This is a genomic window from Ancylobacter gelatini (assembly GCF_022601675.1).
Lineage (GTDB): Bacteria > Pseudomonadota > Alphaproteobacteria > Rhizobiales > Xanthobacteraceae > Ancylobacter > Ancylobacter gelatini.
Window position 1 is genome coordinate 56,101 of record NZ_JAKVIL010000014.1, and the last position, 42,626, is coordinate 98,726.

At 67.0% G+C, this 42,626-nt stretch carries 41 protein-coding genes (1 of these 41 running past the window's edge); 17 read left to right on the forward strand and 24 right to left on the reverse strand.

Annotated features, from left to right (window positions below; translation table 11 throughout):
- The 3 genes from MKI84_RS19670 to MKI84_RS19680 all read right to left on the reverse strand — a co-directional run.
- Positions 1-838 carry the 5' end (the start) of a M23 family metallopeptidase gene (locus MKI84_RS19670; RefSeq protein ID WP_241621961.1) on the reverse strand. It extends 1,106 nt beyond the left edge of the window, so the window shows 838 of its 1,944 coding nt (coding positions 1-838); its start codon is at positions 836-838; its stop codon lies off the left edge, out of view.
- 326 nt (positions 839-1,164) lie between these two features.
- Complete coding sequence (locus tag MKI84_RS19675) at positions 1,165-2,238, reverse strand: CE1 family esterase (protein WP_241621962.1); 1,074 nt, start codon at positions 2,236-2,238, stop codon at positions 1,165-1,167.
- Complete coding sequence (locus MKI84_RS19680) at positions 2,228-2,644, reverse strand: hypothetical protein (RefSeq protein ID WP_241621963.1); 417 nt, start codon at positions 2,642-2,644, stop codon at positions 2,228-2,230. The genes MKI84_RS19675 and MKI84_RS19680 overlap by 11 nt, the downstream gene beginning before the upstream one ends.
- On the opposite strand from MKI84_RS19680, the gene sdhC reads away from it, so the two are divergent.
- The 6 genes from sdhC (at position 2,634) to MKI84_RS19710 (ending at position 8,406) form a co-directional block, all read left to right on the forward strand.
- Positions 2,634-3,035, forward strand: coding sequence for a succinate dehydrogenase, cytochrome b556 subunit (gene sdhC, locus MKI84_RS19685; protein ID WP_425353866.1), 402 nt, complete (start codon positions 2,634-2,636; stop codon positions 3,033-3,035). The two genes, MKI84_RS19680 and sdhC, sit on opposite strands and share 11 nt — an antisense overlap.
- 3 nt (positions 3,036-3,038) lie before the next feature.
- Positions 3,039-3,437: a succinate dehydrogenase, hydrophobic membrane anchor protein gene (sdhD, locus tag MKI84_RS19690; RefSeq protein ID WP_241621965.1), complete on the forward strand. Its 399-nt coding sequence runs from the start codon at positions 3,039-3,041 to the stop codon at positions 3,435-3,437.
- A gap of 3 nt (positions 3,438-3,440) precedes the next feature.
- Positions 3,441-5,285 carry a succinate dehydrogenase flavoprotein subunit gene (gene sdhA, locus MKI84_RS19695; protein WP_241621966.1) on the forward strand — a complete coding sequence of 615 codons (1,845 nt, stop codon included), beginning with the start codon at positions 3,441-3,443 and terminating at the stop codon, positions 5,283-5,285.
- A gap of 60 nt (positions 5,286-5,345) precedes the next feature.
- The gene (locus tag MKI84_RS19700; protein WP_241621967.1) at positions 5,346-6,128 is read left to right on the forward strand and encodes a succinate dehydrogenase iron-sulfur subunit; all 783 of its coding nucleotides are present in this window, start codon (positions 5,346-5,348) and stop codon (positions 6,126-6,128) included.
- Positions 6,129-6,261: 133 nt separating this feature from the next.
- On the forward strand, positions 6,262-7,110 hold the full coding sequence (gene gluQRS, locus MKI84_RS19705) for a tRNA glutamyl-Q(34) synthetase GluQRS (protein ID WP_241621968.1): 849 nt from the start codon (positions 6,262-6,264) through the stop codon (positions 7,108-7,110).
- Between the two features lie 63 nt (positions 7,111-7,173).
- On the forward strand, positions 7,174-8,406 hold the full coding sequence (locus tag MKI84_RS19710) for a glycerophosphodiester phosphodiesterase family protein (protein ID WP_241621969.1): 1,233 nt from the start codon (positions 7,174-7,176) through the stop codon (positions 8,404-8,406).
- 4 nt (positions 8,407-8,410) lie between these two features.
- Here the strand turns inward: MKI84_RS19710 and MKI84_RS19715 are convergent, their stop codons facing one another.
- Both MKI84_RS19715 and MKI84_RS19720 read right to left on the reverse strand, forming a co-directional pair.
- Positions 8,411-9,355, reverse strand: a complete 945-nt coding sequence (locus MKI84_RS19715; RefSeq protein WP_241621970.1) for an AEC family transporter — start codon at positions 9,353-9,355, stop codon at positions 8,411-8,413.
- A 104-nt stretch (positions 9,356-9,459) separates the two neighbouring features.
- The gene (locus tag MKI84_RS19720; RefSeq protein ID WP_241621971.1) at positions 9,460-9,753 is read right to left on the reverse strand and encodes a hypothetical protein; all 294 of its coding nucleotides are present in this window, start codon (positions 9,751-9,753) and stop codon (positions 9,460-9,462) included.
- Positions 9,754-10,028: 275 nt separating this feature from the next.
- On the opposite strand from MKI84_RS19720, the gene MKI84_RS19725 reads away from it, so the two are divergent.
- Positions 10,029-10,427: an acyl-CoA thioesterase gene (locus MKI84_RS19725; protein WP_241621972.1), complete on the forward strand. Its 399-nt coding sequence runs from the start codon at positions 10,029-10,031 to the stop codon at positions 10,425-10,427.
- Positions 10,428-10,431: 4 nt separating this feature from the next.
- On the opposite strand, the gene MKI84_RS19730 is transcribed toward MKI84_RS19725, so the two are convergent.
- Entirely contained in the window at positions 10,432-12,648 is a 2,217-nt protein-coding gene (locus tag MKI84_RS19730) for a primosomal protein N' (RefSeq protein ID WP_241622006.1), read from the reverse strand.
- 131 nt (positions 12,649-12,779) lie between these two features.
- On the opposite strand from MKI84_RS19730, the gene MKI84_RS19735 reads away from it, so the two are divergent.
- The 3 genes from MKI84_RS19735 to MKI84_RS20720 all read left to right on the forward strand — a co-directional run bounded on the left by MKI84_RS19735 (position 12,780) and on the right by MKI84_RS20720 (position 14,463).
- Positions 12,780-13,766: a tyrosine recombinase XerC gene (locus tag MKI84_RS19735; protein WP_241621973.1), complete on the forward strand. Its 987-nt coding sequence runs from the start codon at positions 12,780-12,782 to the stop codon at positions 13,764-13,766.
- Between the two features lie 16 nt (positions 13,767-13,782).
- Positions 13,783-14,217, forward strand: a complete 435-nt coding sequence (locus tag MKI84_RS19740) for a VOC family protein (protein ID WP_425353867.1) — start codon at positions 13,783-13,785, stop codon at positions 14,215-14,217.
- A gap of 117 nt (positions 14,218-14,334) precedes the next feature.
- On the forward strand, positions 14,335-14,463 hold the full coding sequence (locus tag MKI84_RS20720; protein WP_281063263.1) for a hypothetical protein: 129 nt from the start codon (positions 14,335-14,337) through the stop codon (positions 14,461-14,463).
- A 73-nt stretch (positions 14,464-14,536) separates the two neighbouring features.
- Here the strand turns inward: MKI84_RS20720 and lpdA are convergent, their stop codons facing one another.
- From lpdA to zapE, 7 genes are all read right to left on the reverse strand, one after another.
- On the reverse strand, positions 14,537-15,940 hold the full coding sequence (gene lpdA / locus MKI84_RS19745; protein ID WP_241621974.1) for a dihydrolipoyl dehydrogenase: 1,404 nt from the start codon (positions 15,938-15,940) through the stop codon (positions 14,537-14,539).
- 41 nt (positions 15,941-15,981) lie between these two features.
- Positions 15,982-16,623 (reverse strand): LysE family translocator, encoded by a 642-nt coding sequence (locus tag MKI84_RS19750; protein WP_241621975.1) that lies wholly within the window; start codon positions 16,621-16,623, stop codon positions 15,982-15,984.
- 45 nt (positions 16,624-16,668) lie between these two features.
- Positions 16,669-17,898 carry a 2-oxoglutarate dehydrogenase complex dihydrolipoyllysine-residue succinyltransferase gene (odhB, locus tag MKI84_RS19755; RefSeq protein WP_241621976.1) on the reverse strand — a complete coding sequence of 410 codons (1,230 nt, stop codon included), beginning with the start codon at positions 17,896-17,898 and terminating at the stop codon, positions 16,669-16,671.
- 84 nt (positions 17,899-17,982) lie between these two features.
- On the reverse strand, positions 17,983-20,958 hold the full coding sequence (locus MKI84_RS19760) for a 2-oxoglutarate dehydrogenase E1 component (RefSeq protein WP_241621977.1): 2,976 nt from the start codon (positions 20,956-20,958) through the stop codon (positions 17,983-17,985).
- A 343-nt stretch (positions 20,959-21,301) separates the two neighbouring features.
- Positions 21,302-22,267: a malate dehydrogenase gene (mdh, locus tag MKI84_RS19765; RefSeq protein WP_241621978.1), complete on the reverse strand. Its 966-nt coding sequence runs from the start codon at positions 22,265-22,267 to the stop codon at positions 21,302-21,304.
- Between the two features lie 322 nt (positions 22,268-22,589).
- Entirely contained in the window at positions 22,590-23,306 is a 717-nt protein-coding gene (locus tag MKI84_RS19770; RefSeq protein WP_241621979.1) for a DUF1003 domain-containing protein, read from the reverse strand.
- 61 nt (positions 23,307-23,367) lie between these two features.
- Positions 23,368-24,582: a cell division protein ZapE gene (gene zapE / locus MKI84_RS19775; protein ID WP_241621980.1), complete on the reverse strand. Its 1,215-nt coding sequence runs from the start codon at positions 24,580-24,582 to the stop codon at positions 23,368-23,370.
- A gap of 358 nt (positions 24,583-24,940) precedes the next feature.
- Between zapE and MKI84_RS19780 the strand changes: the two genes are divergently transcribed.
- From MKI84_RS19780 to MKI84_RS19790, 3 genes are all read left to right on the forward strand, one after another.
- A complete protein-coding gene (locus tag MKI84_RS19780) occupies positions 24,941-25,582 on the forward strand; it encodes a GNAT family N-acetyltransferase (RefSeq protein ID WP_241621981.1) in 642 nt (213 codons plus the stop codon).
- A gap of 128 nt (positions 25,583-25,710) precedes the next feature.
- Positions 25,711-28,179 (forward strand): DUF3772 domain-containing protein, encoded by a 2,469-nt coding sequence (locus tag MKI84_RS19785; RefSeq protein WP_241621982.1) that lies wholly within the window; start codon positions 25,711-25,713, stop codon positions 28,177-28,179.
- Positions 28,180-28,244: 65 nt separating this feature from the next.
- Complete coding sequence (locus tag MKI84_RS19790) at positions 28,245-28,853, forward strand: CAP domain-containing protein (protein ID WP_241621983.1); 609 nt, start codon at positions 28,245-28,247, stop codon at positions 28,851-28,853.
- Positions 28,854-28,859: 6 nt separating this feature from the next.
- On the opposite strand, the gene MKI84_RS19795 is transcribed toward MKI84_RS19790, so the two are convergent.
- Together MKI84_RS19795 and MKI84_RS19800 are read right to left on the reverse strand one after the other, a co-directional pair.
- Entirely contained in the window at positions 28,860-29,990 is a 1,131-nt protein-coding gene (locus MKI84_RS19795; protein WP_241621984.1) for a CobW family GTP-binding protein, read from the reverse strand.
- A gap of 60 nt (positions 29,991-30,050) precedes the next feature.
- A complete protein-coding gene (locus tag MKI84_RS19800) occupies positions 30,051-31,334 on the reverse strand; it encodes a D-alanyl-D-alanine carboxypeptidase family protein (protein WP_241621985.1) in 1,284 nt (427 codons plus the stop codon).
- Positions 31,335-31,619: 285 nt separating this feature from the next.
- Between MKI84_RS19800 and hisE the strand changes: the two genes are divergently transcribed.
- Positions 31,620-32,048 carry a phosphoribosyl-ATP diphosphatase gene (gene hisE / locus MKI84_RS19805; protein WP_241621986.1) on the forward strand — a complete coding sequence of 143 codons (429 nt, stop codon included), beginning with the start codon at positions 31,620-31,622 and terminating at the stop codon, positions 32,046-32,048.
- 76 nt (positions 32,049-32,124) lie between these two features.
- Positions 32,125-32,706, forward strand: a complete 582-nt coding sequence (locus tag MKI84_RS19810) for a YqaA family protein (protein ID WP_241621987.1) — start codon at positions 32,125-32,127, stop codon at positions 32,704-32,706.
- A 10-nt stretch (positions 32,707-32,716) separates the two neighbouring features.
- Here the strand turns inward: MKI84_RS19810 and cysW are convergent, their stop codons facing one another.
- The 9 genes from cysW to MKI84_RS19855 all read right to left on the reverse strand — a co-directional run bounded on the left by cysW (position 32,717) and on the right by MKI84_RS19855 (position 41,057).
- Positions 32,717-33,547, reverse strand: coding sequence for a sulfate ABC transporter permease subunit CysW (gene cysW, locus MKI84_RS19815; RefSeq protein ID WP_241621988.1), 831 nt, complete (start codon positions 33,545-33,547; stop codon positions 32,717-32,719).
- Positions 33,544-34,416 carry a sulfate ABC transporter permease subunit CysT gene (gene cysT, locus MKI84_RS19820; RefSeq protein WP_241621989.1) on the reverse strand — a complete coding sequence of 291 codons (873 nt, stop codon included), beginning with the start codon at positions 34,414-34,416 and terminating at the stop codon, positions 33,544-33,546. Before cysT ends, cysW begins: the two co-directional genes overlap by 4 nt.
- Before the next feature lie 102 nt (positions 34,417-34,518).
- Positions 34,519-35,541: a sulfate ABC transporter substrate-binding protein gene (locus tag MKI84_RS19825; protein WP_241621990.1), complete on the reverse strand. Its 1,023-nt coding sequence runs from the start codon at positions 35,539-35,541 to the stop codon at positions 34,519-34,521.
- 202 nt (positions 35,542-35,743) lie between these two features.
- Complete coding sequence (locus MKI84_RS19830) at positions 35,744-36,499, reverse strand: phosphoadenylyl-sulfate reductase (protein WP_241621991.1); 756 nt, start codon at positions 36,497-36,499, stop codon at positions 35,744-35,746.
- Between the two features lie 4 nt (positions 36,500-36,503).
- Positions 36,504-37,010: a DUF934 domain-containing protein gene (locus MKI84_RS19835; RefSeq protein ID WP_241621992.1), complete on the reverse strand. Its 507-nt coding sequence runs from the start codon at positions 37,008-37,010 to the stop codon at positions 36,504-36,506.
- Positions 36,997-38,652, reverse strand: coding sequence for a nitrite/sulfite reductase (locus MKI84_RS19840; protein WP_241621993.1), 1,656 nt, complete (start codon positions 38,650-38,652; stop codon positions 36,997-36,999). Before MKI84_RS19840 ends, MKI84_RS19835 begins: the two co-directional genes overlap by 14 nt.
- Before the next feature lie 33 nt (positions 38,653-38,685).
- Complete coding sequence (locus MKI84_RS19845; RefSeq protein WP_241621994.1) at positions 38,686-38,991, reverse strand: DUF2849 domain-containing protein; 306 nt, start codon at positions 38,989-38,991, stop codon at positions 38,686-38,688.
- 120 nt (positions 38,992-39,111) lie between these two features.
- Positions 39,112-39,864 (reverse strand): DUF429 domain-containing protein, encoded by a 753-nt coding sequence (locus MKI84_RS19850; protein ID WP_241621995.1) that lies wholly within the window; start codon positions 39,862-39,864, stop codon positions 39,112-39,114.
- Between the two features lie 11 nt (positions 39,865-39,875).
- A complete protein-coding gene (locus MKI84_RS19855; RefSeq protein WP_241621996.1) occupies positions 39,876-41,057 on the reverse strand; it encodes an NAD(P)/FAD-dependent oxidoreductase in 1,182 nt (393 codons plus the stop codon).
- Positions 41,058-41,175: 118 nt separating this feature from the next.
- Between MKI84_RS19855 and MKI84_RS19860 the strand changes: the two genes are divergently transcribed.
- Positions 41,176-42,075, forward strand: coding sequence for an HpcH/HpaI aldolase/citrate lyase family protein (locus tag MKI84_RS19860; RefSeq protein ID WP_241621997.1), 900 nt, complete (start codon positions 41,176-41,178; stop codon positions 42,073-42,075).
- Between the two features lie 15 nt (positions 42,076-42,090).
- Complete coding sequence (locus MKI84_RS19865; protein WP_241621998.1) at positions 42,091-42,294, forward strand: DUF1737 domain-containing protein; 204 nt, start codon at positions 42,091-42,093, stop codon at positions 42,292-42,294.
- The last annotated feature ends 332 nt before the right edge of the window (positions 42,295-42,626 follow it).

Below are 42,626 nucleotides of genomic sequence, written 5' to 3' on the forward strand. Positions count from 1 at the left end.
AGGTGATGGTGTCGCCCTTCTTGGCGACCACCGCGCGCTCCGACCAGTCATTGCCGCCGGATGCGTCCTGACCGGTCTTGTCGATCGTGTTCATATTGTCGGGTTGCGGCACGCCGTTCAGCGGGTCGGCCGCGCCGAACGCGGCATAGCCGAGCGCGCCGCCGAGGCTGGCCAGGGCAGGGGCGCCGGAATCGACCGTGGGCATGCCGAATTCGGCGGTCTCGCGCACCTTCATCAGCACGTCTTCCATCGGCAGCTCGCCGGCGAATTTGGTGCTGGGGGGCAGGCTGGCGAGGTCGCGCACCACGAGGGTGAGTTCGCCCGTCGGCTCGGCCTGCACGACCTCGTTATCCTTGGCGTTGACGGTCTCGGCGATGAGCTTGGCCGGATTGAAGCGGGGCACGTCGACCGACGCGCTGGTGACGGTCTGGGCGAGGTTGGACGCGACCTTGGTGACGGCGCGCACCTTGATGACCTCGCGGCCGCCTTCCTTGGATGCGGTCGACAGGCGCAGCGTCTGCTTGGCGCCGAAGCTCTCGGACAGCAGCGACATGCGGTCGCCCTTGCGGGCGACATTGGAGGGGCGCTCGCCCGCGGCCAACGCGCCGCGCAGGGCCGAGCGCACCGTCTCGGGGCTCTGGGCAAAACGATATTCGCCGTCGAGCGCGGCGTAGACCGCACCGCCCATCAGCGCGGCACCGCAAATGCCGGTGAGCATGGTGGCCATCAGCCAGCGGATCGAGATGCGGCGGCGGTTGATCGGCTCCTCGGCATCGCCGTCGACGCCGAGCGGGGGCTCGTCGCCGAGGTCGAACGCCGCAGCGCGGGTGCGCCGCATGCCGATAGGTCCCCGCCTGCTCTCCAAGTCGATCCCCGTCTTCGCGGCGCCCTGTCCGTCGCCGGTCGTGCCGACCGGCCGGACGCCTTGTTCACCCGATGCCGGGCGGCTCGTGATCCGCCGACCGGCGGAGGCGGCCCGATTTCAGCCGGATACCGTCCGCCGCGAACCGGCCGGACGATGCCGGCTGTGGCCGGTGCCGTCAACCTCGGGATGGCGCGCGCGAATCTCCATCGCGCCCATCCCGGACCGTTCAGGCCGATGTAAAGCGGCGGCTCGCGGCGAAAGCAAGGCAGGGGGACCAAATCGCCAGAAAGCGGCGGGCGTCACGGCTGCGCGCTGGCGGTGCGGCGCAGCGGCGAGGGAAGCGGCAGGGGCACCGGCACCGGCGCCGGTGTCGACGTCTGCGAAGGCCCCAGCGCGGTGCGCCAGGCCTCGGCATAGTCCGGCTCCCTCGCCAGCGGCTGGAGCGCCGCCGGCGCAGCGCTCGACACCGGGGTCGCCGTGACGGTCATCCCCGCCGGTGCGCCCGTGGGAGCGAAGGCGGTGACCGGAGAGGCGGGGAGGGGGGGCGGGCTCGCACCGGCGATCTCGACGCCAGCGGGAGCGCCGCCATATTGCTTGAAGAACGACCAGATCTCTTCCGGCGCATCGAGCCCGGAGCGGCGCGGGCCGAGCAGCACCGAAGCGAGAGCGTCCACGGCATCAACCGACTGGGCGGGGGGCTGGTGCCCGCCGGCGATCTCGTAATAGGCGACGCTCGCGCCGTCCTTGCAGTCGCCCCAGCGCGTGATTCGGGTATGGGGCTTGGTGGCGATCTGCGGGGCGCCACAGCCGTCGATCCGGGCGAACAGCGCCGCGCTTTCATCGGCCGACATCAGCCGGGCGCCGGGGGTCGGGCGACCGAACATCGGAACGATGGGATCATAAGTGCCGTTCATCATCAGGATCGGCACCGGGCGCGCCGGCTTGCAGCTTTCGGCATAGCCCACCGGCACCGTCATCATCATGGTCGCGAAGGCTGCGAAGCGCTCGGCGTGGCGGCAGGCCATGAAGGCGGTGAGGAAGCCGCCATTGGAGAAGCCCATGAGATAGGCGCGCGAGGCATCCACGCGCCCTTCGGCCTCCAGCGTGTCCAGCACGGACAGCACGAACTGGGCATCGTCGCGCTTGTACAGCAGCGGGATGAAGCCGGCGATCGAGGAGCGCCCGTCGTTCCAGAGCAGGTTGAGCCCCTTGGGATAGGCGACGATGAAGCCCTCGCGGTCGGCGATGGCGTCGAGGTCGAGATAGCGCTGCATGGTCGAGGCGGGCTGGAGCGCGCCATGAAGCGCGATCACCAGCGGCCGGGGGCCGGGCGGCAGCTGCTTGGGCACATGCAGGATATATTCACGCTGCATGCCGCCGACCGCGATCGTGCGTTCCTGGGCGGCGAGAGGTGCGGACACGGCGAAGAGGACAGCGAAAGCCGCGAGCAACAATGCGCTCAGCAGGACGCAGGGTTTCGCGTTTTGCATGCTTGATGCAGCCTCGATACGCCGGAACGCGGGCGATGCCTTCATAAACCGCCTCATTTCGCCAATTAAAAGGCAAGATGGTTAACAGCCCGTCATCGCCTGCCACTAAAGGCGAAACATGCCAAGGGGGCTGCTCATCGCGCCGGCCTTGGGATAGGGTGCGGCCGCTGCGGTGCACCTGAACATTTGTGCCGTGCAATCGATAGGCGTCGCCTTTGGAATGATTGCGAACTGCAATCGTTTGGGTTACGCACACCACATATTCTTCAGGACTCAGGATGTCCGACATGGCAGGCGCGGCCCAGCGGCCCCTTTCCCCGCATCTCCAGATTTACCGTCCGATGCTCACGATGATGATGTCCATCGTGCACCGCATCACGGGAGTCGCGCTCTATTTCGGCACGGCGCTGCTGGTCATCTGGCTGGTGGCCGTCGCCAGCACCACGAAATCGTTCGATGCCGTGAACGGCCTCTACGGCAGCTGGTTCGGGCTGATCGTGCTGGTCGGCTATAGCTGGGCGCTGATCCATCATCTGCTCGGCGGGCTGCGCCACTTCGTGTGGGACACCGGCGCCGGCTTCGGCCCGGAGGCGCGCGAACTGCTCGCCAAGCTCACCATCGGTGGCTCCATCGCGCTGACGATCCTCTTGTGGATCGCGATCTTTCTGATGAAGGGCTGAGCCATGAGCGGACCGTCGAACTCCTCGATGCTCACCCCGCGCCGGCGCGTCGCCGGCCTTGGCTCGGCGCGCTCGGGCACCGGGCATTTCTGGCTGCAGCGCGTGACCGCGCTCGCCAATGTCCCGCTGGTCCTGCTTTCGCTCGCCATCATCATCTGCGTTGCCGGCGAGGACCACGGATTCGTGCTCGAAGTGCTCGGCAACCCGGTGGTGGCGATCATCCTGCTGCTGACGCTGCTCTCCGTGGTGTTCCACATGCGCCTCGGCATGCAGATCGTGATCGAGGACTATGTGCACGCAGAGGGCTGCAAGGTCCTCTGTCTCATCGCCAATACCTTCTTCACGGTGGCGGTCGGCTGTGCCGGCGCTTTCGCCATCCTCAAGATCAGCTTCGGAGGCTGAACGATGGCCGGACCCACTGCCACCAACGGCGCGGCGAACGGCTCCTCGGCGAGCCGCTGGGACGCTTATCCGATCATTGATCACACCTATGACGTGGTGGTCGTCGGTGCCGGCGGCGCCGGCCTGCGCGCGGTCGTGGGCTGCTCGGAGGCCGGGCTGCGCACCGCCTGCGTGACCAAGGTGTTCCCGACCCGCTCGCACACCGTCGCGGCACAGGGCGGCATCGCCGCCTCGCTCGGCAACATGGGCACGGATGACTGGCGCTTCCACATGTACGACACCGTGAAGGGGTCGGACTGGCTGGGCGACCAGGACGCCATCGAATATCTCGTGCGCCACGCCCCCGCGGCGGTCTACGAGCTGGAGCACTGGGGCGTGCCGTTCTCGCGCACCGAGGAAGGCCGCATCTACCAGCGCCCGTTCGGCGGCATGACGGTGGACTATGGCAAGAGCCCGGCGCAGCGCACCTGCGCCGCCGCCGACCGCACCGGCCACGCCATCCTGCACACGCTCTACGGCGCCGCGCTGAAGCACTCGGCCGAGTTCTTCATCGAGTATTTCGCGCTCGACCTGATCATGGACGATGAAGGCCGCTGCGTCGGCATGATCGCCCTGAAGATGGACGACGGCACGCTGCACCGCTTCCGCTCGCAGATGGTCATTCTGGCCACCGGCGGCTATGGCCGCGCCTATTTCTCCGCGACCAGCGCCCACACCTGTACCGGCGACGGCAACGCCATGGTGCTGCGCGCGGGCCTGCCACTGCAGGACATGGAGTTCGTGCAGTTCCACCCGACTGGCATTTACGGCTCGGGCTGCCTGATCACCGAGGGCGCGCGCGGCGAGGGCGGCTACCTCACCAATTCCGAGGGCGAGCGTTTCATGGAGCGCTACGCGCCCTCTGCCAAGGACCTCGCCTCGCGCGACGTGGTGTCCCGTTCGATGACGATGGAAATCCGCGAGGGGCGCGGCGTCGGCAAGAACAAGGACCACATCTACCTGCACCTCGACCATCTCGACCCGGCGATCCTGCATGAGCGCCTGCCGGGCATCTCCGAGAGCGCCAAGATCTTCGCCGGCGTCGATCTCACCAAGGAGCCGATCCCGGTGCTGCCGACCGTGCATTACAACATGGGCGGCATCCCGACCAACTTCCACGGCGAGGTGGTGACCAAGAAGGACGGCAACCCGGACCATGTGGTGCCGGGCCTGATGGCGGTGGGCGAATGCGCCTGCGTCTCCATCCACGGCGCCAACCGCCTCGGCTCCAACTCGCTGACCGATCTCGTGGTGTTCGGCCGCGCGGCCGCTCTGCGCTGCGCCGATATCCTGACCCCCGGCGAGAAGCAGCGCGAACTGGCGAAGACCGCGAGCGACGCCGCCATCGCGCGCCTCGACCGCTTCCGCAACGCCAAGGGCTCGACCCCGACCGCGGAACTGCGCCTCTCGATGCAGAAGGTCATGCAGAACAACTGCGCGGTCTACCGCACCGGCGAGGTGCTGGAAGAGGGCCGCAAGCTGATCGCCGACGTGTTCGCCGGTACCGACGACATCGACGTCACCGACCGCTCGCTGGTGTGGAACTCCGATCTCATCGAGACGCTGGAATACGACAACCTGATCTGCCTCGCGACCGTGACCATGGAAAGCGCGGCCGCCCGCACCGAGAGCCGCGGCGCCCATGCCCGCGAGGACTTCCCCGAGCGCGACGACGCGCAATGGATGAAGCACACGCTGGCTTTCGTGGATTTCGAGACGCGCTCCGTCTCCCTCGACGATCGCCCGGTGCACACCTACACGCTGTCGAACGACATCCAGTACATCGAGCCGCGCAAGCGCGTGTACTGAGCCCGCGTTTAACGAACTTCCCGCCCTGTCCGGGGACGGCGACCGAGGACGAAGGCCGACATGGTCCAGCTCACGCTTCCGAAGAACTCGCAGCTCGTGGAAGGCAAGGTGTGGCCGAAGCCCGAAGGGGCGAACCGGCTCACCGAGTACCGCATCTATCGCTGGAACCCGGATGACGGGGTGAACCCGCATGTCGACACCTATTATGTCGACCGCGACGATTGCGGGCCGATGGTGCTGGACGGCCTCATCTACATCAAGAACACCATCGACCCGACGCTGACCTTCCGCCGCTCCTGCCGCGAGGGCATCTGCGGCTCCTGCGCGATGAACATCGACGGCACCAACACGCTGGCCTGCCTCAAGAGCATGGACGACGTGACGGCCAAGTCGGTGAACGTCTATCCGCTGCCGCATATGCCGGTGGTGAAGGACCTGGTGCCCGACCTCACCCAGTTCTATGCCCAGCACGCCTCTGTGGAGCCCTGGCTGCATACCCAGACGCCCTCGCCGGAGAAGGAATGGCCGCAGGCGCGCGCCGACCGCGAGAAATTGGACGGGCTCTATGAGTGCATCCTGTGCGCCTGTTGCTCGACCTCGTGCCCGAGCTACTGGTGGAACGGCGACCGCTATCTCGGCCCGGCGGCGCTGCTGCAGGCCTATCGCTGGCTGATCGATTCCCGCGACGAGGCCACCGGCGACCGGCTGGACGACCTCGAAGACCCGTTCCGGCTCTATCGCTGCCACACCATCATGAACTGCGCCAAGGCCTGCCCAAAGGGGCTGAACCCGGCCAAGGCGATCGCCGAGATCAAGAAGATGATGGTCGCCCGCCAGTTCTGAGGCGGCGCCACCCGCCAATCCGACGTCATGGCCGGGCTTCTGTCCCGGCCATTTTCGTTTCCACGAGGCGACCGGCGCGCGGCGCGCCCCACGGCGGCTTGCCTCCCGCCCCTGCTGCTGTCTCACTGGCGCCATGTCGAGTTTCCGCCCCGCCTTCCGCTTCGCGCCGAGCCCGAACGGCCTGCTTCATCTTGGCCATGCCCGCTCGGCGCTGATCAACGCGCGGATGGCGCAGGCGGCCGGCGGGCGGTTCCTGCTGCGCATCGAGGACATCGACGCCACCCGCTGCCGCCCCGAATTCGAAGCGGCGATCTATCAGGACCTCGGCTGGCTGGGCCTTGAGTGGGAACAGCCGGTGCGCCGGCAGTCCGAGCATATGCAGACCTATCGCGGGGCGCTGGAGCGGCTCGGGGCGATGGGGCTGGTCTATGAGAGCTTCGAGAGCCGCGGCGACATAAGGCAGGCACTGGCGGGCCGTATGGACTGGCCGCGCGATCCCGATGGGGCGCCGCTGTTTCCGTTCCCGCGCGCGGCGATGAGCGATGCCGAGCGCGCCCGCCGCCGGCAGGCCGGGGAGCCGTTCGCGCTCCGGCTCGACATGACCGCCGCGCTGGAGCGGGTGGGCAGGCCGCTGTTCTGGGACGAGGCGGGCGCGCCGGTCGCGGCGCGGCCCGAACTCTGGGGCGACGTGGTGATCGCGCGCAAGGACACGCCGACCAGCTATCATCTCGCCGTTGTGGTCGACGATGCCGTGCAGGACATCAGCCATGTCGTGCGCGGGGCGGACCTTTATGAGGCGACCGCCATCCATCGCCTGCTTCAGGAACTGCTCGGCCTGTCGGCGCCGGCCTACAGCCACCACACGCTGCTGCTGGAGCCGGACGGGCGGAAGCTTTCCAAGTCACGGGGCTCGGAGAGCCTGCAAGCGCTGCGCGCCAATGGCATGACGCCGGAGGAGGCGCGGCGAAAAGCGCTGAGGTAACACCCGTGTCACCGCGACGCGATAGCAAAGCAGCACCTTCAGCCTCTCATGACGGAGCCCGCCATGACGTCGCCCGCCCGCCTTCTCCTCCTCGGCCTCCTCGCGCTGCCGCTTCCGGCCGCGGCGCAGGCGCCTGCCGGTCCCGCCGAAATCGGTCCGCGCCCGTTCTATCTGGTCGATTCCATGAAGGACGGTCCGCTCAAGGACGAACTCGCCCGCTGCAAGGGGCCGTTCACCACGAAGAACTTCTCGATTTCCCATCGTGGCGCGCCGCTACAGTTTCCCGAGCACACCCGCGAGGGCTATCTCGCCGCCGCGCGCATGGGCGCGGGCGTGATCGAGTGCGATATCGCCTTCACCAGGGACCGTGAGCTGGTGTGCCGCCACGCCCAGTGTGACCTCGCCACCACCACCGACATTCTCGCCCGCCCCGAGCTTGCCGCCAAATGTTCGCAGGGCTTCCAGCCCGCCGATCCGGCGACCGGGCGCAAGGCCAGCGCCAAATGCTGCACCAGTGACCTGACGCTTGCGGAATTCCGTTCGCTGAAGCCGAAGATGGATGCCGGAAACCCCAACGCCACCACCGTCGCCGACTTCATGAACGCGACGCCGCGTTGGCGCACCGACCTTTATGTCGACCGCGCCACACTGATGACCCACAAGGACTATATCGCGCTGGTGAAATCGCTCGGCCTGAAATTCACGCCCGAGCTGAAGACGCCGGAAGTCGCCATGCCGTTTGACGGCGACTACACCCAGCAAGCCTATGCCCAGCAGATGATCGATGAATACAAGGCTGCCGGCGTGCCGGCCAAGGACGTCTATCCCCAGTCGTTCCGCCTCGATGACGTGCTGTACTGGCTCAAGGCGGAGCCGGAATTCGGCACGCAGGCGGTCTATCTCGACGGGCGCGACGAGACCGATGCCGGCTTCGACAACATGAAGCCGGAGACGTGGAAGCCCTCGATGCAGGAGCTGGCGTCCAGCGGCGTCAAGATCCTCGCCCCGCCGCTCTGGATGCTGGTGACCGCCAAGGACGGCGCCATCGTGCCCTCCGCCTATGCCGAGGCGGCCAGGAAGGCCGGGCTTGGGCTGATTGCGTGGTCACTGGAGCGCTCCGGCCCACTCAAGGAGGGCGGTGGCTATTACTACCAGTCGATCAAGGACATCACCGACCGCGACGGCGACACGCTGGCGCTGCTCGACGTGCTGGCGCGCAAGATCGGCGTGATCGGCGTGTTCTCCGACTGGCCGGCGACCACCACCTTCTACGCCAACTGCATGAAGCTCGACTGAGGCGTCATCCCACGCCCAGGATCAGGAACCACACCGTCACGGTGAACAGGCTGAGCACGGTCGACAGCGAGACCGCGCCAGCCGAGGCGGCGACGCCGACGCCATAGCGCTGCGCCAGCAGATAGGCGTTGATACCGCAGGGCATGGCGGCGAAAACTACCGCCACATTCGCCCAGACCGGCGGCATGGGCAGCACCTGCACCAGCGCGAACACGATGGCCGGGTGCACGATCAGCTTCAGCAGGGCGATGGTCATCGCCGGGCCGAAATCGCCGCGCATCGGGTAGCGGTGCAGCGCCAGCCCCAGCGACACCAGCGCGCAGGGCACGGCGGAGGCGGCCAGCATGTCGAGCGTCTGCTTGAGTAGCCCGCCGGGCTGGAAATCGACCAGCTTGGCGATGGCGCCTAAGAAGATGCCCAGCAGGATCGGATTGAACGCCAGCAGCCGCGCCAGCCGGCGCAGGCTGGCGGCCGAGAGCCCGCCGGAGGCGCCTTCCGTCAGCACGATGGCGACCAGCATCATGATCGGCAGGTGCACCGCGAGCAGCAGGAACAGCGGCACCGCGCCTTCCGGCCCATAGGCCTGAAGGATCAGCGGCACGCCGACGAACACGGTGTTGCCCTGGCCGGAGGTGAGGCCGTGGATCACCGATTCGGTGTAGTCGCGCCCGAACAGCCGGCGCGCCGCCAGCATGCCGAGCGCGAACACCGCGAAGGCGCCGGTGAAATAGGCGATCCAGTAGCCCCAGGGCTGGCCGGCTTCCGGCAACTGCGCTTCGGCCAGCGTCTTGAAGATGAGCACCGGGACGGCGAGGCCGAACACATATTCCGACAGGCCTTCGGCGGCACGCTCACGCAGATGGCCGCTGACCGAGGCGACGAAGCCCAAGCCGATCAGGCCAAAGACCGGCGCCACGATGAAAGCGATGGCGCCGAGCTGCGCAAGCATGTCGCAAGGTCCTGAGGTGATTTCACGCCGGGCGGGGGATGCCCACCGGCAAGAAAACACGAATCGCCCGTGCTGGGGAGCGCCTCGCGCGCATGACAGCCGTGTCAGGCGGCGGCGGTGTTCGCCATGTTGGACACCAGGTGCGAGGAGCGCACCGGGACCATCACGTCGATGCGCGCCCACAGCCGCTCGGCGAGCTCCACCGGGGCGACGAAGGCAATCTCGGCGCGCATGTCGCCGAGATTGGCGGGGTCGATCCGCCCGTCGGCCGGGCCGTCGATGCGCACGCGGGTGGGCTGCACGTCGTGGATGGCGAAGGGCTCCAGCAGGCGGAGCATGAGATTGGGATGGGCATCGGCCTCGACGACGAGGCGATGGCGGAAGAGATCAGCGGTCATGGCAAAAAAATCCGATGACGGAACAGGAGAGTGCGCGCGTCAGAAATCCCGGCCGATTCAATCGGCCGGGCGACGAATTCGCCGCCCAAGGCTGATGGGCGCTCTCCACAGGATCAACGTCATGGCCGGGAAGCTATGTCCTGTCGGCGCAGGCGTCAATGGGTGCCGAAAGCGCTTGCACGATTGTTGCCTGCGCCTGAATGATCCGGATCGTGGCGCAGCCCCGCGACGGCCTATGCCGCCCGCGTTCTTCCACCCATGACAGGCTTGTTCCAATGGACCCCCTCGTTCCGCCTCCGGCGACCCCGCATGATTACAGCAGCCCTGTCATTCGCATGATCGCCATGCCGGCCGATACCAACCCGGCCGGGGACATTTTCGGAGGTTGGCTCATGGCGCATATGGACCTCGCGGCCGGCAACGTCGCCGCGCGGCGTTCCAAAGGCCGGGCGGCGACCGTTGCGGTGGAGGCGATGAGCTTTCTCAATCCCGTGCTGGTTGGCGACGAGGTGAGCTTCTATGGCGCGGTTCTCTCGACCGGCCGCACCTCGATGCGCGTGCGGATCGAGGCGTGGCGCCGCAAGCGCGAGGCCGAGGACATGATCAAGGTGACGGAAGCGATCTTCACCTTCGTTGCCATCGACGAGAACCGCCGGCCTCGCCCGATCGACTGAGCCGCTACAGAAAGCTCTGGGGATCGATGTCGATCTCGACCTTTAGATTGCCGGTCGCCCGCGGCGCGCCCGCCATCCAGCGCCAGACATAGGCGGAGAGGTCGAAGCTGCGGGGCGCGCGGGCCAGCAGGCGGAAGCGGTGGCGCCCGCGCACCAGCGCCAGCGGCGCCTCCGCCGGGCCGAGCACCCGCACCTCCTCCGCGCGCGGCGAACAGGCGGCCAGTGCGCGCGCATGGGCCTGCGCGGCATGAGCGTCGGTGCCCGAGACCACCAGCGCGCAGAAACGCGCGAAGGGCGGCAGATGGGCTTCCTCCCGCACCCCGATCTCGCGGTCGTAAAAGGCGTCGCGGTCGCCCGCCACCAGCGCCTGCATCACCGGATGCTCGGGCATGTAGGTCTGGAGGAAGGCGCGGCCCTCGACCTGCGCGCGCCCGGCGCGGCCGGCGACCTGATGCAGGAGCTGGAAGGTGCGCTCCGCCGCGCGGGGGTCGCCATGGCCAAGGCCCACATCGGCATCGATCACGCCGACCAGGGCGAGACCGGGGAAATTGTGCCCCTTGGCGACCAGCTGGGTGCCGACCACCACGTCGACCTCGCCGTCCTCGATGGCCTTCAGTTCGGCGCGCAGCCGCTCCACGCCCCCGGCAAGATCGCTGGAAAGCACCTGCGTGCGGGCATGGGGCAGAAGCGCCGCCACTTCCTCATGCAGCCGCTCCACGCCCGGCCCGCAGGGGATCAGCGCGTTCGGCTCGTGACAGGACGGGCATTCGCTCGGCACCGGCGTGGCGTAGCCGCATTGGTGGCACTCCAGCCGGCGGCGGAAACGATGCTCCACCAGCCAGGACGAGCAGGACGGACATTTGATGCGATGTCCGCAGGCCCGGCACAAGGTGAGCGGGGCATAGCCGCGCCGGTTGAGGAACAAGAGCGACTGCCCCCCGGCCTCGATGGTGCGCTCCATCTCCTGCACGAGGCGCGGGGCGATCCACTTGCCCTTGGGCGGACCTTCGCGGCGCAGGTCGATCGGCTCCAGCCGCGGCACGCGGGTGCCGGCGAAGCGTTCGGGCAGATGCAGGCGTGTGTAGCGCCCGCGCCGGGCATTGACTTCGGTTTCCAGCGAAGGGGTGGCGGAGGCGAGGACGATCGGCGCGCCGACGAGGCGGGCGCGCACCACCGCCATGTCGCGGGCGTGGTAATGCACGCCGTCTTCCTGCTTGTAGGCGCCGTCATGCTCTTCATCGACGATGATGAGGCCGAGATCGCGGAAGGGGAGAAACAGCGCCGAGCGCGCCCCCGCCACCACGCTGACCTCGCCCGAGGCGACGCCGGAGAACAGCTTCGCCCGCTTTTTGGTGGCGACGGCGGAATGCCACTGCCCCGGCGCCACGCCAAAGCGCCGGGTGAAGCGGTCGAGGAAGGCCTGCGTCAGCGCGATTTCCGGCATCAGGATCAGCACCTGACGCTTTTCGCGGATCGCGGTCGCCACAGCCTCGAAATAGGCTTCGGTCTTGCCCGAGCCGGTCACACCGTCGAGCAGATGCGCCTTGAAGGCGCGCGCACTCACCGCCGCGCTCAGCTCGGCGGCGGCCTGCGCCTGCGCCGGGAGCAGCTCGGGGGTGGCATGGTCGGGGTCCGGCGGCTCTGCGGCGGGCTCCGGCGGCAGCACTACGGTTTCCAGCGCGCCGTCGTCGATCAGCCCGTCGACCACCGAGGGCGAGACCCCGGCCTCGCGCGCGGCATCGGCCTTGGCGCGGACGAAGCCGTCCGCCAGCGCTATGATCAGCCGCTCGCGCGCGGCCGTCATGCGCTCGGGCCGGCGACCCGTGGCGCGCACGCCGGTGCGCTCGCGCCCTTCGCCGCGCGTCTCGTCATGGCGCAGGGCGAGGCGCAGCACCATGCCGGGGGGCGTCACCGTGTACTCGGCGATCCAGCGGATGAAGGCCAGCATGTCCGGCTGGAGTGGGGGCACGTCATATTTGCGGTGGATCGCTTTGAGCTTCGCGGGATCGACCGTCGGAGCACCCTCCGCGCGGGGCCAGACGCAGCCGAGAAGGCGCCGCGTGCCGAGCGGCACCACCACGATATCGCCCGGCGCCACGCTCATGCCTTCCGGCACGCGATAGGAATAGGCCGAACCGACCGCGACCGGCAGCAGCACGTCTGCGATGGTCTCGCGCGGCGGGAACAGGGACGGGGAATCGGCGGGGCTTGTCTGCGGCATCATGCCTTCATAGCGTCATCCCGCCCGCAGGCGTAGCCGGATAGACCCGTCGTCGTCCGGCAGGGCGATGCGGTGGAAGGGCGACGTTAAGAACGCGGCGGCATCCTTGCCGCCTCACTGCAGGAGACACCATGGCGAGCACCGATGCGCAGAAGGCGGCCCGCGCGGAAGATGCGCTGATGGCCGGCGCGGCGCCCGATGTCGCGGCGGTCGCCAAGGCGTGGCTGGCGCGGCTGGCCCATGAGCGCCGGCTCTCGCCCAAGACCCGCGAGGCCTATGCCCGCGACCTGCTCGGCTTTCTCGGCCTGCTCGCCCGCCATCTCGGCGCCACGCCGGACATGGCGGCGTTGGGCGCGCTGCATCCGCGCGATGTGCGCGCGGTGATCGCGGCGCGGCGGGCGGACGGCATCGAGCCCCGCACGCAGATGCGCTTCCTCGCCGCCGCCCGCTCCTTCGGCCGCCACATGGAGCGCGAGGGGCTCGGGAAGGTCGGCGCTCTCACCGCGGTCAAGGCGCCACGCATCGCCAAAACCCTGCCGCGTCCGGTCTCAGTGGAAGACGCGCGGGCATTGGGCAATGCCGACACCCGCGCAGGGGAGAACCGCGAGCCCTGGGTGCTGGCGCGCGACGCCGCCGTGATCTCGCTGCTCTACGGCTCCGGCCTGCGTATTTCCGAAGCGCTCGGCCTGCATCGGCGCGACATGCCCGAGCCGGGAAGGGGCGACCAGATCATCGTCCACGGCAAGGGCAACAAGACCCGCATGGTGCCGGTGCTGCCCGGCGTGCTGGCGCTGATCGACGATTATGCCCGTGCCTGCCCCTATGAGCTGGAGCCCGACCGCGCGCTGTTCCGAGGCGCCAAGGGCGGCCCGCTCTCGCCGCGCATCGTCCAGCTCGCGGTGGAGCGGATGCGCGGAAGCCTTGGTCTGCCGGACAGCGCGACGCCGCACGCGCTGCGCCATTCCTTCGCCACCCATCTGCTGGCGCGGGGCGGCGATCTGCGCTCGATCCAGGAACTGCTCGGCCATGCCTCGCTCGCCACCACGCAGATCTACGCGGCGGTGGATTCGGCGGCGCTGATGGCGGCGTGGAAGTCCGCCCATCCTCGCGCCCGCTGATCGTCCGGAGACTCACATGCAGCCCATCCGTCCGATGATTGAGCACATGTCGATCGGCGTTTCCGACTATGAGCGTTCGCTCGCCTTCTATGACGCGGTGCTGGCGCCGCTGGGGTTCACACGCGTGTCGTCCCATGCCGAGCCGGAGGGCGAATCCGCCTGCTGGGGGCCGGAAGGCGAATTGCCCTCGCCGGAGGGCACGCCCGGCGCCGCGCCGTTCTGGATTCAGCACCGCGCGGACAAAGTGGTGCCGCCGCCCGGCTTTCATCTGTGCTTCATGGCGCCCTCCCGCGCGGCGGTGCGGGCCTTCCATGCGGCGGGGGTGGCGACGGGCGGGCGCGACGAGGGCGCTCCGGGGCTCCGCCCGCATTATGGCGAGGGGTATTATGCCGCCTTCCTGTTCGATCCCGATGGCTGGAAGATCGAGGCCGTGACCTACACGGATGCGTGAGACCGCCGCTTCTGCCGGCTATTGAGGCACCAGGGTGCCGGTGCCGCTCTTTTCATCGCGGGCAAAGCGGGCGACACTTTTCCCCATCGTCAACCTAACCTCTGAGGAGAGTGTCTGATGAAGCGTCTTGCCACCGCGCTCTGCGCGCTTGCCCTGACCGCCGCGGCCTCCGGCGCCGCGCTCGCCGACTGTTCGCCCGGCCACACGGCTTCCGCGCCGGTGCAGACCGACACCAAGGGCAGCTGAGGCTGTATTTTCTCAAATGAAAACGGCCCGGAAGTCGCCTTCCGGGCCGTTTTTATGTCGTCAACGCCGCGCCTCACATGTGGATGGCGCGCTTCTCCACCGCCATCGCCGCTTCCTTCACCGCTTCGGAGCGGGTGGGGTGGGCGTGGCAGGTGCGGGCGAGGTCTTCGGACGAACCGCCGAACTCCATGAGTACCGCGCATTCATGGATCATCTCGCCGGCCTCGACACCGATGATGTGCGCGCCGAGCACCTTGTCGGTGGTGGCGTCGGCGAGGAACTTCACGAAGCCTTCGGTCTCGTTATTGGCCTTGGCGCGGCCATTGGCGAGGAAGGGGAACTTGCCGACCTTGTAGGCGATGCCCGCGCTCTTCAGCTCTTCCTCGGTCTTGCCGACGCTCGCCACTTCCGGCGAGGTGTAGACCACGGCCGGGATCACGTCGTAATTCACATGGCCGGCCTGACCCGCCAGCAGTTCGGCGATCGCCACGCCCTCGTCCTCGGCCTTGTGGGCCAGCATCGGGCCGACAATGGCGTCGCCGATTGCGAAGATGCCGGGCACGTTGGTGCGGTAATAATGGTCGGTGACCACGCGGCCGCGCTTGTCGGTCTCGACGCCGAGCGCCTCCAGCCCGAGCCCTTCCGTGTAGGGCACGCGGCCGATGGCGACCAGCACCACATCGGCCTCCAGCGTCTCTGCGGCACCGCCGGCGGCCGGCTCGACACCGACCTTCAGCACCTTGCCCGAACTGTCGACGCCGGTGACCTTGGTGCCGAGCTTGAAGGCGATGCCCTGCTTTTCCAGAATGCGCTGGAACGACTTGGCGACCTCAAGGTCCATGCCCGGCAGGATGCGGTCGAGATATTCGACCACCGTGACCTCGGCGCCGAGGCGGCGCCACACGCTGCCGAGCTCCAGCCCGATGACGCCGGCGCCGACCACCAGCAGCTTGCCGGGCACCTTCTCCAGCGCGATGGCGCCGGTGGAGGACACGACGCGGGTCTCGTCGATCTCGATGCCGGGCAGCTTCGCCACATCCGAGCCGGTGGCGATCACGATCGCCTTGGTCTCCAGCGACTGGGCGGTGCCGTCGGCCATGGCGACATCCACCTTGCCGGCCGCCGGGATCGAGGCGGTGCCGTGATAGGTGTCGATCTTGTTCTTCTTCATCAGGAAGGCGACACCCTTGGTGTTGCCGTCCACCGCCTGGTCCTTGAAGGCGAGAAAGGCTTTGTGGTCGAGCTTGGGCTTATCCACCACGATGCCCATCTGCGCGAAGCTGTGATTTGCCTCGTCGAACAGATGCGAGGCGTGCAGCAGCGCCTTGGACGGAATGCAGCCAATGTTCAGGCAGGTGCCGCCGAAAGTGGCGCGCTTCTCGACCACCGCGACCTTGAGGCCGAGCTGGGAGGCGCGGATCGCGCACACATAGCCCCCGGGGCCGGTGCCGATGACGACAAGATCGTAGGAGGACATTGGCAGTTCCTTTGGGCGGTGCCTTGGAATCTCGTGAGTGGTCAGCCGGCCTTCTGTACGGCAAGCCGCAGGCCGAGCAGGACGAAGGTCGCACCGGTGACGCGGTTGAACCAGCGCCCGCACGCCTTGAAGCGGGCGCGCACGGCCGGATTGGTGAAGAACAGCGTGACTCCGGCGAACCAGACGATCAGCGCCCCCGCCATGCCAATTCCGTAAAGGAAGGAAATGGCGACCGGCGTCTCATGGCTCACCAGCGTGGCGAACAGGGAGAGGAAGAACAGAACGGGTTTCGGGTTCAGCGCATTTGTGAGGAAGCCCGCGCCGAAGCAGGCGGCCAGCGACAGGTCGCGGCGCGCGCCGGCTTGGCTTGCCAGCGCGCCCTCGTCAATGTCGAGCGGCTTCTCGAAGAACGACTTCACGCCGAGATAGATGAGATAGGCGACGCCGAGCCATTTGATCAGCGCGAACAGTGTCAACGACTGCGACACCACGAGGCCGAGCCCCAGCAGCGTGTAGCTGATGTGGAACAGCAGCGAGGCGCCAATGCCGAAGCTGGTGGCCACGCCGGCGCGCCGGCCATGAACCACGCTCTGGCGCACGACGAGGGCGAAATCCGCCCCCGGCGCCACGATCACCACCGCGAACACGGCCATCAGGGCCGCGAATTCGCTCAGATAGTTCATCGCGTCCTCCGCCGGGCCGGCGCCCGGGTTACAGGCGTGCCCGGATCACAGGTCCAGCACGAGGCGGGTCGGGTCTTCCAGCGCTTCCTTGACGCGGACCAGGAAGGTCACGGCGCCCTTGCCGTCGACGATGCGGTGATCATAAGAGAGCGCCAGATACATCATCGGGCGGACCACGACCTGACCCTTGATCACCACCGGGCGCTCCTCGATGCGGTGCATGCCGAGAATGCCGGACTGCGGGGCATTGAGGATCGGGGTCGACATCAGCGAACCGTAGATGCCGCCATTGGTGATGGTGAAGGTGCCGCCCTGCATGTCCTCGATGCCGAGCTTGCCGTCACGCGCCTTGCGGCCATAGCCGGCAATGGCCTTCTCGATGCCGGCGATGGACAGCTCGTCGGCCTCCTTCACCACCGGGACCACGAGGCCCTTATCGGTGCCGACCGCGATGCCGATGTTGTAGTAGTTCTTGTAGACGAGGTCCTGGCCGTCGATCTCGGCATTCACCTCGGGCACGTCCTTCAGGGCCTGGATGACGGCCTTGGTGAAGAAGCCCATGAAGCCGAGCTTCACGCCATGCTTCTTCTCGAACACGTCCTTGTACTGCGCGCGCAGGTTCATCACCGCCGACATGTCGACGTCGTTGAAGGTGGTGAGCATCGCGGCGGTGTTCTGCGCATCCTTCAGCCGCTTGGCGATGGTCTGGCGCAGCTTGGTCATCTTCACGCGCTCTTCACGCTCGGCATCGGCCGGCGCGGAGGGCGCGCGGACGGTGACCGGCGCGGCCGGGGCGGTGGTGCCGGCGGCGATGGCTCCGAGCATGTCGCCCTTGGTTACGCGGCCGTCCTTGCCGGAGCCGGCGAGCATGGCCGGGTTGAGGCCGCTCTCGGCGGCGAGCTTGGCGACCGCGGGGCCGTTCGAGCCGGCCGACGCCGCCTGAGCCGGGGCGGGAGCCGGAGCCTGCTTGGGAGCTTCGACCTTGGGCGCTTCGGCTTTCGGGGCTTCCGCCTTGGCGGGAGCCGGAGCCGCGCCCGAGCCTTCGCCGATCTGGCCGAGAAGCGCGCCGACGCCGACGGTCTCGCCATCCTTGGCGATGATCTCCGAGAGCACGCCAGCGGCGGGGGCGGGAACCTCGATCGTCACCTTGTCGGTTTCGAGTTCCACGATCGGCTCATCGGCGGCGACAGCCTCGCCCGCCTTCTTGAACCACTTGCCGATGGTCGCTTCGGTGACCGATTCGCCCAGCGTGGGAACCCGGATCTCGGTGGCCATGCTCGTTTTCCTTACCTAACCTCTGGCCGGCTCTGAGCCGGCGCTCCCTTCGGTTCGTCAATCGGTCGAGACGCGCGGGGCTTGTCAGCCCAGCGCGTCCTGCAGGAACGCCTTGAGCTGGGCCAGATGCTTCGACATGAGGCCCGTCGCGGTGGCGGCGGAAGCGGGGCGGCCGGTATAGCGCGGGCGGGCCGAGGCCGAACCGGTCTGTTCCAGTACCCACTCCAGATAAGGCTGCACGAAAGCCCAGGCGCCCTGGTTCTTCGGCTCTTCCTGGCACCAGACGATCTCGGCCTGCTTGAAGCGCGAGAGTTCCTGAACCAGCGTCTTGAGCGGGAACGGGAAGAGCTGCTCGACGCGCATCAGGTAGATGTCGTCGATACCCCGGCGCTCACGCTCCTCGTAGAGGTCGTAATAGACCTTGCCGCTGCACAGCACGACCCGGCGGATCTCGCTGTCCGGCTTGAGGATGATGGCTTCGGGAGCCTTCACCGTCTGGCTTTGCGCGTCGTCCCACAGCACGCGGTGGAACGTCGTGCCGGCGCCGAACTCGGCGAGCGAGGAGACGGCGCGCTTGTGGCGCAGCAGGCTCTTCGGCGTCATCAGGATCAGCGGCTTGCGGAAGTCGCGATTGAGCTGGCGGCGCAGGGCATGGAAATAATTCGCCGGCGTCGTCAGGTTGGCGACCTGCATGTTGTCCTCGGCGCACATCTGGAGATAGCGCTCCAGACGGGCGGAGGAGTGCTCCGGGCCCTGGCCTTCATAGCCGTGCGGCAGCAGGCAGACGAGGCCGGACATGCGCAGCCACTTGCGTTCGCCCGACGACAGGAACTGATCGAAGATCACCTGCGCACCGTTGGCGAAGTCGCCGAACTGGGCTTCCCAGAGCGTCAGCGCGTTGGGCTCGGAGAGCGAGTAGCCATATTCGAAGCCGAGCACCGCCTCTTCCGAGAGCATCGAGTTGATGACCTCGTAATGCGCCTGCTTGTCCGACAGGTGGTTAAACGGGGTGTGCCGGTCCTCGTTCTCCTGGTCGATCAGCACCGAATGGCGCTGCGAGAAGGTGCCACGCTCGCTGTCCTGGCCGGACAGGCGAACGGGGTGGCCGTCGAGCAGCAGCGTGCTGAAGGCCAGCGCCTCGGCGGTCGACCAGTCGATCCCGGCGCCGTCTTCCACGATCGCCTTGCGGCGGGCGTCGAGGAAGCGCTGGATGGTGCGGTGGACGTGGAAACCCTCCGGCACGCTGGTGATCTTGCGGCCGATCTCGCGCAGCTCGTCGAGCGCGACGCCGGTCACGCCGCGGCGCGGGTCGTCCTCGCTGTCGGCGACCTTCAGGCCGGCCCAGCGGCCGTCCAGCCAATCGGCCTTGTTGGGCTTGTAGGCCTGGCCGGCATCATATTCGCCGTCGAGCCGCGAGCGCCATTCGGCCCTCATCTTGTCGAACTCGCCCGCCTCGATCACGCCCTCGGCTTCGAGCTTCTTCGAGTAGATTTCGAGCGTGGTCGGGTGCTGCTTGATGGCCTTGTACATCAGCGGCTGGGTAAAGGCCGGCTCGTCGCCTTCGTTGTGACCGAAGCGGCGGTAGCAGAACATGTCGACCACCACCGGCTTGCGGAAGCGCTGGCGGAACTCGATCGCGATCTTGGCGGCGAAGGTCACCGCCTCGGGGTCGTCGCCGTTCACATGGAAGATCGGCGCCTCGATGGTCTTCGCCACGTCCGACGGATAGGGCGAGGAGCGCGAGAAGCGCGGATAGGTGGTGAAGCCGATCTGGTTGTTGATGATGAAGTGGATCGAGCCGCCGGTCTGGTGACCCTTGAGGCCGGACAGGCCGAGGCATTCGGCCACGACGCCCTGGCCGGCGAAGGCCGCGTCGCCGTGCAGCAGCAGCGGCAGCACCTGGGTCCGCTCCTGGTCGTGCAGCAGATCCTGCTTGGCGCGGGACTTGCCGAGCACCACCGGGTCGACGATTTCCAGATGGGAGGGGTTCGCGGTCAGCGACAGATGAACCTGGTTGCCGTCGAACTCGCGGTCCGAAGAGGCGCCGAGGTGATACTTCACGTCGCCGGAGCCTTCCACCTCGTCGGGCGCCCAGGAGCCGCCCTTGAACTCGTGGAACAGCGCGCGGTGCGGCTTGCCCATCACCTGCGTCAGCACGTTCAGGCGGCCGCGATGGGCCATGCCGAGCACGATCTCCTTCACGCCGAGCTGGCCGCCGCGCTTGATGATCTGCTCCAGCGCCGGGATCAGGCTTTCGCCACCGTCAAGGCCGAAGCGCTTGGTGCCGGTGTAGCGGACATCGAGGAACTTCTCGAAGCCTTCGGCCTCCACCAGCTTGTTCAGGATGGCGCGCTTGCCCTCGCGGGTGAAGCTGATTTCCTTGTCCGGACCTTCGATGCGCTCCTGGATCCACGCCTTCTCCTCGGGCGAGGAGATGTGCATGAATTCGACGCCGAGCGTGGCGCAATAGGTGCGCTGCAGGATCGCGACCATCTGGCGGACGGTGGCGAACTCCATGCCGAGGACATGATCGATAAAGATCGGTCGGTCGAGGTCGGCCTCGCGGAAGCCATAGGACACCGGGTCCAACTCAGGAGCGAGGCGCTCGGGTTCAAGCCCCAGCGGGTCGAGCTTGGCGTGCAGATGGCCGCGCATGCGATAGGCGCGGATCATCATCAGCGCCTTGACGGAGTCGCGGGTCGCCTGCTGCACATCGGCGGAGGAAAGCTCGACGCCGGTCTTCTGCGCCTTCTCGGCGACCTTGGCCTCGACCTTCTTGCCGACGGCCTTCTCGACCTCGATCCAGTTGCCGTCCATGGCCGAGACCAGCTCGCCATTGGCATGAATCGGCCAGTTGTCCCGCTTCCAGGAGGCGCCGCGGGCGCTCTTTTCGACATCGGCGGGGGCGTCCTTCAGGCCGGCGAAGAAGGCCTGCCATTCCGCATCCACCGACGAAGGGTCGGCCTCAAAGCGGGCATAGAGGTCTTCGATCCAGGCCGCATTGGCGCCGTAGAGGAAGGAGGTGTTGAGCAAGGCTTCGTTCAAGTCCGCGCGCGACATAGTCGGCTCCTAGGGGACCACTATTGGTCCGGGGGCGGAGCTTTCATCCCGAAAATCCTGCCCGCAAGGAGCGGAGAGGGTGTCCGGTTGCCCCGGATATTCGGGGCGAAAGCTCGGGTCAGCGTCTATATGGGTCTCGTGTTGACTTCATGAATGCCGCAGGAATGCGGCGCAGTCCTGCAAAAAAGCACCACGGGACGTTCCCGCCAGTCTCATAAGCACGTCAGTCACAGGCACGTCATTCACAGGCACGTTAGCAAGATCGACACCATGAGCCGGGTGGAAAGGGCAGCCCCCGAACTTGTGAAGGCTGCCCGGTTCCGCGCCGGCCGTCCGACCGGCCTTACTTGGCCAGGTCGGGGGCGATCTTCTTGCACTCGCCGACCAGTTCCTCGACCGAGGCGATCGACTTGTCGAGCATCGCCTGCTCAGCCGCGTCGAGGCTGATCTCCACCACGCGCTCGACGCCGCCGGCGCCGATGATCACCGGCACGCCGAGATAGAGGCCGTCCACGCCATATTCGCCCGTCAGGTAGGCGGCGCAGGGCAGCAGGCGCTTCTTGTCGCGCAGATAGGAGGTCGCCATCTCGATGGCCGACGCTGCGGGAGCGTAGAAGGCCGAGCCGGTCTTGAGCAGATTGACGATCTCGCCGCCGCCCTTGCGCGTGCGGTCGACGATCGCGTCCATCTTCTCCTGGCTGGTCCAGCCCATCTTCACCAGGTCCGGCAGCGGGATGCCGGCGACGCCGGAGTAGCGCACCAGCGGGACCATGTCGTCGCCGTGGCCGCCGAGCACGAAGGCGGTGACGTCCTCAACCGAGACGTTGAACTCATCGGCGAGGAAGTAGCGGAAGCGCGCGCTGTCCAGCACGCCGGCCATGCCGACCACCTTGTGAGTGGGCAGGCCCGAGGCCTTCTGCAGCGCCCACACCATGGCGTCGAGCGGGTTGGTGATGCAGATCACGAACGCGTCGGGGGCGTATTTGGCGATGCCCGCGCCGACCTGTTCCATGACCTTCAGGTTGATGCCGATCAGGTCCGAGCGGCTCATGCCCGGCTTGCGGGGCACGCCCGCGGTGACGATGATCACGTCGGCGCCGGCGATTGCCTCATAGGAATTCGTGCCCGAGAGGTCGGCGTCGAAGCCGAGCACCGGAGCGGCCTCGGCGATGTCGAGACTCTTGCCCTGAGGAATACCTTCCGCGACATCGAACAGAACGACGTCGCCAAGTTCCTTGAGACCCGCGAGAAGGGCGAGCGTGCCGCCGATCTGGCCGGCCCCGATCAGTGCAATCTTTGCTCGAGCCATGAGATTTCCTGACATTCCTTGGGAGAGGTGCGGCGCTCCGCCGCGCGGCTTCCGATAACCCTTCTCGCCGCGTGGTTCAAGCGATGAAGGCCGTTAGTGTAAACATGGAACGCTACGACTTTCCGACAATGCTTTGGCATATGGAATACAAGATTCCCAATGCCTGACCGGGGCATTGCCTATTCTCCGGAATTCATCGATCAGAGGTATCTGGATAGGTTTTTGCGGGCTGTTCTGCCGTCCTCGGCGCAACGCTGCCATGCCTCCGGCGAGGGGCTTCGCCTGTGTGTTTTGATCGTCGCGGTCCCGCCCCGCCGTCGTTCTAGCGGCGGCGCTCCAGCAGGTCTTCCATCAGCTCGATCTGGATCGACTGCATTTCCGCCAGACGCTGCCACTGGTGGGTGAGCATGTGGTCGACCTTTTCGTGCAGATGCCGGATTTCCAGCTCGGCCTTGAGGTTGACCCGATAGTCGTTCTCCGAGCGCAGCCGGTCCTTCGCCTCCTGCCGCTTCTGGCTCATCATGATGATCGGCGCCTGAAACGCGGCGATGCACGACAGGACGAGGTTCAGCAGGATGAACGGGTAGGGGTCGAACGGCGCCGACGCCGCCAGCGCGACGTTCAGGCTCATCCAGATCAGGATCAGCGCGCTGAAGGAAAGGATGAAGGTCCAGCTTCCGCCGAACCTCGCGATGGTGTCGGAGGCGCGCTCGGCGAAGCTGCGGCGCTCGTCGATCTCGATCTCGATATTCTCGGCCAGGATGTCGTTCTGCGCGAGGCTGTCGATCACGTCGCGGTCAAGCTCGCTCAGCGCGCCACGTTCGGCCTCCAGTGTCTGCGCGATGAAAGCGGCGCGTTCGCGCGAGAGTGCCGCCCGCGAAATCAGCGCGTCCGGCGGCAGTTCGGGATGGAGGGAGCGGATATGATCGGCCAGCGACGGCCGCAGCATGTCGAGCCGCACACCGTCGCGGGCGGTGATGCTCTGCCCCGTCAGCGCGCATTTATGCGTGGCGTTGTCTTTGTGGCCGTTCCTGCTCATGACGTCATTCCTGTCTGGGACGCCCTGCCTGCCGCTCCATGTCGCCCGGCGCCTGACCGGATCAGGTCTCGACCAACCCGGTCGTGTCCCCGCTCGCCTGCGAGTCGCCGCGTCCGTGCGGGCGGGCGATATAGTCGCTGGAACGCATCTCGTGCAGGCGCGACACGGTGCGCGCCCATTCGAATGCCTCCGCGCCCTCGGTGCCGAGATAGAGGTTCTCCGGCTCCGCCGCGGCCGAGGCCACCAGCTTGACGCCCTTCTCGTACAACTCGTCGATCAGGGTGATGAAGCGCTTGGCCTCGTTGCGCCGGTCCTGGTCGAGCTGGGGAATGTGTTCGATCAGGAGCGTGTGATAGGTGCGGGCGATGCGCAGATAATCCGAGGCACCGAGCGGCGCGCCGCACAGATCCTCGAAGCTGAAGCGTGCCGCGCCGCTGCCCGCGCGCGGCACGACGATGGTGCGCCCGGCCGATTCCACGGTCTGGCGCGTGCCGCCATCCATGCCGACGAGACGGTGCCAGATCTTCTCCATCTCGCGGTCGATATCGGTCTGGGTCTCGTGGCCGGTTGGCACATGCCAGCTGCGCACGCCGTCCAGCTTCTCCATGCGGTAGTCGGTCGGCGATTCGATCCGCACCACATCCATGTGCTGCTGGATCTGCGCGATGAAGGGCAGGAACAGCGCGCGGTTGAGGCCGCCTTCGTACAGGTTTTCCGGCGCGACATTGGAGGTGGCGACGATGACGACGCCGAACTCGAACAGCTTTTCGAACAGCCGGCCGAGGATCATGGCGTCGGCAATGTCGGTGACGTGAAACTCGTCGAAGCACAGCAGCCACGCTTCCTCGTAGAGCGCGGTTGCGACGATCGCGATCGGGTCGGCTTCCTTGATGCGCCCCGCCTTCATGTCGCCGCGCACCTTGAAGATGCGGGCATGCACGTCGGCCATGAATTCGTGGAAATGGGCGCGGCGCTTGCGCTTGCGCACTGCGACGCACTCGTAGAACAGATCGACCAGCATGGTCTTGCCGCGCCCGACCGAGCCGTGAATGTACAGGCCGCGCACGCGAGGAATGGTGTCCTCGCGCTTGGCGAACAGCCAGCCGAGCGCGGAGGATTTGCGCGCGAGGCGGCGCGTGGCGATGCGCTGCTCGAGATCGGCCAGCGCCGCGACCACGCGTGCCTGCCCGGCATCGGGAACGATGTCGCCGGCCGCCATGCGGGCTACATAGCGCGCCGCGAGGACCGAGCCCCCGGCTTCGGCGGTGAGCTCCATCTCGGCCCAACTCCCCTGTCTATTGCAGTGCACGCTTAGCGGCAGTGCGGGCATGCAGCAAGTATCCAGTGCCGCTTCTAGAACGAAGGTGGCGTGCGATACGGCCGCAGATATCGGCGCTGCCGTGCAATCGTGCAAGCAGCAACCCGCCTCCATCGCGCCGGCGTTGCTTTATCGATATAAGGCGCGGGTCGGCTGCATTCCCTAATTGTCGCTTCCGGCAAACCGGCGCACAGTTACCGCTGGACCATCAGCCATGCATGCGAGCCATGCGGTCGTGAATATTGTATTATGCTGCGCCGCGCATATTTCTGGTGCGCCGCAATAAACGAGTGGTTGCGGGTTTCGAGGCGAGACAATGCCCGGTACCGAACATTCCACGATCGACCATGCTGCGCCTGTCGCGCGGCAGGAGGCCGACCTTGCCTTCGGGCAGATCCGCAAGCTGGTTCCTTCGGACCGGCGGATTTTCCTCGAACACCTGCTTCGGCTTGATCCGCTGAGCCGCTTCATGCGCTTCGGCGGCGTGATGGCGGACAGCGCGCTGGCGCGTCATGCCACGCGGGCGATGTCGGGCGACGCCCACCTCATCGGCTATTTCGTCGAAGGCGAGCTGCGCGCGGTCGCCGAACTGCACCCGCTGCCGCGACGCGAGGGCAAGCCGGCATCGGCAGAGGCGGCGTTCAGCGTCGAGCGGCCCTGGCAGGGCAGGGGCATCGGCTCGTCGCTGATGCGCCAGCTCGTGCTGATCGCGCAGAATCGCGGCATCGAGGACCTTCAGGTGGTGTTCCTGCCGAATAATGGCCGGATGAAGCGCCTCGCGGTGCAGCAAGCCGCGGACTTCTCGCTGGACTGCGAGGAGGTGGTCGGTCACATGCGCACCCCGCCGGCTACTCCGTTCTCGCGGCTGCGCGAGCTGATCGGCGACGTGTTCGCGGTCTTCGCGTCGGCGTCGGAGATTCAGGAGCGCATGCTGCCTCCCCCGATGCGCGGCAACTGAGCGCGCGCCCGACCATTTATCGGGCTTCGCGCTGCAGAATGCTCGATCGGGTTGCGACTTAGCCGCGACCGCCTTGACTTGGCCGCTATCGAGCCCGAGACAGGAAGCCGTCTCGCTCGAATCCGCTAATGATCATGGCATTTTATCGCACACAGGCCTGCGCGTGGCGCGCGCTTGGGTTTCATCTGTTCGCAGCGGTCGTTCTGCTGCTGATCGTGGGTGCCGGCCTCGGCGGCCCGGCAGCGGCTCAGCCGGCCAATGATCAGGCGGCGATCCACGCCAAGCTTGAGGGCCAGCGCGCCATCGTCGACAGCGTCGAGGCTGCGCTTGGCCGTGACAATCTGAGCTCGTCCGATCTCGACGGTCTGCGCGCCCGGATCGACCCGGTGCGCGACGAACTGACCGCCGGCGTCGCCCTGCTGGACCCTCTGCTCGGTGAACTCCAGAAGCGTATCCAGGAAATCGGCCCCAAGCCGGCCGACGATGCGCCACCGGAAAATCCATCGATCACCCATGAGCGCGATCTTCTCACCACGCGCGCCTCCGAGCTGGACGGCGTGCTCAAGCAGGCGCGGCTGCTGAAGGTGCGCGCCGATCAGGTCGCTGACCGGATCACCAGCCGGCGTCGCGCGCTGTTTACCGACACGCTGCTGCTGCGCACCTACAGTGCGCTCGATCCCCAGCTCTGGATCGCCGCTGCCGCCGCCCTGCCGGGCGAACTCCGCGGTATCAGCTATCTGGTGAGCGACTGGAAGGCCTTCGCCAATGCGCGGATGTCGATCGCCGGGCAGATGGCCGTGGCCTTCGGCGTGCTGTGCATCGTAGGTTTCGTGTTCGGGCTCCAGCGCTTCACCACCCGGCCGATCCGCCGGGTCGAGGAGGGTGAGGCCGGGGAGGAACTGACGCGCCTGAAAGCGTGCGCGCTGTCCGCGCTGATCGCGCTGGTCAACATGGCTGCCGCCCCGCTGGCGCTGTTCGCCGCGCTGGCGCTGCTGGATGCGTTCAACCTGATCCCCCCGCGGGTAGCCGAGGTCGCGCAGGGGCTGAGCCTTGCGGTGACGGTGGTCGCCGTCGGGCGCGGCCTGCTGCTCGGCGCGCTCGCGCCCGGCGATGATCGCCGCCGCGTGCTGCCGCTCTCCGACCAGGTCGCGAAGCTGCTCTACAATAGTGCCCTGACCGGGCTTTGGGTGCTGGCTGCCAGCGCGCTTTTGAACACACTGCACCGCGCGCTGGTGGCGCCGGTGGCGTTGACGGTCGCCACCACGGCCACCATGGCGGCGGCGCTCGTGGTGATCGCCGCGCGCAGCATCCGCAAGCTCAACGTGGACAGCCCGGACGACGAAACGCCGCCGCCGGACGCAGGGGAGACGGCGCCAGCCAGCCCGACCTCGCTGCTACAATGGATACGCTTCCCGTTCTGGTTGATGAACGCCATCATCCTGGTCGCGCTGGTCGCGGGCTACGTGAATCTTGGCGGGTTCCTCGCCTCGCGCTCGCTGATCGCGGTGGTGACGGCCGGCGCGTTCTATCTGGTCATCGCGCTGATCAATGCCTTCTTCATCGACGGCACGGCCAGCGGTCCGCGTGCGCGCGCAGTGGCGAAAATGCTTGGCGTCCGTGTGGCGAGCCTCGAACTTCTCGCGGTGCTGCTCGCTGGCGTGCTGAAGGCGGTGGCCTTCATGGTGATGCTGATCCTGGTGGTCGGCACCTGGGGCACCTCCACGGCGGACCTCAAGGATTTCGTCAATCGCATCACCTTCGGCTTCAGTATCGGCAATTCGACCATCACCATCGGGTCGGTGCTGAGCGCCATGCTGTTCCTCGCGGCGGGAATTCTCGTGGCGCGAGCGCTCCAGCGCTGGGTGGCGGTGGCGATCCTGCCGCGCACCAACTTCGATACCGGCCTGCAGAACTCGATCTCGACGATCATTGGCTATGTCGCCTCGATCGCGGTCATCGCCATGGCGATGAGTCAAATTGGCATCAATCTCGAAAACATCGCGCTGGTCGCCGGTGCGCTCTCGGTCGGTATCGGTTTCGGCCTCCAGTCGATCGTCTCGAATTTCGTCTCCGGCCTGATCCTGCTCGCCGAGCGGCCGATCCGCGTCGGCGACACGATTTCGGTGAAGGGCGAGGAAGGCTATGTGCGCCGCATCAGCGTGCGCGCCACCGAGATCGAGACCTTCGACCGCGCGGCCGTGGTCATTCCCAATTCGGACCTGATTACCGGCATGGTGAAGAACTTCACCCATGCCAACACCACGGGCCGCGTCATCGTTCCGGTCAATGTCGCCTATGACGCCGACGCCGACGAGGTGCGCGACATTCTGATCGGCTGCGCCTGCGACCATCCGCAGGTGCTGCGCTCGCCGCCGCCTCGGGTGTTCCTGCTGGCGTTCGGCGACAGCTATCTGAAGTTCGAACTGCGCTGCGTGGTCGCGAATGTCGATTACGGGCTGACGGTGAAGAGCGACCTGCATTTCGCGGTGCTGGAGCGGCTCAAGGCCGCGCGCATCGGCATTCCCTATACGCCCTGGGCGATCTATCGCGGCCAGTCCCTCGACGCCGAGACGGCGAAGGACGACGGCGGCGATTAGACCGCCTCCGCCTGAACGTGCCTGCGACGTCCCGTTTCCAGTTCCCCTTGCCCTTAGAGGCCCTGATGTCTCGACTTCCCCTCATGCATCTCGCCGGCGCGTTTCTGCTGGCCGCCCTCGTCTCGGGTTGCGCCAGCGCGCCGTCGGAGGTGCCGGTCAACGAGACCTTCTATGCGGACATGTCCAAGGGCGGCACGCTGGACCCTGCGGCTGCGGCTTCGCTGGTGAGCGACTATCGGCGGGGCAAGGGGCTCACGGCGGTCACGATCGATCCGGTGCTGATGAGCGTGGCCGAGCGGCAGGCGAAGGCGATGGCGGCGGCCGACGAACTGTCCCATTCCGTGGGTGGGCGCAGCTTCAACGCCCGGCTCAAGGGCGCCGGCTTCCGCGGGCTGAAGGCGGTGGAAAATGTCGGGGCGGGCTACCACACCCTTGCCGAGGCGTTCTCGGGCTGGCGCGATTCCCCTTCGCACAACAAGAACATGCTGCTGCCCGGCGCGACGCTGATGGGCATCGCCGCCGTGCCGGCGCCGCGCAGCAAGTACAAGGTCTACTGGGCCATGGTGCTGGCGGTTCCCGACCCGCGCACGCAAGCCCCCGCCCAGCCCGCTTCGCCCGCCGGTGGCGACACGACCGTCACCTTCGGCGGCGCGCCGATGCCCGGCGGGCAGTAGCGCGCGTCATCGCCGCAGCGTGGCCGGCGCCAGCGGATTGTCGGTCAGCGCCTTGCCATCCGGCTGGTCGAGCGCCGGCAGCCCCATGAAGGCGTCGAACAGCCGGCGGATCACGGCCGGCTCGACATCCCGCACGATCATGACCAGACGGGTGCGCCGGTCGTCGTCCGGCCAGGCGGGAAGCTGGCTCGGGGGATGCAGCACATGTTGCACGCCGTGGAGCACCAGCGGATGCTCGGGGTCTTCCGCCAGCTTCACTATGCCTTTGAGCCGCAACAGCTTGGGGCCATGCGTGCCGCGCACCAGTTCCAGGAACATGTCGATCGCCGCCGCCGACACCGGCGCTTCGGTCGCGACCGTGAAGGCGCGGATGCGGTCGTCATGGCGGTTGGCTTCGTGGGAATGGCCGCGCGCGGCCGCCTCCGCCGCATCGACCGCCTCGGCGGAGAGCCAGCGCGCGACGTCGGGAATCTTCGTGGACGGATCGAACAGGCCGGCATTGAGCAGCGCGTCGGGTGTCGCCTCGCCCTTGGCCGCATCGAGCCGCCGTGCTCCGGGCGCGAGCGTGCCGAGCCGCGCGAGCAGGGCATCGAAACCGGCCCGGCGCTCCTCGGTGTCGAGCAGGTCGGTCTTGGTGAGCACGATGCGGTCGGCAATGGCGGCCTGGCGCACTGCTTCGGGGTGTGCGTCCAGCGTCGCCGTGCCGTTGACGGCATCGACCACCGTGACCACGCCGTCGAGCCGGAAGCGCATCACCAGATAGGGATGCATCATCAGGACGTGCAGGATCGGGGCCGGATCGGCGAGGCCGGTGGTCTCGATCATCACCCGGTGAAATGGCGGAATGACGCCATTATCCATGCGGCGCAGCAGGTGCTCCAGCCCCTCCACCAGATCGCCGCGCACGGTGCAGCACAGGCACCCGGAGGCGAGCAGCACGGTGGCATCGTCGAAATGCTGCACCAGCAGGTGATCAAGGCCGATCTCGCCGAACTCGTTGATCAATACGGCGGTATCGGCAAGGCCGGGATCGCTCAGCAGGCGGTTGAGCAGCGTGGTCTTGCCCGCCCCGAGGAAGCCGGTCAGCAGGGTGACGGGGATCGGGTCCGGCTGGCGCCGGCGCGGCTCATCGGTCATGAAGGCGGTCGTCCTGTACGCGCCCTCGCGGGATCGCGCGGGGCTCTCCGCTAGATAGGCTCAGGGGGTCGGCGGCGGAAGGGGCACGGGCGCGTAGGCGGCGGCCGGCTTCGGCGCGGGCTTCTGGGCCGGCTTGACGGGCGGTCTCACCGGCGGTTTCGGCGCGCCGGCGGCGGCAGTGGCCGGCGCTTTCGGCTTATCCTTGGCGGAGGACTTCTTGGTGTCCTGCTTCTTGGCCGGCGGCGGAGGGTAGGCGGCATCCAGCGCCGCCTGGCTCGGCACCGGGCCGACCCAGACCGGGACCGGCGGCATGGAGGGCGGCAGCTTTACCAGCAGGCTTGCGCCGGTGACCGCGCCGCCGAGATCGCCCATGCCCGCGGCGACGAAACCCGTCGGTGCCGGGCCGCTGTCGTCATCGGCTTCCGAGGCGGTGTTCTTGCGCTTGCCGCCGCAGACCTGGGCCCGCATGTCCGGCGGGGCGCCGCCTTCGTTGCGCAGCGAATCCACCGTGGGCGCGGCGGCGGCGAACACGCTCCAGGAATGATTGAATCCCTTTTCCAGCAGCAGCGCGGCCTGTTCGGTGCGCTCCTTGCCGGAATTGGTGCCGAGCACCACGACCAGGACGCGCTTGTCGCCGCGCTTGGCGCTGGCGACCAGATTGAAGCCGGAGGCACAGATGAAGCCGGTCTTCATGCCGTCCGCGCCGGGATAACGGTCGATCAGCTTGTTGTAGTTGCGGATCACCCCATTGCCGAGCTTGATGGCCGGAATGCGGAACAGTTCCTCATATTCGGGGAACTCGATCATGATCGCCCGCGCCAGCACGGCGAGATCGCGCGCGGTGGTGATCTGCGCGGGATCGGGCAGCCCGTTGGGATTGGCGTAATGGGTGCCGGTCATGCCGAGATCGCGCGCGGCCTGGTTCATCTCGTTGACGAAGCCCGGCAGCGAGCCGCCCACGCCCTCGGCCAGCACCACGGCGATATCGTTGGCCGACTTCACCAGCATCATCTTGAGCGCGTTGTCGATGGTGACCTGGGTGCCGGCCTTGAAGCCCATCTTGGAGGGCTGCTGGGCCACGGCATTGTCACTCACCGTGACCAGCGTCTGTGCCGTCACCCGCCCGGCGCGGATGGCGCGGAAGGTGACGTAGGCGGTCATCAGCTTGGAGACCGAGGCCGGATACCACGGCTTGGTGGCTTCCTCGGCGAGCAGGACTTTCCCGCTATCCACCTCGATCACCAGCGAGGGCGTGGCGCGCGCCAGTGCCGGCGCGAAGGCGGCGAGAATGCCGACAAGCGCCATGATGCATTTCAGCGAAGGGAAACGGGGAAAGCTCGACACGTCTCTGTCATCCGTTCTCAGCATCCGCCGGAGGCGAATTCATCCATTGACGAGGGCTTCGACCGCGCAGGCCGGTATTCCTTTTCAATAACCCGATCGACCGCCGGGATCAAAACGCAACTGGCCCGGCAAGCCCCGCATCGCGTTCACAGCGGCGCTACCGCAGCGGATTCCCTGCTGTGCCGGGGGCGGCTATCTCCGCGCAAGGCCTGAATTTTGCTTGTAGTTCGCCTGCCGGCTGCATTCGCCACATGCCGTTCATCGAATTCGCCTTAAGGTTAAGACATGAGTGATTCGATTCGCCGTCTTCACGAGGCTGTCCTCGCCGCGCGCAAAGGCTCCGGTGCCTCCCCGCGCACCGTGCGCCTGTTCGCGAAGGGCCGCGCCTTCATCTCCAAGAAGGTGGCGGAGGAGGGGGTCGAGGTGGCGCTGGACGGCGTGACCGGCAATGCCCCCGCCGTGGTGAGCGAAAGCGCCGACCTTTTCTACAATCTGGTCGTGCTGTGGGCGGAACTCGGCATCCAGCCGGAGGACGTCTGGGCCGAGATGCGCCGGCGCGAGCAATTGCTGGGCCTCGCCGAGAAACTGCCCAAGCGCGGCGCGGGCGCGGCCAAGCGCACGGATTATGCCGCCGGCGTGCCGCCGCTGCTGCGCGGGCTTGCCGGTGAACATGCCGGCGAGGATGCCGTCATCGCCCGGCGCGGGCGGGGCTGACCGGCATCGCCGCCAGTTCCACGACGCGTTTTTTCGATCCTCCGTTTCATCGCAACCTTTTCAGTTTCGGATCATCATGCTGCGCCGCCTCTATGACTGGGTCATCAACCTCGCCGAACGCCCCCAGGCCACCTGGGCGCTGGCTGGCGTCTCTTTCGCGGAAAGCTCGTTTTTCCCGGTGCCGCCGGATGTGATGCTGGTGCCGATGTGCGTGGCGCAGCCGAAGAAGGCGTGGTGGTACGCGCTGGTCTGCACCATGGCCTCGGTGGTGGGCGGCCTGTTCGGCTACGCCATCGGCGCGCTGCTCTATGAATCGGTGGGCCTGTTCCTGATCCAGCTCTATGGCTATGGCGACAAGGTGGAAGCCTTCTCGCAGGCCTATGCCGAGTACGGGCACTGGATCATCCTGATCAAGGGCCTGACCCCGATCCCCTACAAGGTGGTGACCATCACCTCGGGCTTCGCCCATTACAGCCTGTTCTGGTTCATCGTGCTGTCGGTGATCACGCGCGGCCTGCGCTTCTTCCTGGTGGCCGGTCTGCTGTACTGGATCGGCCCCTCGGCCCGCACCTTCATCGAGGAGCGGCTGGGCCTCGTCACCGCGCTGTTCGCCGTGCTGGTGGTCGGCGGGTTCATCGCGGCGATCTACCTGTTCTGAGGTCGCCCGCTCAGCGCTGGTGGCCGCCGAGCCGGGCCTCCAGCAGGGACTTCGCCAGCAGGGTGACGATGGCGAGGAAGGCCAGCAGCGAGGCGACCGCGAAAGACGCCTGGAACTGGTACTCGTTGTAGAGGATCTCGACCTGGAGCGGGATGGTGTTGGTTTCGCCGCGCACATGGCCGGAGACCACCGACACCGCGCCGAACTCGCCCATGGCGCGGGCGTTGCACAGCAGCACGCCATAGAGCAGCGCCCATTTGATGTTGGGCAATGTCACCCGGCGGAACACGGTCCAGCCGCCGGCGCCCAGCGTCACCGCCGCCTCCTCCTCCGTCGTGCCCTGTTCCTGCATCAGCGGGATCAGCTCGCGCGCCACGAAGGGGAAGGTGACGAAGATGGTCGCCAGCGTGATGCCGGGCCAGGCGAAGATGATCTTCCAGCCATTGTCGATCAGCCACGGGCCAAAATAGCCCTGCGCGCCGAACAGCAGCACGAAGGCGAGGCCGGCCACCACCGGCGAGACCGAAAAAGGCAGGTCGATCAAGGTGATCAGGAAGCTCTTGCCGGGGAAGGCGAACTTGGTGATGGCCCAGGCCATGACCAGCCCCATCGCCGTGTTCGCGGCGACCGAGATCACGGTGACGATAAGCGTCAGCTCGATCGCCGCCAGCGCGTCGGGGTCGACCAGCGCGGCGGCGTAGGCCTCCCAGCCCTTGGAGAACGCCTGCGCGAATACGTTGATCAGCGGCAGGATCACCAGCAGGGCGACGATCAGCGCGGCGGCGCCGATGATCGCCCATTTGACAGCAGTCGGCTCGGAACGGATCGAGGGATCGCTCATTTCAGCCTCCCGGTGCGGTTTTCCTGCCAGCGCTGCAGGCCGTTGATGACGAAGAGCAGAGCGAAGGCGGCGACCAGCATGGTCGCGGCGATGGCGGTGGCGTCGGCGTAGCGGAACTCCTCCAGCCGGATCACGATCAGCAGCGGCGCGATCTCGGAGACGTTCGGCAAATTGCCGGCGATGAAGATCACCGATCCGTATTCGCCGACCGCGCGGGCGAAGGCGAGGGCGAAGCCGGTGAGGAAGGCCGGCAGCACCGCGGGCAGCACCACGCGGCGGATGGTGGTCCAGCGCCCGGCGCCGAGCGTGGCGGCGGCCTCCTCCAGCTCATGGTCGAGGTCTTCCAGCACCGGTTGCACCGTGCGCACCACGAAGGGCAGGCCGATGAAGATCAGCGCTATGAGGATGCCGAGCGGGGTGAAGGCGACCTTGATGCCGAGCGGGGCCAGCCAGGACCCGATCCAGCCATTTTCCGCGTAAAGCGTGGTGAGCGCGATGCCGGCGACGGCCGTGGGCAGGGCGAAGGGGATGTCGATCAGCGCGTCCAGCACGCGCCGTCCGGGAAAGTCATAGCGCACCAGCGCCCACACCACGACCGCGCCGAAGACGAGGTTGACGCCGGCGGCGACCAGCGAGAGGCCGAAGGAGATCTTCAGCGCGTTCAGCGTGCGTGGGGCGGTGAGGATGGCGACGAGGCGATCCAGCGGCAGCTCCGCTGTCTTCAGAAACAGCGCGGCCAGCGGGATCAGCACCACCAGCGAGAGCCAGAGCACGGTGAGGCCGAGCGTGAGGCCGAAGCCCGGGATCACGCTCTTCTGCCGCGGGGCGGCGGTCGGAAGATGGGAGACGGGCAGGTAGCTCTCGGCCAAGATCGTGCTCCGGCGCTGGGAAGACAGGCGCGCCGGACCTCAGGCAAGGTCCGGCGCAAGGTGGGCTCGCTCAGGAAGAGGCGCCTCGGGAAAGCGGGTGGTTCAGTTGGAATAGATCTGGTCGAACACGCCACCATCCGCGAAGTGGGTGGCCTGCGCCTTGCGCCAGCCGCCCAGGGCGGGATCGTCGATGGTGACGAGATTGAGCTGCGGGAACACCTTGTCGAACTGCCGGGCGACTTCCTCGTCGCGCGGGCGGTAGAAGTTCTCGGCCGCGAGCTTCTGGCCCTCCTTCGAGTAGAGGAAGGTCAAATAGGCTTCGGCGGCGGCGCGGGTGCCCTTGCGGTCGACGTTCTTGTCGACGATGGCGACCGGCGGCTCGGCGAGGATCGAGAGCGAGGGGATCACGATGTCGAACTTGTCGTCACCGAATTCCTTCTTGGACAGGAACGCCTCGTTCTCCCAGGCCAGCAGCACGTCGCCGACACCGCGCTCGGTGAAGGTGACTGTGGAGCCGCGCGCGCCGGTGTCGAGCACAGGCACGTTCTTGAACAGGGCCTTCAGGAAGTCCTTGGCCTTCGCCTCATCGCCATTGTTCTGCTTGAGCGCATAGGCATAGGCGGCGAGGTAGTTCCAGCGCGCGCCGCCCGAGGTCTTCGGGTTGGGCGTGATCACCTGCACGCCGGGCTTCACCAGGTCGTTCCAGTCCTTGATGTCCTTGGGATTGCCCTTGCGGACCAGGAACACGATGGTCGAGGTGTAGGGCGAGGAATTGTCGGGCAGGCGCTTCTGCCAATCCTTGTCGAGGAAGCCCTTATCGGCGATGGCGTCGATGTCATAGGCCAGCGCGAGGGTGACGACATCGGCTTCCAGCCCGTCAATCACCGAGCGGGCCTGCTTGCCGGAGCCGCCATGCGAGGCCTTGATCTCGATGGTCTTGCCGGTGTCCTTCTGGAATTTCTGCGCGAACAGCTTGTTGTACTGCTGATAGAGCTCGCGGGTCGGGTCATAGGACACGTTGAGCAGGCTCACATCCGCCGCCTGCGCGGCGAGCGGGGCAAAGAGCGGCAAAGCCACCGCCGCGATCAGCGCGGCCGCGGCCGCATGCTTGAAACTGAAGGACATCGGAAACTCCCTTGGAACGGCGTCTGGCCGGATTGAGGGGAGGTTTTCACGCATTCCGAGCGTGGTCAATAATAAACTACAAAATCAATAGAAAAAGAGTTTTATTGGACGATTCTGGAATGTGAAATAGACGCCGCCAACCAACATCGGCGTAAAAAACGCTTTCAAGTCAGGAAGATAAGCGGAAGCCGCGCCGATGGCGCTATTGCCCGGACAGCATGGTGTGAATGCCGCATTCGGTCTTTGCCTTGCCCTGCCAGCGGCCGGAGCGCGCATCTTCGCCCGGTTTCGCGCGGCTGGTGCAGGGCATGCAGCCTACCGACGAGAAGCCCTTGGCGACCAGCGGGTGATCGGGCAGCGCGAAGCGCGCATGGGCGGCTTCGACATCGGCGCGGTCGAGCGAGGCCAGCGGGTTGAACTTCAACCGCCGCCCGTCGCGCTCCACCACCGGGATGAAGGCCCGCAGCCCGCCCTGATAGCGCTTGCGCCCGTTCAGCCACGCATCGAAATCACTGAGCGTGCGCGCCAGCGGCTCGACCTTGCGGATGAGGCAGCAGGAATCGGGATCGCTGAACCACAACTCGCGCTCGGGATCGCGCTCCGCCAGCCGCTCCGCGTCCGGCTGGATGGAGCGGACATCGGTGAGGCCGAGCTGGGTGGTGAGCGTGTCGCGATAGGCCAGCGTCTCCTCGAACAGCCAGCCGGTATCGAGGAACACCACCGGGATCGAGGGATCAACCTGCGCCATATAGGCGATCAGCACCGCCGATTCCGTGCCGAAGGACGAGACGAGGCACAGCCTGTCGCGCCCCACGGTGCGCACCGCCTGCGCGATGATCTCCTCGGGCGAGGCCTTGGCAAGCGCGAGCGACAGCGCTTCCACCTCGTCGCCATTCGGCGGGAGGAGGGCGCTTTCCGGCGACACGGCGTGCGAGGCGGCTTGCCCGGCGGGGATCATGATCTCACTCCTGAGCGGCGACGCGGCCGAGCCGCTGGCGCAGCAGGCTCGGGCGGCCGTCGGCGGTGGGCTGGTAGAAGACGGTATAGGTCTCCATCGCTTCATCCACCGCGGCGGCATCGGCTTCCTTGGCCGGCTCGATCTGGTCGAAGCCGGAGCGGGCCATCAGCAGGAACTGGTCGCGCAACACGTTGCCAATCGCGCGCAGCGGGCCTTTCCAGCCGAGCCGCTCGCGCAGCAGCCGGGCCTGGCTGTAGGCGCGTCCGTCGCGGAAGCTGGGGAACACCAGCGCGATCAGCGACAGCTGACCGAGAAAGGGCTCGATCTCGCCGATGGGCCGGTTGTTCGGCCAGATGATGCCGACCGGAGCCTGACGGCCCCTCAGCGCCTCGGCCTCCTTCAGGAAGCGGTCGACGCCGATCAGTACGGCCGCGCCATCAGGCAGCGCCTCGTCGTCGCCGACGCGGATGAAGCGGTCTTCGACCGGATGTCCATTCTCAATGAGCGGCATAGACGCGCTCCTTGAAGGGTTCGATGCCAAGGCGGGCGACGGTATCCACGAAAAGCTCCTGAGGCCCGCTACGCAGTTCCATATAGGTATCCACCACGTCCTCGATCAGGCCCGGGACCTGCTCGTAGGACACGGCAGGCCCGAGCAGAGTGCCGAGCTGGGCATGCTCGTCCGCCCGGCCGCCGAGCGTGATCTGGTAGAATTCCTGGCCGTTCTTCTCGACGCCGAGAATGCCGATATGGCCGACATGATGATGGCCGCAGGCATTGATGCAGCCGGAGATGTTGATGTGCAGCCGGCCGACGCCGCGCGCCTTCTCAAGATCGGCGAAACGCTTGGCGATCTCCTGCGCCACCGGAATCGCGCGGGCATTGGCCAGCGCGCAATAATCGAGGCCGGGGCAGGCGATGATGTCGTTGACGAGGTTGACGTTCGGCGTGGCGAGGCCCGCCGCCTCCAGCGCGCGCCACAGTGCCGGCAGATCCTTCTGCGCGATGTTGGGCAGGCACAGATTCTGCTCGTGGCCGACGCGGATCTCGTTGAAGCCGTAGCGCTCGGCGAGGTCGGCCACCACCTCCATCTGGTCGGCGGTGGCATCGCCCGGAGGTGCGCCGACCGGCTTCAGCGACACGGTGACGATGGCGTAGCCCGGCTGCTTGTGCGTGGTCACCGAATTGCGGTGCCAGGTGGCGAAGGCCGGGTCCTTGAGCGCCTCGGTCAGCTCGGCCGGCTGGTCGGCAAGCGTCTCGTAGGCGGGATAGAGGAAGCGGGCGCGGATGTCGGCAATGATCTCGTCGGACAGGTGCAGCGCGCCGTCGCGGATCGCCTCCCATTCCTTCTCGACCGCCGCGGCGAAGGTCTCGGCACCGATCTCGTGCACCAGGATCTTGATGCGGGCCTTGTAGATGTTGTCGCGCCGTCCGAACTGGTTGTAGACGCGCATGATCGCCTCGATATAGCTGAGGAGATGGCGCGCCGGCAGGAACTTGCGGATGCTCTTGCCGACAAACGGCGTGCGGCCGAGACCGCCGCCGACCAGCACCTCGAAGCCGAGTTCGCCCGCCTCGTTGCGATGCAGCCGCAGGCCGACATCATGCACCTTCACCGCCGCGCGGTCCTTGTCGGCCGCGGTGATGGCGATCTTGAACTTGCGGGGCAGGTAGGTGAATTCCGGGTGCAGGGTCGAATACTGACGCAGGATTTCCGCCCAGATGCGCGGGTCGTCGCATTCTTCCGGGGTGGCGCCGGCCCACTGGTCGGTGGTCACGTTGCGGATGCAGTTGCCCGAGGTTTGAATGCCATGGACGCCGACTTCCGCCAGCGACGCCATGGCGTCCGGCAGGTCCTGAAGGCTGATCCAGTTGAACTGGATGTTCTGGCGGGTGGTGAAGTGGCCATAGCCGCGATCATAGCGGCGAGCGACATGCGCCATGCGGCGCAGCTGGGTGGCCGAGAGCGTGCCATAGGGAATGGCGATGCGCAGCATATAGGCGTGAAGCTGGAGATAGACGCCATTCATCAGGCGCAGCGGCTTGAACTCGTCCTCGCTCAGCGCACCGGACAGGCGCCGCCCGACCTGATCGCGGAACTCCGCGGTCCGCTCGGCAAGGAAGGCGCGGTCGAATTCATCATAGACATACATGGCGGCAGCTTCTTTTCGGCGTCGGAATAGATGTCAGCGCGGCAGCTCGAAGGTGGGGCCGGCCACGCGGATGCGCTCGCGCAGATTGCCGGGCAGCACATGGCCGTCATCGAGGAGCACCGGGGCCACATAGGCACCGACGGCCTCGATGTCGCTCTGCTGCGCGGCAGCCAGAAGGGCGATGGCTTCCGGCGCCGTGGTCACGACGGCGGCGTCGTTGAGGTCGACGGACCAGCCATGATCGGGCGTGCGCCACACCACCACGCCATCCGTCAGGCGATTGGCGGTGACGGCGACGGGGCCATGCACTTTCAGCTTCTGTTGTTGAGGCGCAGCCATGCGACCCTGTACCCCCAATTAAATGAACGGCGAGCCTATAACACGAATTTAGAACGTGCAAAATCAATTAATGCACACGTATTCTGTGTGATATGCTAAGTGCAGAGAGAACATGGAATTTTAGGCCTGGATGCAGATCGGCAACCCTTCGGCGTCATTCTCCACAACCTCCGGAAAACGCAGGGCGTGGCCCTTGGCGATCCGCCGCGCGGTCCAGAGCGCGGCGCAGGCGTCGATCAGGTCGTCGGCGCCGACCCCCAGCACGCGGGCATGAGCGCGCGACATGAGGTGCGCCCCAAAGCCCTGTGCGGCCAGCAACTCCCGACGCAGGACAAGGCCCGGCTCATGCGGCGCGTTCTTCACCTTCTTGGCGATGTCGAGCGGCCTCTCGCCATTCATCGCCCAGAAGCTGACTTCCGGGTGGCATTCGTGGACCCGGCCGATGAGATCGCGGCGCTGGCGCAGCAGATGGTCGAGCTCGGCGATCTTCGGGAAGATGTGGAAGGCCTGCCGCGAGATGGCGCGCGGCGGTTCTGAGGTTGCGCGCGACGCGGAACAGGCATGCCGATAACGCTGGTCTTCCGGGGTGGTGGGATCAAGCGCGGCCTCGACCGCCGCGCGCGAGGGAATCGAGAACACGCTCGACTGCCGGCCGCCGAGCTTCGGACGCACCAGCCGCTCCGGCGCACGGCCCTTGGCCTCGATGCGGGCCGGGAGACCGATCGGCATGTCGATGGCGACGAGATCGGGTGCGCCGGGCCGGTCGAACAGCTCGGCGAGGCGCGTGATCCTCTCCGCATGGGTGGCGCCATCCGGCCCGGCCATCGCCGCCACCCAGCCGCCCTTGCAGCCATCGACACCGGCAAGGCGCATCCCGGCTCCCCTCAGATGATGTTCAACTCGGCATGGGGCCGGTTGGCCGCCACGCGCTCATAACCGAAGACGTCGAGATCGAGCGAGACCGAGCGGCCATGAACGATCCATTCCGCAATGGCACGGCCGGCGGCGGGGGCCTGCTGGAGACCATGGCCGGAAAAGCCGTTCATGAAGAAGAAATTCCCGACCTCCGGGTGCGGGCCGATCACGGCGTTATGGTCCAGCAGGTTCATCTCGTAATGCCCGGCCCAGGCGCGCACCAGCTTGACCTGTTCCATCGCCGGGATGCGGAAGGCGAGATTGGGCCAGGTGATCTCCTCGAAGAGCGGCCAGTCGACCTCGAAATCCTCGCCCGGATCGCGGTCTTCCTCCGGCTCCGGCGCGCCGCAGATCTGGTAGGCGCCTTCCGGGCGGATCCAGAAGCCGGTCGGGTCGACCAGCAGCGGCATGTTCGGCAGTTCGGTCCGGCAGTGCAGGACGAAGATGCAGCGCTTGCGGCCCTCGACGGGAAGGGGGATGCCGGCCATGCCGGCGACGTGCCCGGCGCGCGGCCCGGCGGCATTCACCAGCACGCCGCAGCCGAGGCGACGCCCGTCAGCGAGGGTGACACCGGTGATGCGCGCGCCCTCGCGTGCGATCGCGGTCACCTCTCCGGTGATGAACGTCGCGCCCTGGCGCTTGCCCGCCGCGCGGGTCGCGGCCAGCAAAGCATGGGCGTCGAACCAGCCCTCGCCCGAGAGGCCATAGGCGCCGGCCGAAAGCCCTTCCACATTCAGCCACGGAAAGCGCGCGGTCATCGCCTGCGGCGAGAGCAGGGCGATGTCCGCCCCTTCCGCCTTCTGCACCGCGTGATTGGCCTTGAGGATCGGCAGGCCGGCCTCGCTCGCGAGGATGAGGTAGCCGCCCTCGTGCCAGCCGAGATCGACCTCCTCGCCCAGATGCGCCTTCACATTGCGGATGAAGTCGAGCCCGTGGAGCGACATGCGGATGTTCTCGGGTATCGAGAACTGCTGGCGCAGCGAGGCGGCCGAAAGCGTGGTGGAGGCCTGCGCGAAATTGGGATCGCGCTCGATCACCGCGATGCGGCCGGTGAAGCCGGTATCGCGGGAGAGGTAATAGGCCGTCATCGCGCCCATGATGGCGCCGCCGACAATCACCACGTCATATGTTTCGTCAAAAGCCACGCTCATGGCCGTCACGCTCCGAAAGCCTGCTGATGCCGGCATGCGGCAACGAACGCGCGTTGTCACCCCGGCTCACAGCCGGATAGGCTCACGGCGCGCACTTGCCAACCTAGCCGAGCGAATCATGTCCCCACCCATCGTGCCCCGCCGTTCCGTGCTGTTCATGCCCGGCTCCAATCCCCGCGCACTCGAAAAGGCCCGCTCGCTGCCCGCCGACAGTATCGTCATCGACCTTGAGGACGCCGTGGCCCCCGACGCCAAGGCGGAAGCGCGCGAAGGGGCGGCGCGCGCGGTGAGCGAGGGCGGCTTTGGGCCGCGCGAGGTGGTGATCCGCGCCAATGCGGTCGATACGCCCTGGTTCGAGGACGATCTGGCCGCCATCGCCGCGGTGAGCGCGAGCGGGGCGGGGCCGGACGCGTTGCTGCTGCCCAAGGTGTCGGACCCGGAGGTGCTGTTTGTCGCCTCCCGCCGGCTGGAAGCGCTGGGCGCGGCGCCCTCGCTGCGGCTATGGGCGATGATCGAGACACCCATCGCGGTGCTGCGCGCCACGGAGATCGCCATGGCGGCTCGAAATCCGCAATCGCGCCTTGCCGTGCTGGTGCTCGGCACCAACGACCTGTCCAAGGAGACTCGCACCCGCATCGTCCCCGGCCGCTTGCCGATGCTGGCCTGGCTGTCGCAGTGCGTGTTGGCGGCGCGGGCCGGGGGCGTCGACGTGCTCGATGCGGTGTGGAACGATTTTCGCGACATTGACGGCTTCACGGCCGAATGCGCGCAGGCCGTCGAGCTCGGCTTCGATGGCAAGACACTGATCCATCCCAGCCAGATTGAGCCCGCCAATGCCGCTTTCACGCCACCCGAGGACGAAGTGGCCCGGGCGCGCGAGCTGATCGCGCTGTTCGACCAGCCGGAGAATGCCGGCAAGGGCGTTCTGCAGATGAACGGGCGGATGGTCGAGCGCATGCACGCCGACATCGCCCGCAAGACCGTGACGCTCGCCGACGCCATCGCCGCGCGGGCCTGACAAGAGGAAAGCATCATGAAGCTCTATCGCTATCTCACCGGCCCGGACGATGTGTCGTTCTGCAAGCGGATCTCGGCCGCGCTCAACAAGGGCTGGCAGCTTCAGGGCAGCCCGACCCTGACGTTCGACCCCGTGAAAGGCCGCGTGATCTGCGGTCAGGCCATCGTCAAGGAGGTCGAGGGCGAATGGTCGGATGAGGTGGTGCTGTCGGATCATTGACGGCTGGAGGACCGCAAACCGTTGCGCGGGAAGGCACAGGCCGGTGCGGGAGCACCGGCCTTTTTCGTCCGGTCACGGCCTCGCGAGCGGTGGTGCAGGCCGGGAATCCCGGGCCGATTTTTGCGGTGCAGCGCGGGTAGCGGAAAGGGTCAGAATTCCTAACCTATTGATTGGTCAGGATTTCTGACGGATCGAGACCTGTCTTGTCCACAGCGTGTTTGATGTGACGAATTTCTGAAAAGTCGTGTTGACATACGGGGATGGAGGGTCCTATAAAGCGGCCATCGACGGGGCGCGCCGCTGACGCGGTGCTGACGCTCCTCTGGTTGATC

What these genes read in the sequence shown, in the direction of transcription:
- MKI84_RS19725 (WP_241621972.1), top strand. Translation starts at nt 10,029, where the DNA reads ATGGACCCCCTCGTTCCGCCTCCGGCGACCCCGCATGATTACAGCAGC.
- MKI84_RS19750 (WP_241621975.1), bottom strand. Translation starts at nt 16,623, where the DNA reads ATGAACTATCTGAGCGAATTCGCGGCCCTGATGGCCGTGTTCGCGGTG.
- MKI84_RS19675 (WP_241621962.1), bottom strand. Translation starts at nt 2,238, where the DNA reads ATGCAGCGTGAATATATCCTGCATGTGCCCAAGCAGCTGCCGCCCGGC.
- MKI84_RS19855 (WP_241621996.1), bottom strand. Translation starts at nt 41,057, where the DNA reads ATGAGCGTGGCTTTTGACGAAACATATGACGTGGTGATTGTCGGCGGC.
- MKI84_RS19780 (WP_241621981.1), top strand. Translation starts at nt 24,941, where the DNA reads ATGCCCGGTACCGAACATTCCACGATCGACCATGCTGCGCCTGTCGCG.
- MKI84_RS19790 (WP_241621983.1), top strand. Translation starts at nt 28,245, where the DNA reads ATGTCTCGACTTCCCCTCATGCATCTCGCCGGCGCGTTTCTGCTGGCC.
- mdh (WP_241621978.1), bottom strand. Translation starts at nt 22,267, where the DNA reads ATGGCTCGAGCAAAGATTGCACTGATCGGGGCCGGCCAGATCGGCGGC.
- MKI84_RS19730 (WP_241622006.1), bottom strand. Translation starts at nt 12,648, where the DNA reads ATGCCGCAGACAAGCCCCGCCGATTCCCCGTCCCTGTTCCCGCCGCGC.
- sdhC (WP_425353866.1), top strand. Translation starts at nt 2,634, where the DNA reads ATGTCCGACATGGCAGGCGCGGCCCAGCGGCCCCTTTCCCCGCATCTC.
- sdhD (WP_241621965.1), top strand. Translation starts at nt 3,039, where the DNA reads ATGAGCGGACCGTCGAACTCCTCGATGCTCACCCCGCGCCGGCGCGTC.
- MKI84_RS19865 (WP_241621998.1), top strand. Translation starts at nt 42,091, where the DNA reads ATGAAGCTCTATCGCTATCTCACCGGCCCGGACGATGTGTCGTTCTGC.
- MKI84_RS19785 (WP_241621982.1), top strand. Translation starts at nt 25,711, where the DNA reads ATGATCATGGCATTTTATCGCACACAGGCCTGCGCGTGGCGCGCGCTT.
- hisE (WP_241621986.1), top strand. Translation starts at nt 31,620, where the DNA reads ATGAGTGATTCGATTCGCCGTCTTCACGAGGCTGTCCTCGCCGCGCGC.
- odhB (WP_241621976.1), bottom strand. Translation starts at nt 17,898, where the DNA reads ATGGCCACCGAGATCCGGGTTCCCACGCTGGGCGAATCGGTCACCGAA.
- MKI84_RS20720 (WP_281063263.1), top strand. Translation starts at nt 14,335, where the DNA reads ATGAAGCGTCTTGCCACCGCGCTCTGCGCGCTTGCCCTGACCGCCGCG.
- MKI84_RS19715 (WP_241621970.1), bottom strand. Translation starts at nt 9,355, where the DNA reads ATGCTTGCGCAGCTCGGCGCCATCGCTTTCATCGTGGCGCCGGTCTTT.
- lpdA (WP_241621974.1), bottom strand. Translation starts at nt 15,940, where the DNA reads ATGTCCTCCTACGATCTTGTCGTCATCGGCACCGGCCCCGGGGGCTAT.
- MKI84_RS19795 (WP_241621984.1), bottom strand. Translation starts at nt 29,990, where the DNA reads ATGACCGATGAGCCGCGCCGGCGCCAGCCGGACCCGATCCCCGTCACC.
- MKI84_RS19710 (WP_241621969.1), top strand. Translation starts at nt 7,174, where the DNA reads ATGACGTCGCCCGCCCGCCTTCTCCTCCTCGGCCTCCTCGCGCTGCCG.
- MKI84_RS19860 (WP_241621997.1), top strand. Translation starts at nt 41,176, where the DNA reads ATGTCCCCACCCATCGTGCCCCGCCGTTCCGTGCTGTTCATGCCCGGC.
- MKI84_RS19720 (WP_241621971.1), bottom strand. Translation starts at nt 9,753, where the DNA reads ATGACCGCTGATCTCTTCCGCCATCGCCTCGTCGTCGAGGCCGATGCC.
- MKI84_RS19845 (WP_241621994.1), bottom strand. Translation starts at nt 38,991, where the DNA reads ATGGCTGCGCCTCAACAACAGAAGCTGAAAGTGCATGGCCCCGTCGCC.
- MKI84_RS19740 (WP_425353867.1), top strand. Translation starts at nt 13,783, where the DNA reads ATGCAGCCCATCCGTCCGATGATTGAGCACATGTCGATCGGCGTTTCC.
- MKI84_RS19830 (WP_241621991.1), bottom strand. Translation starts at nt 36,499, where the DNA reads ATGATCCCCGCCGGGCAAGCCGCCTCGCACGCCGTGTCGCCGGAAAGC.
- MKI84_RS19700 (WP_241621967.1), top strand. Translation starts at nt 5,346, where the DNA reads ATGGTCCAGCTCACGCTTCCGAAGAACTCGCAGCTCGTGGAAGGCAAG.
- cysW (WP_241621988.1), bottom strand. Translation starts at nt 33,547, where the DNA reads ATGAGCGATCCCTCGATCCGTTCCGAGCCGACTGCTGTCAAATGGGCG.
- MKI84_RS19810 (WP_241621987.1), top strand. Translation starts at nt 32,125, where the DNA reads ATGCTGCGCCGCCTCTATGACTGGGTCATCAACCTCGCCGAACGCCCC.
- MKI84_RS19770 (WP_241621979.1), bottom strand. Translation starts at nt 23,306, where the DNA reads ATGAGCAGGAACGGCCACAAAGACAACGCCACGCATAAATGCGCGCTG.
- MKI84_RS19840 (WP_241621993.1), bottom strand. Translation starts at nt 38,652, where the DNA reads ATGTATGTCTATGATGAATTCGACCGCGCCTTCCTTGCCGAGCGGACC.
- MKI84_RS19825 (WP_241621990.1), bottom strand. Translation starts at nt 35,541, where the DNA reads ATGTCCTTCAGTTTCAAGCATGCGGCCGCGGCCGCGCTGATCGCGGCG.
- sdhA (WP_241621966.1), top strand. Translation starts at nt 3,441, where the DNA reads ATGGCCGGACCCACTGCCACCAACGGCGCGGCGAACGGCTCCTCGGCG.
- MKI84_RS19760 (WP_241621977.1), bottom strand. Translation starts at nt 20,958, where the DNA reads ATGTCGCGCGCGGACTTGAACGAAGCCTTGCTCAACACCTCCTTCCTC.
- gluQRS (WP_241621968.1), top strand. Translation starts at nt 6,262, where the DNA reads ATGTCGAGTTTCCGCCCCGCCTTCCGCTTCGCGCCGAGCCCGAACGGC.
- MKI84_RS19680 (WP_241621963.1), bottom strand. Translation starts at nt 2,644, where the DNA reads ATGTCGGACATCCTGAGTCCTGAAGAATATGTGGTGTGCGTAACCCAA.
- MKI84_RS19850 (WP_241621995.1), bottom strand. Translation starts at nt 39,864, where the DNA reads ATGCGCCTTGCCGGTGTCGATGGCTGCAAGGGCGGCTGGGTGGCGGCG.
- MKI84_RS19735 (WP_241621973.1), top strand. Translation starts at nt 12,780, where the DNA reads ATGGCGAGCACCGATGCGCAGAAGGCGGCCCGCGCGGAAGATGCGCTG.
- zapE (WP_241621980.1), bottom strand. Translation starts at nt 24,582, where the DNA reads ATGGAGCTCACCGCCGAAGCCGGGGGCTCGGTCCTCGCGGCGCGCTAT.
- MKI84_RS19835 (WP_241621992.1), bottom strand. Translation starts at nt 37,010, where the DNA reads ATGCCGCTCATTGAGAATGGACATCCGGTCGAAGACCGCTTCATCCGC.